55 protein-coding genes and 2 pseudogenes (1 of these 57 running past the window's edge) are annotated in these 55232 nt (G+C 67.8%); 28 read left to right on the top strand and 29 right to left on the bottom strand.

Features of this window, described 5'->3' with window-relative positions; all coding sequences use genetic code 11:
• The 4 genes from BLR03_RS17910 to BLR03_RS17895 form a co-directional block, all read right to left on the bottom strand.
• A protein-coding gene (locus tag BLR03_RS17910) for a M20/M25/M40 family metallo-hydrolase (protein ID WP_254788576.1) crosses the window boundary here: on the bottom strand, window positions 1-220 show its beginning. The gene continues 875 nt to the left of window position 1, outside the view; 220 of the gene's 1095 nt are visible here — the first part of the coding sequence; the start codon lies at window positions 218-220; the stop codon falls past the left edge of the window.
• A gap of 308 nt (window positions 221-528) precedes the next feature.
• The gene (locus BLR03_RS17905; RefSeq protein ID WP_091255282.1) at window positions 529-1485 is read right to left on the bottom strand and encodes a ribokinase; all 957 of its coding nucleotides are present in this window, start codon (window positions 1483-1485) and stop codon (window positions 529-531) included.
• The gene (locus BLR03_RS17900) at window positions 1482-2906 is read right to left on the bottom strand and encodes a uridine transporter UriT (protein ID WP_091255280.1); all 1425 of its coding nucleotides are present in this window, start codon (window positions 2904-2906) and stop codon (window positions 1482-1484) included. The genes BLR03_RS17905 and BLR03_RS17900 overlap by 4 nt, the downstream gene beginning before the upstream one ends.
• Window positions 2903-3913: a uridine-preferring nucleoside hydrolase UriH gene (locus BLR03_RS17895; protein WP_254788575.1), complete on the bottom strand. Its 1011-nt coding sequence runs from the start codon at window positions 3911-3913 to the stop codon at window positions 2903-2905. The genes BLR03_RS17900 and BLR03_RS17895 overlap by 4 nt, the downstream gene beginning before the upstream one ends.
• Before the next feature lie 248 nt (window positions 3914-4161).
• Here BLR03_RS17895 and BLR03_RS17890 point away from each other — a divergent pair, with 248 nt between their 5' ends.
• Together BLR03_RS17890 and BLR03_RS17885 are read left to right on the top strand one after the other, a co-directional pair.
• On the top strand, window positions 4162-5151 hold the full coding sequence (locus BLR03_RS17890) for a LacI family DNA-binding transcriptional regulator (RefSeq protein ID WP_091255301.1): 990 nt from the start codon (window positions 4162-4164) through the stop codon (window positions 5149-5151).
• Window positions 5152-5208: 57 nt separating this feature from the next.
• On the top strand, window positions 5209-6408 hold the full coding sequence (locus BLR03_RS17885; RefSeq protein WP_091255278.1) for a metal-dependent hydrolase family protein: 1200 nt from the start codon (window positions 5209-5211) through the stop codon (window positions 6406-6408).
• A 36-nt stretch (window positions 6409-6444) separates the two neighbouring features.
• On the opposite strand, the gene BLR03_RS17880 is transcribed toward BLR03_RS17885, so the two are convergent.
• The 7 genes from BLR03_RS17880 to BLR03_RS17850 all read right to left on the bottom strand — a co-directional run bounded on the left by BLR03_RS17880 (window position 6445) and on the right by BLR03_RS17850 (window position 11586).
• Window positions 6445-6924 (bottom strand): universal stress protein, encoded by a 480-nt coding sequence (locus BLR03_RS17880; protein ID WP_091255276.1) that lies wholly within the window; start codon window positions 6922-6924, stop codon window positions 6445-6447.
• Window positions 6925-7018: 94 nt separating this feature from the next.
• Entirely contained in the window at window positions 7019-7441 is a 423-nt protein-coding gene (locus tag BLR03_RS17875) for an arsenate-mycothiol transferase ArsC (protein ID WP_091255275.1), read from the bottom strand.
• Window positions 7438-7641: a hypothetical protein gene (locus BLR03_RS17870; RefSeq protein WP_091255273.1), complete on the bottom strand. Its 204-nt coding sequence runs from the start codon at window positions 7639-7641 to the stop codon at window positions 7438-7440. The genes BLR03_RS17875 and BLR03_RS17870 overlap by 4 nt, the downstream gene beginning before the upstream one ends.
• 45 nt (window positions 7642-7686) lie before the next feature.
• Window positions 7687-9069 (bottom strand): FAD-dependent oxidoreductase, encoded by a 1383-nt coding sequence (locus BLR03_RS17865; RefSeq protein ID WP_091255272.1) that lies wholly within the window; start codon window positions 9067-9069, stop codon window positions 7687-7689.
• 138 nt (window positions 9070-9207) lie between these two features.
• Window positions 9208-10215 (bottom strand): thioredoxin-disulfide reductase, encoded by a 1008-nt coding sequence (trxB, locus tag BLR03_RS17860; RefSeq protein ID WP_091255270.1) that lies wholly within the window; start codon window positions 10213-10215, stop codon window positions 9208-9210.
• 22 nt (window positions 10216-10237) lie between these two features.
• Window positions 10238-10657 (bottom strand): arsenate reductase ArsC, encoded by a 420-nt coding sequence (locus BLR03_RS17855; RefSeq protein ID WP_091255268.1) that lies wholly within the window; start codon window positions 10655-10657, stop codon window positions 10238-10240.
• A gap of 254 nt (window positions 10658-10911) precedes the next feature.
• Entirely contained in the window at window positions 10912-11586 is a 675-nt protein-coding gene (locus BLR03_RS17850) for an arsenate reductase/protein-tyrosine-phosphatase family protein (RefSeq protein ID WP_091255267.1), read from the bottom strand.
• 45 nt (window positions 11587-11631) lie between these two features.
• On the opposite strand from BLR03_RS17850, the gene BLR03_RS17845 reads away from it, so the two are divergent.
• From BLR03_RS17845 to BLR03_RS17830, 4 genes are all read left to right on the top strand, one after another.
• The gene (locus BLR03_RS17845; protein WP_091255265.1) at window positions 11632-12372 is read left to right on the top strand and encodes an aquaporin; all 741 of its coding nucleotides are present in this window, start codon (window positions 11632-11634) and stop codon (window positions 12370-12372) included.
• An 81-nt stretch (window positions 12373-12453) separates the two neighbouring features.
• On the top strand, window positions 12454-12804 hold the full coding sequence (locus tag BLR03_RS17840) for an ArsR/SmtB family transcription factor (protein ID WP_091255264.1): 351 nt from the start codon (window positions 12454-12456) through the stop codon (window positions 12802-12804).
• Window positions 12805-12839: 35 nt separating this feature from the next.
• Complete coding sequence (locus BLR03_RS17835; RefSeq protein WP_091255262.1) at window positions 12840-13325, top strand: GNAT family N-acetyltransferase; 486 nt, start codon at window positions 12840-12842, stop codon at window positions 13323-13325.
• A 77-nt stretch (window positions 13326-13402) separates the two neighbouring features.
• Window positions 13403-13636, top strand: coding sequence for a hypothetical protein (locus BLR03_RS17830; protein WP_091255260.1), 234 nt, complete (start codon window positions 13403-13405; stop codon window positions 13634-13636).
• Window positions 13637-13689: 53 nt separating this feature from the next.
• On the opposite strand, the gene arsA is transcribed toward BLR03_RS17830, so the two are convergent.
• Together arsA and arsD are read right to left on the bottom strand one after the other, a co-directional pair.
• On the bottom strand, window positions 13690-15450 hold the full coding sequence (gene arsA / locus BLR03_RS17825) for an arsenical pump-driving ATPase (protein ID WP_091255258.1): 1761 nt from the start codon (window positions 15448-15450) through the stop codon (window positions 13690-13692).
• A gap of 8 nt (window positions 15451-15458) precedes the next feature.
• Window positions 15459-15854, bottom strand: a complete 396-nt coding sequence (gene arsD, locus BLR03_RS17820) for an arsenite efflux transporter metallochaperone ArsD (RefSeq protein ID WP_091255256.1) — start codon at window positions 15852-15854, stop codon at window positions 15459-15461.
• Between the two features lie 244 nt (window positions 15855-16098).
• Here arsD and BLR03_RS17815 point away from each other — a divergent pair, with 244 nt between their 5' ends.
• The 9 genes from BLR03_RS17815 to BLR03_RS17775 all read left to right on the top strand — a co-directional run bounded on the left by BLR03_RS17815 (window position 16099) and on the right by BLR03_RS17775 (window position 26262).
• Window positions 16099-16893 (top strand): IclR family transcriptional regulator, encoded by a 795-nt coding sequence (locus BLR03_RS17815; RefSeq protein WP_091255254.1) that lies wholly within the window; start codon window positions 16099-16101, stop codon window positions 16891-16893.
• 154 nt (window positions 16894-17047) lie between these two features.
• Window positions 17048-18325 (top strand): cytochrome P450, encoded by a 1278-nt coding sequence (locus tag BLR03_RS17810; protein WP_091255252.1) that lies wholly within the window; start codon window positions 17048-17050, stop codon window positions 18323-18325.
• 5 nt (window positions 18326-18330) lie between these two features.
• Complete coding sequence (locus BLR03_RS17805; RefSeq protein ID WP_091255251.1) at window positions 18331-19491, top strand: PEP/pyruvate-binding domain-containing protein; 1161 nt, start codon at window positions 18331-18333, stop codon at window positions 19489-19491.
• Window positions 19492-19558: 67 nt separating this feature from the next.
• A complete protein-coding gene (locus BLR03_RS17800; protein WP_091255245.1) occupies window positions 19559-21430 on the top strand; it encodes a PEP-utilizing enzyme in 1872 nt (623 codons plus the stop codon).
• Window positions 21431-21452: 22 nt separating this feature from the next.
• Window positions 21453-22226 (top strand): SDR family NAD(P)-dependent oxidoreductase, encoded by a 774-nt coding sequence (locus BLR03_RS17795; protein ID WP_091255243.1) that lies wholly within the window; start codon window positions 21453-21455, stop codon window positions 22224-22226.
• A gap of 59 nt (window positions 22227-22285) precedes the next feature.
• Window positions 22286-22606 carry a 2Fe-2S iron-sulfur cluster-binding protein gene (locus tag BLR03_RS17790; protein ID WP_091255241.1) on the top strand — a complete coding sequence of 107 codons (321 nt, stop codon included), beginning with the start codon at window positions 22286-22288 and terminating at the stop codon, window positions 22604-22606.
• Between the two features lie 2 nt (window positions 22607-22608).
• Window positions 22609-23946: an NAD(P)/FAD-dependent oxidoreductase gene (locus BLR03_RS17785; protein WP_091255240.1), complete on the top strand. Its 1338-nt coding sequence runs from the start codon at window positions 22609-22611 to the stop codon at window positions 23944-23946.
• 31 nt (window positions 23947-23977) lie between these two features.
• Window positions 23978-24748: an HD domain-containing protein gene (locus tag BLR03_RS17780; RefSeq protein WP_091255238.1), complete on the top strand. Its 771-nt coding sequence runs from the start codon at window positions 23978-23980 to the stop codon at window positions 24746-24748.
• Window positions 24745-26262, top strand: coding sequence for an aldehyde dehydrogenase family protein (locus BLR03_RS17775; protein WP_091255236.1), 1518 nt, complete (start codon window positions 24745-24747; stop codon window positions 26260-26262). The genes BLR03_RS17780 and BLR03_RS17775 overlap by 4 nt, the downstream gene beginning before the upstream one ends.
• A gap of 304 nt (window positions 26263-26566) precedes the next feature.
• Here the strand turns inward: BLR03_RS17775 and BLR03_RS17770 are convergent, their stop codons facing one another.
• Window positions 26567-27409, bottom strand: a complete 843-nt coding sequence (locus BLR03_RS17770) for an alpha/beta hydrolase (RefSeq protein WP_091255233.1) — start codon at window positions 27407-27409, stop codon at window positions 26567-26569.
• A gap of 492 nt (window positions 27410-27901) precedes the next feature.
• Between BLR03_RS17770 and BLR03_RS17765 the strand changes: the two genes are divergently transcribed.
• Window positions 27902-28324 (top strand): DUF7793 family protein, encoded by a 423-nt coding sequence (locus tag BLR03_RS17765; RefSeq protein ID WP_175460605.1) that lies wholly within the window; start codon window positions 27902-27904, stop codon window positions 28322-28324.
• 64 nt (window positions 28325-28388) lie between these two features.
• On the opposite strand, the pseudogene BLR03_RS17760 reads toward BLR03_RS17765, so the two are convergent.
• Window positions 28389-29278: pseudogene (locus BLR03_RS17760) on the bottom strand (helix-turn-helix transcriptional regulator).
• A gap of 162 nt (window positions 29279-29440) precedes the next feature.
• Here BLR03_RS17760 and BLR03_RS17755 point away from each other — a divergent pair.
• Entirely contained in the window at window positions 29441-30484 is a 1044-nt protein-coding gene (locus tag BLR03_RS17755) for an NAD(P)-dependent alcohol dehydrogenase (RefSeq protein ID WP_091255229.1), read from the top strand.
• 11 nt (window positions 30485-30495) lie between these two features.
• On the top strand, window positions 30496-30906 hold the full coding sequence (locus BLR03_RS17750; protein ID WP_091255227.1) for a (R)-mandelonitrile lyase: 411 nt from the start codon (window positions 30496-30498) through the stop codon (window positions 30904-30906).
• A 164-nt stretch (window positions 30907-31070) separates the two neighbouring features.
• Here BLR03_RS17750 and BLR03_RS24105 read toward each other — a convergent pair whose 3' ends face one another.
• Together BLR03_RS24105 and BLR03_RS17740 are read right to left on the bottom strand one after the other, a co-directional pair.
• Window positions 31071-31646 (bottom strand): hypothetical protein, encoded by a 576-nt coding sequence (locus BLR03_RS24105; protein ID WP_139184589.1) that lies wholly within the window; start codon window positions 31644-31646, stop codon window positions 31071-31073.
• Between the two features lie 72 nt (window positions 31647-31718).
• The gene (locus BLR03_RS17740) at window positions 31719-32039 is read right to left on the bottom strand and encodes a GYD domain-containing protein (protein ID WP_091255222.1); all 321 of its coding nucleotides are present in this window, start codon (window positions 32037-32039) and stop codon (window positions 31719-31721) included.
• A 230-nt stretch (window positions 32040-32269) separates the two neighbouring features.
• Here BLR03_RS17740 and BLR03_RS17735 point away from each other — a divergent pair, with 230 nt between their 5' ends.
• Window positions 32270-32599 carry an antibiotic biosynthesis monooxygenase gene (locus tag BLR03_RS17735; RefSeq protein ID WP_091255220.1) on the top strand — a complete coding sequence of 110 codons (330 nt, stop codon included), beginning with the start codon at window positions 32270-32272 and terminating at the stop codon, window positions 32597-32599.
• A gap of 82 nt (window positions 32600-32681) precedes the next feature.
• Here BLR03_RS17735 and BLR03_RS17730 read toward each other — a convergent pair whose 3' ends face one another.
• Window positions 32682-33284 (bottom strand): DUF6919 domain-containing protein, encoded by a 603-nt coding sequence (locus BLR03_RS17730; RefSeq protein ID WP_091255219.1) that lies wholly within the window; start codon window positions 33282-33284, stop codon window positions 32682-32684.
• Entirely contained in the window at window positions 33285-33860 is a 576-nt protein-coding gene (locus tag BLR03_RS17725) for an SRPBCC family protein (protein WP_254788574.1), read from the bottom strand.
• A gap of 283 nt (window positions 33861-34143) precedes the next feature.
• Here BLR03_RS17725 and BLR03_RS17720 point away from each other — a divergent pair, with 283 nt between their 5' ends.
• Complete coding sequence (locus tag BLR03_RS17720) at window positions 34144-35127, top strand: ABC transporter substrate-binding protein (RefSeq protein ID WP_091255217.1); 984 nt, start codon at window positions 34144-34146, stop codon at window positions 35125-35127.
• A 146-nt stretch (window positions 35128-35273) separates the two neighbouring features.
• Here the strand turns inward: BLR03_RS17720 and BLR03_RS17715 are convergent, their stop codons facing one another.
• Genes BLR03_RS17715 through BLR03_RS17685 form a run of 7 tightly spaced genes read right to left on the bottom strand, consistent with a single transcriptional unit; the run spans window position 35274 to window position 43002 of the window.
• Window positions 35274-36680 (bottom strand): NtaA/DmoA family FMN-dependent monooxygenase, encoded by a 1407-nt coding sequence (locus BLR03_RS17715; RefSeq protein ID WP_091255215.1) that lies wholly within the window; start codon window positions 36678-36680, stop codon window positions 35274-35276.
• Between the two features lie 10 nt (window positions 36681-36690).
• The gene (locus BLR03_RS17710) at window positions 36691-37884 is read right to left on the bottom strand and encodes an LLM class flavin-dependent oxidoreductase (protein ID WP_091255212.1); all 1194 of its coding nucleotides are present in this window, start codon (window positions 37882-37884) and stop codon (window positions 36691-36693) included.
• Window positions 37881-38798: a DUF1684 domain-containing protein gene (locus tag BLR03_RS17705; RefSeq protein ID WP_091255211.1), complete on the bottom strand. Its 918-nt coding sequence runs from the start codon at window positions 38796-38798 to the stop codon at window positions 37881-37883. Before BLR03_RS17705 ends, BLR03_RS17710 begins: the two co-directional genes overlap by 4 nt.
• Entirely contained in the window at window positions 38782-39954 is a 1173-nt protein-coding gene (locus tag BLR03_RS17700; RefSeq protein WP_091255210.1) for an LLM class flavin-dependent oxidoreductase, read from the bottom strand. Before BLR03_RS17700 ends, BLR03_RS17705 begins: the two co-directional genes overlap by 17 nt.
• The gene (locus BLR03_RS17695) at window positions 39951-41015 is read right to left on the bottom strand and encodes an ABC transporter substrate-binding protein (RefSeq protein WP_091255209.1); all 1065 of its coding nucleotides are present in this window, start codon (window positions 41013-41015) and stop codon (window positions 39951-39953) included. The genes BLR03_RS17700 and BLR03_RS17695 overlap by 4 nt, the downstream gene beginning before the upstream one ends.
• A gap of 8 nt (window positions 41016-41023) precedes the next feature.
• On the bottom strand, window positions 41024-41887 hold the full coding sequence (locus BLR03_RS17690) for an amino acid ABC transporter ATP-binding protein (protein ID WP_254788573.1): 864 nt from the start codon (window positions 41885-41887) through the stop codon (window positions 41024-41026).
• Window positions 41884-43002 (bottom strand): amino acid ABC transporter permease, encoded by a 1119-nt coding sequence (locus tag BLR03_RS17685; RefSeq protein WP_091255208.1) that lies wholly within the window; start codon window positions 43000-43002, stop codon window positions 41884-41886. Before BLR03_RS17685 ends, BLR03_RS17690 begins: the two co-directional genes overlap by 4 nt.
• 242 nt (window positions 43003-43244) lie before the next feature.
• Between BLR03_RS17685 and BLR03_RS17680 the strand changes: the two genes are divergently transcribed.
• The 3 genes from BLR03_RS17680 to BLR03_RS17670 all read left to right on the top strand — a co-directional run bounded on the left by BLR03_RS17680 (window position 43245) and on the right by BLR03_RS17670 (window position 46653).
• On the top strand, window positions 43245-45257 hold the full coding sequence (locus BLR03_RS17680) for an FAD/NAD(P)-binding protein (RefSeq protein ID WP_091255206.1): 2013 nt from the start codon (window positions 43245-43247) through the stop codon (window positions 45255-45257).
• Between the two features lie 125 nt (window positions 45258-45382).
• The gene (locus BLR03_RS17675; protein WP_254788578.1) at window positions 45383-45907 is read left to right on the top strand and encodes a GNAT family N-acetyltransferase; all 525 of its coding nucleotides are present in this window, start codon (window positions 45383-45385) and stop codon (window positions 45905-45907) included.
• Window positions 45908-46053: 146 nt separating this feature from the next.
• Window positions 46054-46653, top strand: a complete 600-nt coding sequence (locus tag BLR03_RS17670; protein WP_091255202.1) for a LacI family DNA-binding transcriptional regulator — start codon at window positions 46054-46056, stop codon at window positions 46651-46653.
• 17 nt (window positions 46654-46670) lie between these two features.
• Here BLR03_RS17670 and BLR03_RS17665 read toward each other — a convergent pair whose 3' ends face one another.
• Complete coding sequence (locus BLR03_RS17665) at window positions 46671-47726, bottom strand: bile acid:sodium symporter family protein (protein WP_091255199.1); 1056 nt, start codon at window positions 47724-47726, stop codon at window positions 46671-46673.
• A 230-nt stretch (window positions 47727-47956) separates the two neighbouring features.
• Here BLR03_RS17665 and BLR03_RS17660 point away from each other — a divergent pair, with 230 nt between their 5' ends.
• Window positions 47957-49480 carry a SulP family inorganic anion transporter gene (locus tag BLR03_RS17660; protein ID WP_091255198.1) on the top strand — a complete coding sequence of 508 codons (1524 nt, stop codon included), beginning with the start codon at window positions 47957-47959 and terminating at the stop codon, window positions 49478-49480.
• 129 nt (window positions 49481-49609) lie between these two features.
• Here the strand turns inward: BLR03_RS17660 and BLR03_RS17655 are convergent, their stop codons facing one another.
• Complete coding sequence (locus tag BLR03_RS17655; protein ID WP_091255197.1) at window positions 49610-50605, bottom strand: LacI family DNA-binding transcriptional regulator; 996 nt, start codon at window positions 50603-50605, stop codon at window positions 49610-49612.
• A 108-nt stretch (window positions 50606-50713) separates the two neighbouring features.
• On the opposite strand from BLR03_RS17655, the gene BLR03_RS17650 reads away from it, so the two are divergent.
• Together BLR03_RS17650 and BLR03_RS17645 are read left to right on the top strand one after the other, a co-directional pair.
• Window positions 50714-51835, top strand: coding sequence for a Gfo/Idh/MocA family oxidoreductase (locus tag BLR03_RS17650; RefSeq protein WP_091255192.1), 1122 nt, complete (start codon window positions 50714-50716; stop codon window positions 51833-51835).
• Window positions 51832-52623: a TIM barrel protein gene (locus BLR03_RS17645; protein WP_091255190.1), complete on the top strand. Its 792-nt coding sequence runs from the start codon at window positions 51832-51834 to the stop codon at window positions 52621-52623. Before BLR03_RS17650 ends, BLR03_RS17645 begins: the two co-directional genes overlap by 4 nt.
• Before the next feature lie 82 nt (window positions 52624-52705).
• Here BLR03_RS17645 and BLR03_RS17640 read toward each other — a convergent pair whose 3' ends face one another.
• Window positions 52706-53812 carry a GTP pyrophosphokinase gene (locus tag BLR03_RS17640; protein WP_091255187.1) on the bottom strand — a complete coding sequence of 369 codons (1107 nt, stop codon included), beginning with the start codon at window positions 53810-53812 and terminating at the stop codon, window positions 52706-52708.
• 245 nt (window positions 53813-54057) lie between these two features.
• On the opposite strand from BLR03_RS17640, the gene BLR03_RS17635 reads away from it, so the two are divergent.
• Together BLR03_RS17635 and BLR03_RS17630 are read left to right on the top strand one after the other, a co-directional pair.
• Window positions 54058-54855, top strand: coding sequence for an alpha/beta hydrolase (locus BLR03_RS17635; protein WP_091255186.1), 798 nt, complete (start codon window positions 54058-54060; stop codon window positions 54853-54855).
• Between the two features lie 141 nt (window positions 54856-54996).
• A pseudogene (locus BLR03_RS17630) lies at window positions 54997-55232 on the top strand (IS982 family transposase); the annotation flags it as partial.

The following is a 55232-nucleotide window of genomic DNA, read 5'->3' as shown; positions in this document are numbered from 1 at the left end:
CGCGGGACTTGAAGGCGTCCAGCACCGCGCGCGCGTCCACTGTGCTCACAGGCTCGAGCTGCTTCACGGCAGCTCTGGGAGCAGCACCGGCGGATTTGGCGGACTTGCTGCTCGCGCTGCCGGACGGGGTGCCGGCCGCGGTCTCGGAAGTGCAGGCCGCCGTCGAGAGCAGAATCACCGCGAGGATCGAGGGGAGGACGTGTTTGCGCAAAGTGATCATGCCGAGGAGCCCCATCGTTAGTCGGTACAAGTTCGCTTGCTTTCCGGCCGAAAGGTCAAGACGCTCGCCACTGACGCTCCAGTAAGTCGCGGCCGCCATCGCCCGGCAGATACTCCTATCCGATCGAACCATTGTGGGCCTTTCCGTGGTAAGTGCAACAGCGCCCTAGTGTGAAAGGGGTGTGCTGTGCAGTCGCTTATTGCTCCGGCAAACGGCCTACCCCTGATTGTGTGCTTTCCAGGACCGGGCGCCGCAGACATGATCTGCGGCGCCCGGCCCGGTGGCGCTCCCGGCCAGCGAGGTGCCTGCTACGCCAGCATTGCCTCGACGTCCGCCACTTCCGGGTAGGCCGTTTGCGTCCCTTTCCTGGTTGCTGCCAGGGCGGCGGCAACCGAGGCGAAGGCGGCAGCGGCCGGGAGCGATTCCCCGGCCGCCAGGCGTGCCGCGACGGCCCCCGTGAAGGCGTCGCCGGCGCCGGTGGTGTCCGTGGCGTTGACCCTGGTGGGTTCAATCCGGGTGACGTGGCCCCCGGCGACGGTACTCGAGTCCAGGACCACGGAGCCGTCAGCGCCCAAGGTGACCACAACGCGGTGCAGTCCTCGATCGGCAAACCTGCTCCGGACCGGCGCCCACGCCGCTGTGTCCGCGCCGGAGTCGGGCACGGCGGCGCCGCCCAGGAACAGCGACGCCTCGTGCGCATTCACCAGCAGAACGTCGCAGAGGCTGGCGAGACTCGCGGGGATCTCGGCGTAAGGCGAGAGGTTGAGCAGGACTGTTGCGCCGGCGTCGTGCCCCAACCGGGCCGCCGCTTCAACGGTGTCGAGGCCAACCTCGAGGCACAGGCACACCACCGACGCGCGCTCGAACACGTCGGCCGAGCCGGCAACATCCTCCGGCGCCAGCGTGCCGTTGGCCCCGGCCGAGATGATGATGTTGTTTTCACCGCTCGCGTCCACGGAGATGACGGCGACGCCGGTGGCGGCCTCGGGAGAGCGGCGGACGCGGGAAACATCCACGCCCGCCCCGGCCGTGGAGGCCAGGAGCATGGTGCCGTTGGCGTCGTCGCCGACCGCGCCGATCAGGACGACCCGGCCGCCGAGCTTGCTCGCGGCGACGGCCTGGTTGGCGCTCTTGCCTCCGGGGTTCACCGCAAAACCGTTCCCGTGCACCGTTTCGCCGGGAAGCGGGAGCCGCTCGCAGTAGATGGTCAGGTCCGCGTTCAGCGAGCCGACGACGACGATCGGGGCAGGGGTCGCGATGGTCACTTCGCCTCAGCTTCCACGGGCTTGGGAATCAGCAGTGAAGCAGCAAATGCCGCCACGGTGATGATAAGGCCCACCACGATCGCGGTCAGGTAGGAAGCCTGGGCGTCGCCCAACGCGGAGGAGGCCACGAGTGCCGCCGGCAGGGCCAGGAAGCTCAGGCCCGCACCCAGGTTGAACGCGCCGGCGTTCATACCGGGGAGGAAACCGGGGTTGCCTTCGGGGGAGAGGACAACGCCCAGGCCGTTGAGCATGATGTTGACCGTCCCCGCGTACATGATGCCCAGCAACGCTGTGCCGGCAATCATCATGGGCAGGCTGCTGAGGCCGAAGAAGGCAATGATGGCCAGGGCCACGATGCTGCCGGCCATGCCGATCCGCAGAACCTTGGTGTAGCCAAGAACCGGGGCAAGCCGGCCGCTGATCGGGCCGACGATCCAGCCCAGCAGGGCATAGGGGGTGAGGATGATCAGCGACATCTCGGTGGGACCCACGCCGAAGCCGGGGGCCGTGGCCTGCACGTAGGCGGGAACGATCCCGTTGATGACCGCGAAGACGCCGGTCATCGTCAGGGTGGTGGTCAGCAGCGGCGCCCAGGTGGAGCGCCGGCGCAGGTGCGCGGTTTCCACCATCGGCTGCGGGGTGCGCTTTTCCACCATCCAGAAACCGCAGAAGGCGATCGCGGCCACGGCGATCAGGGCGATGGCCAGGGTCAGTGTGCCGGAAGAAAATGCGCTGACCAGTTTCGAGGCTTCGTTGAGGGCGGTCAGCAGGGCGCCGACCGCGATCACGATGAAGAACACGCCGGGCCAGTCCATTTTGGTGCCGACTGCCGGCTTGCTTTCGCCAGCCAGGACGGCGACGAGAGCCGCGGCCAGGACTGCTAGCGCGACCATGAGCCAGAAGATGCTGCGGAACCCGAAGTGTTCGGCGAAGTAGCCGCCCACAAACGAGTCCACGCCGGCAACCCCGCCGTTGACGGCGGTGATGAGGCCCATCAGGGCGCCGTACTTGCGCGGGTCGCTGACGGCCGAGCGCAGCATGATCAGGCACAGCGGCACGGTGGGGCCGCTGACCCCCTGGACGATGCGGCCGACGAAGAGCCACGTGATGTCCGGGGCCATGGCCGCGATCAGGGAGCCGACGGCCATCATCACCATCATGCCCAGCAGGATTTTCTTGCGTCCCACAATGTCGCTCAGGCGCGGCAGGAAGAGGGAGAACAGTGCTGCCGCGGTGAAGAACCAGGTCTGGGACAGCCCGATCACGGCCTGGTCCGTGTGGAGTTCGTTGCCCATCGTGACCAGGGCGGGGCTGAGCATGGAGGCGTTGAGCTGGAAGGCAACGCAGGCCGTCAGCAGTGCGGCGGTGAGGGCGGTGACGCTTCCGCGCGTGGTCTTGGCTTCGTAGGTCAGGGTGCTCATGAGTTGGCTGCTCCTGCGTCGACGCTGACGGCGGCGGACGGGTCCACGTCGCCGATGCGCACCAGGGCGTCCGTGACGAGGTTCCAGAATTTCCCGTGGTCGAGGTCCACTGCCACGGAGGTGTGGCAGTCCGCCGGCGCCGGGGCCCGGAAATCGGCCACGGTCATGCCGAGCGTCAGCTGGCCCTGCAGTTCGATGTTCACCGGCACTTTGCGGGTGGTCATGACCGTGGGATCGATGACGTAGGCCACCGCGCAGGGGTCGTGGACGGGCGGGTAGTCAAAGCCCTGGGCGTCCTTGTACGTCTTGGTGAAGAACTCCATCAGTTCCAGCACGAACTGCGCGGGCCGGGTGCCCACGGCAGCGATCTTTTCCACGACCTCGGGGGTCGCCAGGGCCTGATGCGTGAGGTCCAGGCCCACCATGACCACCGGCCACGGCTCGTTGAACACGATGTGTGCGGCCTCGGGGTCGATGATGATGTTGAATTCGGACACGGCACTCCAGTTGCCCACGTGGTAGCCGCCGCCCATGAGGACGACTTCCTTCACGCGTTCCACGATGCGCGGTTCCTTGCGGGCCGCCATGGCGATGTTGGTCAGTCCGGCCGTGGGCACCAGGGTTACGGTGCCGGGCTCGTGCGCCATGACTGTGTCGATGATGAGGTCGACGGCGTGGCGCGGGTCCAGTTCGATGTTCGATGCGGGCTGGGCGGGGCCGTCCATGCCGCTCTCGCCGTGGATGTCCGGGGCGGTTTCGATGCTGCGGACCAGCGGCCGAGCGCAGCCGGCGGCGAAGGGGACACCGGTGATGCCGGCAATCGTGCCGACCGAGAGGGCGTTGCGGGTGACCCGCTCGAGGGTCTGGTTGCCGACAACCGTTGTGACGGCCAGGAGCTCAATGTCCGGATTGCCGTGAGCCAGCAGCATGGCCACGGCGTCGTCATGTCCCGGATCGCAGTCCAGGATGATCTTCCGGCGTTCCGGTTTCAAGGTGATGGGATCCACGTATATCTCCACGTCGTTGGGGGGTCCGCCGGGGCGGCGCACTAAAGCGTTCAGTGAGAGTTTGGCACTCTGCCGCGAGGTACGTCAAGCGCTTAACGTTCATGACGTCAAGCGCTTAACGTTCATGGCGTCAAGCGCTTGATGTATTGCGGCGCATACATCCCGCCGCTCCCGGATACGATCGAGGTATGGAATCCGGCGATCACGTGCAAGAACTTCGGGGGCGCACCCCGCGCGTCACTGCGGCCATGGTGGCCGCGCGGGCCGGGGTCTCCACCGCAACGGTCTCCCTCGTGGCCAACGGAAAGACCCGGGGGAGGGTGTCGGAGGACAACATTTCGCGGGTCCAGGAAGCCATTGCCGAACTCGGCTATGTGGTGGACAGCATCGGCAGTTCCCTGGCCAAAGGCATCAGTTCGATCGTCATTCTCGTGGCCCCGGACATCTCCAACCCGTTCTTCGCGAAGGTCATTGCCGGCGTCCGCGGTGTCTTGGGCGCCGATTACCAGCTGTTGCTCTCCGTCACGGACGCCGGGGAGTTCCCGCGCGTCGACGACGTCCGCCGGCTCCTGGCCCTGCGGCCGGCCGGGCTGCTGGTGGATGCGCCCAGCGCGACGTTCCTGGACGAGCTGTCCGTTGCGGGACCGCTGGTCCTGCTGGACGCCCCGGGCCTGGAGTCCTTCGCCCCCTCGGTGAACCTCGACGTCGGACATGGGGCGCGCCTGCTGGCCCGGCACCTGGCGGACTCCGGACACAAACGGGCGGCGTACGTGGACAGCGTGACCGGCACCGCGACGTTCGAGATCCGCCGGGCGGCGTTCTTGGCCGAGTCCGCCGCACTGGGCATCACCGTCGCACCGGACCATGTCATCGGCACCACCATTGACGTGGGCGCGGCCGCTTCGGCGTTCGCCGCGGCGTGGCCGGGCTGGCAGCGGGACGGCGTGACCGCCGTCGTGTGCGCCACCGACACCCATGCCTACGGGGTGCTGCAAGAAGCCCGGGTGGCCGGTGTCCGCATTCCGCAGGAACTGGCCGTGGCAGGCTTCGACGACCTGCCGTACTCGGCCACGTCCAGCCCGGGCCTGACCAGCGTCCACCTGCCCGGCGATGCCCTGGGGGCGAAGGCCGGTGAACAGCTCCGCCGGCTCATGGAGGGCAAGGGCCTGGAAGAGCCCCAGCTGATCCTCCAAAGTTCACTGATCGTGCGCGGTTCCACGGAGCCGGCCGGCACCTAGGGCACCGATCCGACGAGTTGCCGCAACCACCAACGTCCCTCCCGAGGAGTTGTCACCATGACCAGCGCACCCTCCCTGACCATCCAAAACGCCCGGATCTTTGACGGACGTTCGCCCGAGCTGACGCGAGGATCCATCGTGTTCCGTGACGGGCTTATTCAGGAGATCGGCGACGTCATCCCCGAAGGTGAGGTGATCGACGCCGGCGGCAGGGTAGTGGTGCCCGGTCTCATCGATGCACATTTTCACGCGTACGCCGTGGGGCTGGGCGGCCTTGAGGTTGAGCGTTCGCTCCTGAGCTACGCAGCCCTGGTGGGGGCGCGCCGGTTGGGCGCCGCAGTGCGGCGGGGATTCACCACCGTCCGCGACGTGGCCGGCGGGGACAGCGGGCTGGCCCGCGCCATTCACAGCGGCCTGGTCAGGGCTCCAAACTACTACTACACGGGCCCGGCCCTCAGCCAGACCGGCGGCCATGGCGATCCTCGGTCCGCGGATGTGGACGTCTGCTTCGATCACGGTCATATGTGTGCCGTAGTGGACGGAGTGGACAATCTGCGCGAGGCAGTCCGTGAACGGTTCCGCACGGGAAGCCACGCCATCAAGATCATGGCCTCCGGAGGGGTCGTCTCCCTGACGGATCCCATTCGGCTGCCGCAGTACTCAGCGGAAGAAGTCCGGGCGGTGGTGGACGAGGCCGCCCGGCGCAAGAGTTACGTGGCGGCCCATGCGTATTCGCCCGAGGCAATCAGGCATTCCGTGGAAAACGGGGTTCGTTCCATAGAACACGGGAACCTCCTGGACCGGGACACCGCGCAGCTGATGGCCGAACACGGAAGCTTCCTCGTGCCGACGCTTGCCGCCTACGACGCCATGAGCAGAAGGGGAGCAGGTCTGGGACTGAACCCGGTTTCCCAGGCCAAGAACGCCGAGGTGCTTGAGGCCGGCAAGGTCGCTGTGGAACTGGCCCTGCAGGCCGGAGTCAAAGTGGGCTTCGGGTCCGATCTGATGGGGGATCTCGAGGACGATCAGCTGGTCGGCATTCGGCTTCAGATCGAGGCGGCAGGTGTCCTGGAGACGCTGAGATCACTGACCTCAGTAAACGCAGAGCTCCTTCAGGACCCAGGCATCGGAGGCATCAGCTCCGGGATGGCAGGCGATGCCGTGATTCTGGACGGCGACCCCTTTGCGGACCCAGCAGTTCTCTGGGACCAGAACAGGCCGAGGACTGTCATCCACGACGGTCGCATCATTCGGTGACCCCCGTTTCACGCTGCGGAACGGACGCCGGCGGGGCTACGCCGTGGTGTCCGGAACAACGAGGACCGGCCACTCCCGGCGGCTGACCAGGGCCGCGGCAACCGATCCTTCCAAGAACCTGTCCATCCACGCCAGGGCTCCCGGTCTCTCGCCGCCCACGATCAGCAATGACGCGCCGACATTGTCCGCCAGACGAGCAAGGGCCTTGGCGACGTCTCCGTTGAGGACGCGGAAAGACCAAGACTCCCCGGGAGGCCCGAGGACCGCTTCAAGGTCCCGCAGCAGCTGCCCGGACGGAAAATCGGTCTCTTCTTTCACCACCGGGTCGAGCGAATACGCTGTGCGGATGCCGTCCGGCTCCCATTCCGTCAGGAAGCTGGAGGGATCCACAAAGGCACAGACTAGGTGCTGGCCCAGGGCTCTCGCGAGTTCGGCCGCCGTGCGGACCAGATGCTCCGGAAAAATCCACTGGACGCCGAGCACGATCGGACCGTCCGGCCAAGCCTCATCCGACATGAGAATCAGCCCCCGCGGTGCGTCGTGAGGCGGAGCCGCCGCGCGGTGCAGCGTCCGCGATCAGTGGCCGGGATAGCGCCGGGGCGGCCATGGCCTAACTTTCGGCGAGCTCCGCATGCAGCTTCCGGACCCGGGCCTTGATGTCGTCCCGGACCAGGCGCATGCGGTCCATGCCTTCGATGCCGCGCTCAGAGGGTTCGTCCGTTTCCCAGACCTCGAAGCGGGTACCGTCACGGGGTTCCAGTCTGGCTTCGGTGCCCAGGACGATCACGGCGTCCACAGCGTCCAGGACCTCGTCGGTCACCGGTTTGGGGTGTTCGCCGCGGATGTCGATCCCGAGTTCGGTCAGGGACTCCACGGCCTGGGCATTCAGTGACGTGCCCGGTTTGGTGCCTGCGGAGTGGACGGTGATTCCGTCGCCGGCGAGCTGCTTCATGAGCCCGGCGGCGAGCTGGGACTTGCCGCCGTTCTTGCTGCAGACGAACAGGACGCTGGGCATTTTCGTGGTCTCGGTCATGCGTCTAATTCTTCCTTGTCTGAGCCGGGGTTGTTGAGCAGTGACGCTGTCAGTGCCTTGACCCGGTCATGGATCTCATCACGGATGATCCGAACGGCCGCGACGGGCAGGGCCGCCGGGCCTGCCGGCCGCGCACTGATCCGTTGCAGGACCTCGGTGTTGTCCTGCAAACCCAGGCCGTGTTCAGGGTGGTCGGTCATGTCAGCACTCCAATTCGGTCAGTTGACGAAGGCAGCTGAACGAGGTCAGTTCTCGCCGGAGCGGCCGTGGGCCAGCCCGGTGGGGAACCCGACGAGCACCGGCTCAGGGGCTTCGCAGCATCCGCCGGAGGTTTCAGCCACAAACCCCGCAGTGGCCGCCGGGACGTCGCAGCTGGTGCCGATGTCCGAGGAGCAGACGCCGGTCTCGGGGAGTTCGAGCTGGACGGCGTCGGCCGCTTCCCGGTCCCCGGCCAAGGCCGCGGCGACGGAGCGGACCTGCTCGTAGCCGGTGGCGAGCAGGAAGGTCGGGGCGCGGCCGTAAGACTTCATGCCGACGATGTAGAAGTCCTGCTCGGGGTGGGCGAGCATCTTGGCTCCGTGCGGTTCCACGGTGCCGCACGAGTGGAATTCGCGGTCGATCAGCGGGCCGAGGTCACGCGGGGCCTCGACGCCCGGGTCCAGTTCCAGCCGGAGTTCCCGGAGGATGCCCAGGTCGGGGCGGAAGCCGGTGGCCGGAACGACGACGTCGGCCTCCAGGGTGCGGCCGTTCGTGGAGGTCACGGTGACGGCGCCGTCGGACGCTGCAAGGGAGGCGACCCCGAAGCCGGTGTGAAGTTCCACGGCACCGGACTCGACGAGGCTGCGGAGCCGGCTGCCGAGCTGGCCGCGGGCGGCCAGCCCATCGGCGTCGCCACCGCCGTAAACCTTGGCCGCGGAGGCCCCGCGGATCGCCCAGACGATTTTCGTCCCGGGCACCTGGGCTGCGAGCTCGGCGAGGTTGAGGAGGGTGTTGGCTGCCGAGTGCCCAGCTCCGACGACGACGGCCCGGCGCCGGGCGAACGTCTCACGGTCGCATCCCAGGACGTCCGGCAGGGGCGAGGAGATGTGGTTGGCCGCGGCAGCTTCTCCCACGGCGGGCAGGCCCGAGGTTCCGAGCGGGTTCCGGGTGGACCACGTGCCGGAGGCGTCCATGACAGCTGCGGCCTGGTAGTCGCGGACTTCGCCGTCGGCGTGTTCGACCCGGACCACGAAGGGGGCGGTGTCGCGGTTCCGGCTGTGGGTCTTGTCCATGCCCTGCCGGGTCACTGCCACGACGCGGGCGCCGGTGTGCAGTCGGGACGCGATCGCCGGGAGCGCGGCGAGCGGGGTGAGGTACTGGTCGATGAGGTCCCCGCCGATGGGCAGCGCCGTCGGCTCAGGTGCTTCCCAGCCGGTACGGGCGAGCAGGCGGACGGCGGCGGCGTCGGTGTTGTACCGCCAGGGGGAGAAGAACCGGATGTGGCGCCACTGCTCGATGGCGGCGCCCGCCGTCGGGCCGGCCTCGAGGATGAGCGGCTGCAGGCCGCGCTCGAGCAGGTGTGCTGCCGCGGCGAGGCCGATAGGCCCGGCTCCGATGACAGCTACGGGAAGCGTAGTGGTTACAACCATGGTGTCCTCTGTTTCATCCGGTGGGGTTGCGGTCCGGCACCCAACTAGCTCTCACTTAAGGCCGTTTTGAGGGCTCAAAACGGCCCCTGCTGCGAGCTAGTTGGGCAGGCCGGGAGGCGGGGTGCTGCGTGGTGCAGTTCAAGAGTGGGTGGGGTCCTCCACCAGAGCGGTGGCGATGCTGTCCGCGTCCTCGAGCGCGGCGAGATAGCGTTCGGCGTCGAGGGCGGCGGCGCAACCGGTGCCGGCGGCGGTGATGGCCTGGCGGTAGCGGTGGTCGACGGCGTCCCCGCAGGCGAAGACGCCGGTCAGGCTGGTGACTGTGGTGGGGGAGTCGACCTTGATGTAGCCCTCGGCATCGAGGTCCACCTGGCCGGCCAGCAGTTCGGTGCGGGGCACGTGGCCGATCGCGACGAAAATCCCCGTGGCCGCCTGCTCGCGTGTCTTCCCGGTGACGGTATCGGTCAGGGTGACGCCGGTGACCTTTCCGTTGCCGTGGATCCCGGTGACGGCGGAGTTCCAGGCGAAGCGGATTTTGGGGTTGTCCTTGGCGCGCTGGGCCATGATCCTGGAGGCCCGCAGCTCGTTTTTGCGCACGACGACGGTCACGGTCTTGCCGAAGCGGGTCAGGAACGTCGCTTCCTCCATCGCCGAGTCGCCGCCGCCGACCACGATGATGTCCTGGTCACGGAAGAAGAAGCCGTCACACGTAGCGCACCAGGAGACGCCGTGGCCGCTGAACTTCTTCTCCTCCGGCAGGCCGAGCTCCTTGTAGGCGGACCCGGTGGCGAGGATGACCGCGGGCGCTTCATGGGCCTGCCCCGCAGCGGTGACCACGCGCTTGAGGTGACCGGTGAGCCGCACCTCGGTGACGTCGTCGAACACGACCTGCGCGCCGAATTTCTCGGCCTGCTGCTGGAGCCCGTCCATGAGCTCCGGACCCTGGATGCCGGCCGGGAAGCCGGGGAAGTTCTCCACCTCGGTGGTGTTCATGAGGGCACCGCCGGCGGTGACGGCTCCGGCGATGACCAGCGGCTTGAGGCCGGCGCGGGCGGCGTAGATGGCAGCGGTGTAGCCGGCGGGGCCGGATCCGATGATGATCAGCTGTTCTGTATTAACGATGTCGGCGGTGACGACGTCGGCGCTCATGGCGGTCCTCCTTGGGGGCCGTTTACTTGGCGGGGGCGAGGGAGGCGATGAGGTCCTCGATGCGCCCCTTGATCTCGTCGCGGATCGGCCGGACGGCGGCGACGCCCTGGCCGGCCGGGTCTTCGAGTTCCCAGTCCTCGTAGCGCTTGCCGGGGAAGATCGGGCAGGTGTCCCCGCAGCCCATGGTGATCACGACGTCGGATTCCTTCACGGCCTCGGTGGTGAGGACCTTCGGGATTTCGGCGGACATATCGATGCCAAGTTCCGCCATGGCCTCGACGGCTGCGGGGTTGACCTTGTCCGCCGGGGCGGAACCGGCGGAGCGGACCTCAATCCGGCCCTGGCCGAGGGTGGTGAGGAACGCTGCGGCCATTTGGGAGCGGCCGGCGTTGTGGACGCAGACGAACAGGACGGAGGGCTTCTTGGCGGTTTCGGTGCTCACGGGGTTTCTCCTGGAATCAGTTGGGTGACGGGTGCGTCGCGGTCCGGTTGAGGTCCTGTGCCCGACACGTGCAGCGCTCAGCGGAACATTGATGATGATCGATGCAGAAAGTATCGGACCCTAGATTGATGATTGTCAATATTTGCAAAGTCGACTTCACCGCCCCCGCCGGGCATCCCGGCCGGCGTTGGATGAACCGGCGGGACATGCCCCTTGCCCGCAGCGGGAAGGGGCGGGCGGTCATGGTCGGGGGACTAGGTGGCGAGCACGCGCGGCGCGAGGTCATTGATCCGGTGGGCGATGTCATTGAAGGCGTTTTCGAAGGCTTCCTCGGTGCCCAGACGCAGCGGATCCGGCACTGACCAGTGCACGCCGCCCAGTCCGGCCAACTCCTCATGGGCGCTGTCGCAGACGGTCACGACGAAGTCTCCGTCCCCCGCCACCTGCTCCAGGTTGCGCGGAGGAAGGCCTGCGAGGTCCACGCCGTGACGCCGGGCGACTTCGATGGCACCTTGGGCGACGCGCTCCGCGGGATGCGTTCCTGCCGACGTTGACGGGATTTCGCTGACCTGCTGCCAAAGTGCGGCGGCCAGCTGGGACCGTGCACTGTTTTTCGTGCAGACGAACAGAACGCGTCGGGCCCCGTGTTCCGCGCCGGGCACCAGGCCCTCCAGGGCGCCGGCGGCAAGCCGGATGTAGCTGCGGCGCCTGTCGGCCTCGGAGCGGTGGCGGGTTGCCAGTCCGGCATCTTCCAGGGCGCGCAGGTGGTGGGACAGCAGATTCGACGGCATCCCCAGCTCTGCCTGCAGTTCCGTGGGGGAGAAGTCACCCAGGGTCAGCAGGTCAACGATGCGCAGCCGCGCGGGATCGGCGAGGGCCGCATGTTTGGCTGCCCTCGCCCGAAGATCCTTCATTGCCTCAATAGTCATTGATTCAATTTTGACTGAGTTAATTCTTTGGGTCAAGCTGTTGCCATGACTTCCCATCAACCGCCGCTGTGGCGTCGTGCCGTCGCTGAACTGCTCGGCACCAGCTTGCTCGTGATGATCGTCGTCGGTTCCGGAATCGCCGCGCAGCAACTCTCCCCCGGGGACGTTGGCCTGCAGTTGCTCCAGAACAGCACGGCCACGGTGCTGGGCCTGACGGTGCTGATTCTGGTGCTCGGACCCGTGAGCGGCGCGCATTTCAATCCTGTGGTCTCCCTCGCCGACTGGATCCTGGGTCGACGCAGCGGCGCCGGGCTGACCCTTCCCGAGCTTGGTACCTATGTGGTTGCCCAGACCGTGGGCGCGGTCGTTGGCAGCGCGGTCGCGAACGCCATGTTCGAGGTGGGCACGTCCATCTCTGCCAAGGAGCGCGTAACCCCAGGGCATCTGCTGGGCGAGGTTATCGCTACCGCGGGTCTGATCCTGCTGATCTTCGCCCTCGCGGCCACCTCGCGCGGCGTGCTCGCCGCGCCGGCGGTGGGCGCCTATATTGGGGCCGCGTACTGGTTCACGTCCTCGACGTCGTTCGCGAACCCGGCGGTGACTGTCGGCCGCATCTTCAGCGACACCTTCGCCGGCATCGCACCGGCCTCCGTTCCCGGCTTCGTCGTGGCGCAGCTGGTCGGCACGGCAGTCGGCCTTGGCCTCCTCCTGATCCTGTTCCCCTCCGCGGCACGCACCGCGGACGACGCCGTTCTCCCGCGCAGTTCCGAAACGGCCAGATCCTAGCCGTCGCCGCCCCTGGCGGGCCGACCCGTCTGCCCCTCCACCTAACATTGATGATTGTCAATATCAGGGCATAATGGGTACATGAACTCCCTGCCTCTACTCGAGCCGGCCACGGACGAATCCTGCTGCGCCCCGGCAGGAGTGCCTGCCTTAGGTGCTGAGGAGGCGAAGCAGAAAGCCCTGGTCTTCAAGGCGCTGGCCGATCCGAACCGGCTGCGGCTGCTCTCCATCGTCAAGGGTGCCGGAGCTGGCGAAGCCTGCGTCTGCGATCTCACCGAGCCACTGGACCTGGGGCAGCCCACCGTGTCCCATCACCTCAAGATCCTGGTCGACGCCGGCCTGCTGCACCGCGAGAAGCGCGGCACCTGGGCCTACTACTCCCTCGTTCCGGGCGCCATTGAGCAGACGGCCGGCCTCCTGGCCTCCCTGTGAGTCGCCATTCGGAGCCCGACCTCACGGTCCGTCCGATGCAGGAATCAGACTGGCCCGAGGTCCGACGGATCTACGGCGAGGGAATCGCGACCGGGCAGGCAACGTTCGAGGCCGCGGCGCCGGACTGGCCCAGTTTCGATGATTCGAGGCTCACCGACCACCGCCTCGTGGCGCAGGCGGTCGAGGGCAGCGTCCTCGGCTGGGCGGCGGTCTCCGCCGTTTCCGCCCGTCCCGTGTACTCCGGCGTCGTGGAACACTCCATTTACGTTTCCGAGGCCGCCCGCGGCCGACGGATAGGGTCCGTCCTCCTCCGGTCCCTGATCGCCTCGACGGAAGAGCGCGGCATCTGGACCATCCAGGCGAGCATCTTTCCCGAGAACGAACCGAGCTTGAAGCTGCACCTCGCGCATGGTTTCAGGATAGTGGGGCGACGGGAAAAGATTGCCCGGATGGCCCGCGGCCCTGCCGCCGGCCAATGGCGGGACACGGTCCTGATCGAACGGCGCACACAGGCCCTTTAGTTCTTGCGCTAGGGGCACGACGGGGGCAAAGGTAGTCCCCAAGAGCTGACATTGCGGCCGCGACCCAGGAGGACACCATGAATGCCAGGACTCCCACCACCGAGGACCGGCTGCGTGCCATGCTGGAGAACATCAAGGCGGCAACCGCCAACACACGCCAGGCGATGGACGCGCCAGGCGATGATGATTGGGTGCAGGACGGCGAGTCGGACGCTGAGTACCTGCGGGCGATCCAGCGCGACACGATTGCCAGGCTGGACGCCACCGCCCAGGACATCGAATCCCTGCTGGCCGAGCGCCTGGGCGGCTAGCCGGGAAGGCAACGGCCCCGCCGCACACTGTGCGGCGGGGCCGTTGAGGCGGGTCAGGCAGGTTGGGTGCTGAGAGCAGTCAGCGCCGACAATCTGTATTCACCCACAGGCTCTTCGGGCAGCATGGGAATGAGAGCGACCCTGTCTGTCAACGTGTACACCTTTGAGATCTGTTCGATCTCGCTCGCGGCGCGGGCCCGCAGGAACGGCGACTGCGGGTGTGCGGCCGCGATCGAGTTGTTGATGACCCAGGCCCAGGGATGAATTCCCGCCCTTTCCAGATCATCCTGCAGGACTTCGGCTTCGAGCACAGGTGTCGTCTCAGCCAGCGTGACGAGGACAACCTTCGTCTGTGCCGGATCCTGAAGCCGCATGAGCGGTGTCACGAACCCCATCGTGTCGCCGACCTGGCGGGAAATCTCACGGTGGTACGACCCTGTGGCGTCCAGGAGCAGAAGTGTGTGGCCGGTCGGCGCCGTGTCGATCACCACGAAGTGGCGGCGGGATTCCTGGACCACCCTGGAGAACTGCCGGAACACGGCCACCTCGTCCGTGCACGGGGACATGAGGTCCTCGGCCAGCGCCGCGCGGCCTTCGTCGTCCAGGCTCCGGCCCTTGGTCTCCATCATGTGGCTTCGATATTCCTGGATGGCCGCATCCGGATCAATGCGGGAGACTTTCAGGCCCGGGGTGGATCCCTGCAGCGTTTCGGTCAGATGGGCAGCCGGATCTGTCGTGGTCAGGTGGACCGTGTGTCCCCGTTTTGCGAGGGCGACGGCGATGGCGGCAGCGACAGTGGTCTTCCCGACCCCGCCCTTCCCCATGCACATCACGAGACCGTGGCCGTCGAGCTCCACTTCGTTCACCAGGGCAGCCAGCGGGGCATCTTCGACCCCGGCATCCGCCGCCGCGCCGGGCGGCATGCCGGCCCCGGCGGCTGCGAACAAGGTCTCAAGGGCCGGAATGCCGACCATGTTGCCCGGCCTCAGATCCAGAACGTCGCGCGGAAGGGCGGCGACCGGCTCGGGCATGGCGGCGACGGCGGCAGCTTCCCGGGCGCGCAGGGCCTGCGCCAGATCCTCCTCGCCGGCGGCGGGCGGCAGGACGCCGTTGATGACCACGTAACCCCCGCCGATGCCGATTTCGCCCAGTTCCAGAAACGTTCGTTCGATCTCCGTCAGGGATGATGCCTGCGCGCGGCTGACCAGGACAAGGCGCGTCCGGGCCGGGTCGGTGAGAGCCTGCACGGCCTTGGCATACACCTGCTTGTGCTTCTCGAGCCCTGAGAGGGGGCCCAGGCAGGAGGGATCTCCCTTTCCCGTCTCGAGAAAGTCGGTCCATGAACCAGGCAGTTGCAGCAGCCGGATCGTGTGGCCCGTCGGGGCGGTGTCGAAGACGATGTGGTCATACTCCGCGTAGGCCAGGTCGTCGGCGAGCAGGTTGGTGAACTCGTCGAACGAGGCGATCTCCGTGGTGCACGAGCCCGACAGACCTTCAGCAATGCTGGCCAGCTCGGTCTCCGGCAGGAGGCCGCGCACGGGTGCAATGATCCGCTCACGGTAGGCTTCGGCGGCCTGCTCCGGGTCGATTTCCAGTGCGGAGAGGCCCGGCACATCCTGGATGGGCGTGACGGTATTTCCGATGGCCACACCAAAGACCTGTCCAACGTTCGACGCAGGGTCGGTGCTGACCAGAAGCACGTGCCTTCCCGCTCTTGCCAGGGTCAGGGCGGTCGCGCAGGCCACCGAGGTCTTGCCGACGCCGCCCTTTCCCGTGAAAAACATAAACCGGGGCGGGTCCTCAAGGAACTTCACGCCGGAACCTAGCAGCAGCTCGTCGAGCCGCCGCAGCAGCCGCCGGACTTCTTTTCGGTCAGGCCCAGCTCCGGGCGCGGGGTCGGCTGTTCTGCCGCTTCGCCGAGTCCGGCGAACGTCAGCAACTGCGCCCTGCTCGGGTAGGCGCCCGTGGCGACGGTGACGCCGTCAACGACAGTGAGCGGCAGGCCCTTCGAGCCGACGGTGTGCATGTAGCCGCGGACCGTCTCATCCGTAGCGAAGGCCGTCGGGTCGCTGGCCAGATTGTGCCGCGCGATGTCGGCGCCCAGCCCTTGAAGGTGGCGCACGTTTGCCGTCACGTCGACCAGCGACTGGTCGACGTCGGGGCCGCAGACGCCGGTGTCGCAGCAGAGAGCGGATTCATAGATTCGGATGGCAGGCATGCGGTTCTCCTTGGCTGTTGCGATGGTTCGATCCAGTGCCGAAACCCTGTGCCGGCCTCATGCGGGCGGTCGTCCCAGGGGGCATGTGGCTTACGAACGAGTGCGTCACATTCACCAGTATATTGATATTCATCGATGCATGCTAGCCGGGCGGCGCGGAGCGCTTAACGGACTCCCCGTCATGCAGGCTCCGTCACTCCGTTCTAGACTCGGATCCACGCTCATCCCCGACGAGGAGGTCACGATGGCCGGCGGCAGCCGCGAACCCGGCAGGACGGTGACCTCGAAGGTCCTCGCCATCCTGGAGGCCTTCGAAAAATCCCGGGGAGCCCTCAGTCTGACGGGCATCGCCGAAAAATCAGGGCTCCCGCTGAGTACGGCGCACCGGCTGGTCAACGAGCTCACGGACTGGGGCCTCCTCTCTCGGGAGCCCAACGGCCGCTACCAGCTCGGCATCCGCCTCTGGGAGCTCGCCCAGAACACCGGCCGCCAGCTCCGCGACGCGGCCCGGCCGTACGTCCAGGACCTCTTCTCGCTCACCGGCGAAACCGCGCACCTGGCGGTCCGGGCCGGCCACGAGGTGCTCTACATCGACCGCGTCTACGGCTCCAAGCGGGTGCCCCGGGCCTCCCGCGTCGGCGGCCGCCTGCCCATGCACGCGACCGCCGTCGGCAAAGTCATCCTGGCCTTCGAGGAGGACTGGGTCCGCGACGCCTACCTGAACCGGCAGCTCGAGCGGCACACCGCGCACACCCACGTTGACCCGCAGAAGCTGGCGGCCGAACTCGCCCAGATCCGCGAGCAGGGCTACGCCACCACCCTTGAGGAGGTCCGGCTGGGATCCTGCTCGATCGCCGTCCCGGTCTTCCATACCGGCAGGATCGGCGCCGCGATCGGGCTGGTGCTGCCCACCAACCAGGCCGCTACGATGACCCGCCACCTGCCGGTCCTGAGGGGCATCGCGGCGCAGATCGAACGCGCCACCGCCCGGATCCCGCTGGAAACGCTGCTGGGCAGCAATGTTGCGGGAACGGACTAGGCCAGATCCCTGGCAGCAACAGGCTCGACATCAACTGGTTTCCGCTCAGTGGAAGTGAGCCCTGCCATTCCGGAGTGATGGGGGCCACACTGGTGAATAAGAACCCGCGGCATGCAGTGGCGCTGCCGGCGGGACCGAAAACCAAGGAGCCCAGATGTCATCGTCGACTGAAACGGCCGGCCGCTGTCCCTTCGGGCACGGCGCCGAAGCCCCCGCCGGGCACCACGGCTACGAGCCGTTCCAGATGAAGAATCCCTTCCCCGCCTACGCCGAACTCCGGGCCGAGCAGCCCGTCATGTTCGACGAGCGGATCGGCCTGTATGTCGTCTCCCGCTACGACGACATCAAGGCCGTCTTTGAGGACTGGGAAACGTTCTCGAGCGAAAACGCCCAGGCGCCCGTCCGTGAACGCGGCGCCGCGGCCAAGAAGATCATGGACGACGGCGGCTTCACCGCCTACTCTGGCCTCTCCGCCCGCCGCCCGCCGGAGCACACCCGCATCCGCGCCGTGGTCCAGAAGGCCTTTACGCCCCGCCGCTACAAGGCCCTGGAGCCCTTCATCCGGCAGAACGTTGTCGAGCTGCTCGAAGCGATGCTCGCGCGGCCGGAACACCGCGGCGACATGGTCAAGGACCTCGCCTATGACGTCCCCACCATCACCATCCTGACCCTGATCGGCGCCGACGTCTCCCAAGTGGACACCTTCAAGCGCTGGAGCGATTCCCGTGCCGCCATGACCTGGGGCGACCTCAGCGACGAGGAACAGATCCCGCATGCCCACAACCTCGTGGAGTACTGGCAGGAATGCCTGCGCCTGGTCCGGGTGGCCCACGAGGAAGGCGGCGATAACCTCACCGCCGACCTGGTCAAGGCGCAACAGGAAGGCGCCGAAATCTCCGACCACGAGATCGCCTCGGTCCTCTACAGCCTGCTCTTCGCCGGCCACGAGACCACCACCACCCTGATCTCCAACGCCCTCCGCGAACTGCTGGCCCGCCCCGAGCAGTGGCAGCAGCTTGTGGAGGACCCCAAGAAGATCCCCGCCGCCATCGACGAGGTCCTGCGCTACGCGGGCTCGATCGTCGGCTGGCGCCGCAAGGCTCTCAAGGACACCGAAGTCGGCGGCATCGCGATCAAGGAAGGAGCCCAGCTGCTGCTCCTGATGGGCTCGGCCAACCGGGACGACACGAAATTTGACGCCGGCGAGGACTTTGACATCACCCGGCCCAACGCCCGCGAGCATCTCTCCTTCGGGTTCGGCATCCATTATTGCCTGGGCAACATGCTCGCCAAGCTCCAGGCCAAAATCGCGCTCGAGGAAGTGGCCCGGCTCGCCCCGGAGCTGCAGCTGGAGAACCCGGAAGCCATCGCCTTCCGCGAAAACCTCTCCTTCCGCGTCCCCGAGACCGTCCCCGTCAGCTGGAAGGCCTGAGAAATATGCACAGCAATGAATACATCCAGTTCTTCGACGGCGGCATCGAACCGAAGCTCGAAAACCTCGGCGGCAAGGGCGCCTCGCTGGTCACCATGACCTCCGCGGGCATGCCGGTCCCACCCGGCTTCGTGGTCACCACCGCCCAGTTCGACGCCTTCATGCAGGAAGCCGGCATCACCCGGGACATCCACGAGCTCCTCGCCGGCCTGGACCCAGAAGACATGGCCCAGGTGGACGAGGTCGCCGCCGCCATCCGCGAGGACATCCGCTCCCGCCCGGTGCCGCAGGCCCTGCGCGAACTCACCGTCACCGCGTACGAGTCCCTGATGTCCCGCTTCGAGGCGCCGGTCCCGGTGGCCGTCCGCTCCAGCGCCACCGCGGAGGACCTCCCGGACGCCTCTTTCGCCGGCCAACAGGACACCTACCTCTGGCTCGACGGCGTCAAGGCGGTCACCGAGCACATCCGCCAGTGCTGGGCCTCCCTCTTCACCTCCCGCGCCATCATTTACCGGCTCAAGAACAACATTCCCAACGAGGGGCTCTCGATGGCGGTGGTGGTGCAGAAGATGGTCAACGCGCGCGTCTCCGGCGTCGCGATCACCATGGACCCCACCAACGGCGACCGCTCCAAGATCACCATCGACTCCTCCTACGGGGTCGGGGAGATGGTGGTTTCGGGCCAGGTCACACCGGATAACATCATGCTGGACAAGGTCACCCTGACCGTCGTCTCCGAACACCTCGGCGACAAGCACGCCGAACTCGTCCCGGACGCCGCGGCCGGCCGTCTGGTGGAGCGTGAGGTCGACGCCGAACGCCGCGGCCGCCGCAGCCTCACCGATGCCGAGCTCACCGCCGTCGCGCAGATGGCCAAGCGCGCGGAGAAGCACTACAAGTGCCCGCAGGACATCGAATGGGCCCTCGACGCTGACCTGCCCGACGGCGAAAACCTGCTCCTGCTGCAGTCCCGGCCGGAAACCGTGCACTCTTCCAAGCCAGTTGTCCCGTCCTCGGCCGTTGCCGGCGGCTACTTCAGCGGACTCAGCCCCGCACCCGCTGCACCCTCCGCCGCCACGGCGCCGCCGGCCGGCAACGCGCCGTCGTCCGCTTCAGGATTCAGCCTCGGCAGCATCACCGCCTCGCTGCTCAAGCCCTCCTTCTAGACGTTTTGACCCGATAGTCCGCTCCGTCACCCAGGCTCAACGCCGAGCCCGTATTGAAAGGACCGCCATGTCCCTGAAGTCCTTCCCCAAGCCCTCCGAGCTTCCGGTTCCCGCCGGCGCCGAGGGCTGGGAAAAGCTCTACCCGTACTATCTGGTCTTCCAGGACAAGCTCAAGGAACAGGAGGACGCCAAGTTCTGGTTCTGCGACAGCCAGCACTGGCCTACCGTGTTCAAGCCCTTCGAGACGATCGGCGGCGAGTTCGCGGTCAAGTGCCTGGGCCAGTACAACGCCCGGCACCTGATGATCCCCAACGCCAACGGCATCGAGTTCCGCATCCACCTGGGCTACCTCTACATGTCGCCCATCCCGGTCCCGGCGGACCAGATCGCCGCCCGCGTGCCCCTGTTCGAACAGCGCGTGGGCCACTACTTCCAGAACTGGGAACAGCTCCTCAAGCAGTGGCACGTCAAGGTCAAGGGAACCATCGACGAGATGGAAACCATCTCCTTCCCCAGGCTCCCGGACATGGTCCCCATGGAGGACATCCTCTCCGGCAAGGGCAAGGACGGCTCCGAGAAGCTGCTGGAAAGCTACGACCGGCTGATCCAGCTGGCCTACCAGAACTGGCAGTACCACTTCGAGTTCCTCAACCTCGGCTACATCGCCTACCTGGACTTCTTCAACTTCTGCAAGCAGGTGTTCCCCAACATCCCGGACCAGTCCATCGCCACCATGGTGCAGGGCGTGGACATGGAGCTCTTCCGCCCGGATGACGAGCTCAAGCAGCTCGCCAAGCTCGCCGTCGAACTGCATCTGCAGGGACACTTCAGCCACACCGACGACGTCGACGCCACCCTGGGAGCCGTCGCCGCCGCCCCCGGCGGGGACCGCTGGATGGCCCAGTACGAGGGCGCGAAGGACCCGTGGTTCAACTTCACCGTGGGCAACGGCTTCTACGGCCACGACAAGTACTGGAACGAACACCAGGAAATCCCGCTCGGCTACATCGCGGACTACATCCGCCGGGTGGACGACGGCCAGGAAATCATGCGCCCGGTCGAGGCCCTGATCACCGAACGCGACCGCATCATCGAGGAATACCGGGACCTCCTGGAAGGCGAAAACCGGGCCCTCTTCGACGCCAAGCGCGGGCTCGCCGCCACCGCCTACCCGTACGTGGAGAACCACAACTTCTACATCGAGCACTGGACCATGGGCGTCTTCTGGCGCAAGATCCGTGAACTCAGCCGCATGATGCAGGCCGAGGGATTCTGGACCGAACCGGACGACCTCCTCTATCTGGGCCGCAACGAGGTCCGTGACGCCCTGTTCGACCTCGTCACCGGCTGGGGCGTCGGCGCCAAGCCGATCGGCCCCGACTACTGGCCGGAGGAGATCGAGCGACGCCGCGGAATCGTGGACGCGCTCAAGACCGCCCGGCCGGCCCCCGCGCTGAACACCCCGCCGGAATCCATCACCGAACCTTTCACCCGGATGCTCTGGGGCATCACCACCGAGCAGGTCCAGCAGTGGCTGGGCGCCGGGGAAGCGGTCGAAGGCGGCGGCCTGCGCGGCATGGCGGCCTCGCCCGGTGTCGTGGAAGGCCTGGCCCGCGTTGTCACCGACGCGGACCAGCTCTCCGAGGTGCAGCAGGGCGAAATCCTCGTCGCCACCGTCACCGCGCCGTCCTGGGGCCCGATCTTCGGCAAGATCAAGGCCACCGTCACGGACATCGGCGGCATGATGAGCCACGCCGCCATCGTCTGCCGCGAATACGGCCTCCCGGCCGTGACCGGGACCGGATCGGCGTCCACCACCATCAAGACCGGTCAGCGGCTGCGGGTGGACGGGACCAAGGGCACAGTCCAGATCCTCGACGCCGAGGAGCCGGAGCTCCAGGTCGCCGGGCCCGGTGCCCACAGCCACAGCCATGTCTGACCAGCGGATGAATGACTCAAACATGCCTGCTGCCGAATATGACGGTGCGGGCCGGCCTGCCCGCACCGTCTTGATCACCGGCGCCGCCGGCGGACTGGGCCGGGCGTTCGCGCTCGGCTTCGGCCGCCGCGGCTACCGCGTGGCGGTGGCGGACGTGAACCTGGACGGCGCAGAGGAAACGGCCAAGCTGGTCCTGGACACCGGGGCCGAGGCAGCCGCCTTCCACGCCGACGTCACCAGCCTTGACTCCACGGAGGCCCTCGCGAAAAGCTGCGCGGACTTCGGCAACGGAAGCATCGACGTCGTGCTGAACAACGCCGCCGTGTATGCGGGGGTGACCCGCAGCCCGTTCGAGGACATCGATCCGGCCGAGTGGGACCTCGTCATGAACGTGAACCTCAAGGGGCCCTGGCTCGTGACCCGGGCGGCCAGCCCGTACCTGCCCGAGGGCGGCCGCGTCATCAACCTCTCCAGCGCCACGATCTTCAGCGGCTCGGAACAGTGGCTGCACTACGTCGCCTCCAAGGGCGGCGTGGTGGCCCTGACCCGGGTGATGGCCAAGGAACTGGGCCGGCGGGGGATCACGGTCAACGCGATCGCCCCCGGCTTCACCCTCACCGAGGCCAGCTACGGGCTGATGGAGAACGCCGAGAACTACGGGGTGGACCGGGGCGCCATCAAGCGGGCCAGCCAGCCGGAGGACATCGTGGGCGCGGCGCTCTTCCTGGCCGGGCCGGACAGCTCCTACTACACGGGCCAGACCATGGTGGTCGACGGCGGCCGCCAGTTCATCTGACTCTGCCCTTTTTGCCAACTTCCCGACTTCAACCCCAAGTTCATCCCCAAGGAGGACCAATGCCAACGGTTCATTTCACCGACGCCGAGGGCGCCGTCCGCGACGTCCAGGGCAACGCCGGCGACTCCGTCATGGAGACAGCGGTGCGCAACGGCGTCCCCGGCATCGTCGCCGAATGCGGCGGCTCTCTGTCCTGCGCCACCTGCCACGTCTTCGTCCGCGAGGACTGCCTCTCACAGCTCCCGGCGATGGAGGACATGGAGGATGAGATGCTCTACGGCACCGCCGTGGACCGCGAGGACAACTCGCGGCTGTCCTGCCAGCTCCGCCTCACCGACGAGCTCGAACTGTTCGTCACCACCCCGGAAACCCAGGTATAGCCGTGGGCACCAACGCGGTTGAACAGGCCGCCCCCGCGGCGGCAGCCGAGGACGCAACGCCGTCGGGCACCCCGGCCCGCACCGGGCTGCTCATCATCGGGGCGAGCCAGTCCGGCGTCCAGCTCGCGGTATCGCTGCGGGCCCTCGGCTTCGACGAGCACATCACCCTGCTCGGCGACGAGGACCACCGCCCCTACCAGCGCCCGGCCCTGTCCAAGGAGTTCCTGCAGGGCACGGTGGAGAGCGAATCGCTGATCTTCCGGTCCAACGAATACTGGGCCGAACACAACGTGGACCTGGTCAAGGGCGAATACATCGTCAAGATCGACAGGGAAGCGGACGGCTCCGGCGTCGCGCATTCCTCCTCCGGCAGGCAGTTCCCCTTCAAACGACTGGCCCTCACCGTGGGCGCCCGGGCCCGGAAGCTGGAAATCGAGGGCGGGGACCTCGACGGCGTGCTGTACCTGCGCAACGCTGACGACGCCCTGGCCCTCAAGGCCCGGGTAGGGGACGCTCAGGACGTCGTGGTGATCGGTGGCGGTTTCATCGGCCTCGAAGCCGCATCCAGCCTGCAGAAGATGGGCAAGAACGTCACCGTGCTCGAATTCGGCCCGCGACTGGTGGGCCGCGCCGTCGGTGAGGAAACCGCCGAGTACTTCCTGCAGGCACACCGCGCCCGCGGCCTGGACATCCGGCTCGCCACGAGCGCCAAACGCTTCACGGCGAACGACGCGCCAGCGGACGGTCACGGGGCGGTGGCCGGCGTCGAACTCCAGGACGGTACCGTGTTGCCCGCACAGATCGTGCTGATCGGGATCGGCGTCATCCCCAACACTCAGCTGGCCGAACAGCTCGGACTGGCCGTGGACAACGGGATCGTCGTGGACCGCTTCGCGCTTGCCTCGGACGGCACCACGGTGGCGATCGGCGACTGCGCCAACATGCCCAACCCGGTGCCCGGCTCGGCGCCGGGGGAGCGGATCCGGCTGGAAAGCGTCAACAATGCGATCGAGCACGCCAAGGTGGCGGCCTACTCGCTCACCGGCCGGCGCGAGGAATACGCCGGCATCCCGTGGTTCTGGTCCAATCAGGCCGACCTCAAACTCCAGATCGCCGGCCTCTGCAACGGCTACGACCAGACCGTGTTGCGGCGGGACGAGGCGCGCGGGAAATTCAGCGTCCTCTACTACCGCCAGGGCCGGATCATCGCCGCGGACTGCGTCAATGCGCCGCTGGACTTCATGGCCGTCAAGAACGCCCTGGCCAAGGGCCAGAACATCCCCGCCGAGGCTGCCGCCGATCCGGCCACACCCCTCAAGACGATCACGACGGACAGCTAGCCGTGCGGCTGGCCGCCCCCGAAGGAGCATTATGACCACCCCCAAGACTCCGGTTGCCGACGCCGGCGGCGCAGCCGGGACTCCTGCCGCCGCCGCCGCCCACCGGGCCGATGTCAATCCCGCGGCCGCGGACTTTGCCGCCGCCTACCCGGTCCGGCCCGTCCCGGCGCCGGGACCGGTGGACACCGCCCCGATCGCCACGACGCCGGCCGCGCTGGAGGAACTCGACCCGCTGTGGCGTGCCGTGGTGCACGAGACCCGCACCCGCGGCAACGACATCCACCTGCCGATCTCCCTCGCCTTCGCCGAGCGGCTCTGCCGGGCCTACCCCGACGCCGACGCCGAGCTCGTCCGCGTGGCCACGCTGCTGCACGACACCGGCTGGGCCCACGTGGACGAATCGCGGATCATCTCCGAAGGCTTCGCCGGCGACTGGCGCAAGGCCGCGATCCGCTATGAACACGAAAAACAAGGCTGCGACGTCGCCCGCCGCGTGCTCCCGGGCCTGGGCTACTCCGCTGAGTTCGTGGAGCGGGTCTGCGACATCATCGACGGCCACGACACCCGCCCCGCGGCCCACTCGCTGGAGGACGCGCTGATGCGCGACGCCGACAGGCTGTGGCGCTTCGACCACGCCGGGATCGCCCTGGCCTCCTCCTGGTTCGGGATGGACCCGGCCACCTATACGGACAGGCTGGCCACGGAAATCGTGCCCGAACTCATTACCCAGGCGGCGCACGACATGGCCGCCGCGGACCTGGCCCGCTCCACCGCCCTGCTCAAGACGGCGGTGATCCGATGACTGCGGCTACCCACGACGCTCCCGCACTGGCCGCACGCGCTGCACTGACCCTGCCGCACACCCACGTGGACAGCATCTTCATCGACGGGGCCTGGACGCCGGCCCGGGGCACCGGCCGCAACCCGGTCACCGACCCGGCCACCGGCGAAGTCTGGGGCTCCGTCCCGGACGGCACTCCGGAGGACGTGGACGCCGCCGTCGGCTCCGCCCAATGCGCCTTCCAGGGCGAGTGGCCGCGGCTCGCACCCTCCGAGCGGGCCGCCTATCTGGTGCGCATCGCCGAGGAAGTGGAGAAACGCGCCGACGAGCTTTCGCTCACCAACACCCGGGAGAACGGCTCGCCCGTCTCCGAATCCTCCGGCGCGGCAGCGAACGCCGCGGGCATCTTCCGGTACTTCGCGACCCTCGCCGGCTATCTCGAGCGTGATGACGTGCGCACCTTCCCGCGCGGCGGCGGCGAATCCGTGGTCCGGCGCGATCCCATCGGCGTGTGCGCGCTGATCGCGCCCTGGAACTTCCCCATCAACCTCGTGGTCATCAAGCTGGCCCCCGCGCTGCTGGCCGGCTGCACCGTGGTGATCAAACCGGCGTCGCCCACCCCGTTGTCCCTCCGGGTGATCATCGACGCCGTGGCCGCCGCCGGAGTTCCTGCCGGCGTGGTCAACCTCGTCACCGGCTCCGGCCGGCTGGGCGACGCGCTGGTCAAACACCCTGGCGTGGACAAGGTGGCCTTCACGGGCTCCACGCCAGTGGGCCGGAAGATCGCCGCCGCCTGCGGGGAGCTTCTGCGTCCCGTCACCCTGGAACTCGGGGGGAAGTCGAGCGCGGTTGTGATGCCGGACGCGGATCTGGACGCCATGTCCAAGGTCCTGATCCGCTCCTCCATGCGCAACACCGGGCAGACCTGCTATATCTCCACCCGCATCCTGGCCCCGGCCAGCCGGTACGAGGATGTGGTGGACATGGTCACCACCACGATCGCCGCCGGCAAGCAGGGGGATCCGCTGGATCCCGAGACCGTGTTCGGGCCGTGCGCCACGGAATCGCAGTACCGGACCGTGCTGGAGTACGTGGAGTCGGGGCTGGCCGAGGGCGCCCGGGCCACCACCGGAGGCCGGGCGGCGACCCTCGGCGGCGGCCTCGAAGGCGGGTATTTCGTGGAGCCCACCGTGTTCGCCGACGTCACGCCGGACATGCGGATCTCCCGCGAGGAGATCTTCGGCCCGGTGATCTGCATCCTGAAGTACGACGACGCCGACGGCAGTGTCGATGAGGCGGTTGAGCTGGCGAACAACACCGAGTTCGGCCTGGGCGGGCTGGTGTTCGGGACGGATCCGGAGGCTGCGCTGGCCGTCGCGGACCGGATGGACACAGGATCGGTGGGCATCAACTTCTTCGCCTCCAACCATGCCGCACCCTTCGGCGGACGGCACGACTCCGGTCTCGGCACCGAGTACGGCATCGAGGGCTTGAACGCCTACCTGAGCTACAAGTCGATCCACCGGAAGGTCTGACGCCCGGGCCCACGGGGGGGCGTCTGCCGGGGCCAGAGGAGCCTCGATCCACGGGACATGCCCTCCCCTGACGCCCAGCGATGGACATAAGCCCACTATGTCCATTGCTCAGGCGCAGCGCGGGACATGTCCATTATTGAGACGCAGATCGGGACATGTGCCATCGGGTCCGCGGGACATGTGCACTGCTCAGGCGCAGCGCAGGCATTTGGCAACGTGTCCGCGGGACATGTCCATTGCTGGTCGACGGCAAGGGGCATGTCCCACTCGGGCCGGGCCGTGGTGCCGGTGTTGGCGGCAGTACTCAGCCGAACTCGTTGATGAAATCCAGTGCTGTTTGGGCGACTTCCCGCCAGCCGTGGTCGATGGTGAGAGAGTGGCCGCGGTCGGGTATCTCCGTGATTGCCGTGTGCGCCGGATTTCTCTTTTGCCGCTTGTAGGACGCATTGGCCATGGTCCACGGCACTGAGTGGTCCTTTTCCCCGGAGATGATCAGCAGCGGGCCCCGAGCCGGATTCTTTGTGTCCACTTTGGCCTCGGTGAACGGGTTGAGGTTTGCCGCTGCGGCCTGGAAAAGAGGCACGCCCGAAGCGGGGACGTGAAAGGTGTCGAACATCTGGCGGGCTTCGACCTCGTCCAGGGCGTTGGCCCAGCCGAAACGGAATTCTTCAAAGGTCAAGGACACCGCACGCCTGGCGTTAGCGGGGTTCGCGATGACAGGCGCTGCCGACTTGAGAGCGGAGGCTGGCAGCGGCAGGACTCCGCGGAACGGTGCGGGGTCGATGGCCACTGTGACAGCGGAGGCTCCAGTCCCGGCGATCCTCTGGGCGATGAGTCCGCCGAAGGAATGCCCCACCACGGCAGGCTTGACAGTGAGCCGGCCAATCGCCTCGAGGTAGTGGTCCGTGACTTCCTTGACCATCTTCTTGGCGAAAACATCAGGGTCGCGTCGGGCCTCCTCGACGCTTTCGGGGTCATCCGGCCACGTGGGGGCGAGCGTGATGTAGCCGTTCTCCTCGTACAGTTCCCGCCACCGGTCCCAACTGCTGGACAGGAGCCACAGGCCGTGGACGAAGACGACGGGTTTGAGGCCGGACGCGTTCGCCCGGTCCACCTGCTGCTGCTCGGGATTGGTGATTTCAGCCATGGCGTTCATCCGTTCGCGTGTGCATCGCGGGCAGTTGTCGGGGGATGCGGGCGTCCTCCCGCAGGCACGAGTATGCCTGCGGGCCCCGGCGATGACAATGCCCCGTTTCCGACACTGGCACTGCCCGGAGGCCATGTGACCACCGGGCGTGCTCATCGCTGGTCTGCAGAAAGGATCATGTCCGCCGCGCCCGCCGGCCTGCCCACGGGACATGCCCTCCCCTGATGCCCGGGGATGGACATAAACCCACTGTGTCCATTGCTCAGGCCTGGCGCGGGGCATGTCCCGACTTGGCCGCGGGACATGTCCGTTCCGGGCGCGCGGCGAGGAACCTGCGCATTGCTTGGCAAAGCAGGAAGCCTGGGCAGCGCCGGAGGGCATGTCCCCTTTAGGTGGGCGCCAGGGCGGCCCCGGCCATGCACCGTTGCGGTCCGCCACGCGCACCGGGCTGCATAGCCTTGGCGCACGAGGGCCGGGCCTAGAATGGTCACGATGATGCCAGGACATATAGCCGCCGCTGCTGATGGGAAGAACGTGCTGAGCGTCAGCGCGGGCATCATCACATCGGTCTGGTTGCCCGGCTCCATTGTTGACGTCCACGACGCCAGGGACGCCATGCGGGCCGTCGAGCAGATCAGCGGGGGAATCCCGATGCCGATGCTCTCTGAGATGACCGACGTGGAGATCAGCGCGGCGGCCAGGTACGAGTTCGCACAGACTACGGGTGTTGTGGCGATTGCGGTGCTCGGATCCAGCACCGTGGACCGGGTAGTCGCGGCGGCAATGAGCCGGCACACCCGGTATCCCCACGAGTTCTTCACGTCCCGGGACGACGCCATGGCCTGGCTGAACAACTTCACCGCCACCGTCAGCCCGCCCGACGGATACACGGACGGCATTTCGGCCCTGACGTGACAGCCGCGGCGGGGCGTGGTCAGCGTTCGTCAGCAGCGTCCGGGCCGCTAAGCCTTGTCCGCACCTACACCTTGTCCACAGCGGCGGCCTCGGCTTCCTTGACCCGCCGGTTGGTCGAGGCCCAGTTGCCCAGGAGCCGCAACGCGTCCTCCGACGCCGAGCCCGGCTCGGCCGTGTAGATCAGCAGGGACAGCCCGGCGTCGGCCGAGACATCCATCGCCTCATACATCAGGTGAAGGTCCCCGACCACCGGGTGGTGGAGGTGCTTGAGCCCGGTGTAGTGCTGGCGCACATTGTGCGCGGCCCACAGGGTACGGAATTCCTCGCTTCTGGTCGAGAGTTCCCCGACGAGGTCAGTCAGCCCGCGGTCATAGGGGTCCCGGCCGGCCTCGGTTCGCAGGATAGCCACGGTGTCATTCGCCGCACGCTCCCAGTCCGGATAGAAGGTGCGCGAGCGGGACTCCAGGAAGATGAACCGGGCATGGTTGGCTGGGCGGGCGCTAGCCGCATACATGTCCGAATACAGGGGTAGCCCAGCGGATTGGCCGCGAGGATGTCCATGCGCCCGTTCCGCACAAAGGCCGGCGCGCTGGTGATGGCGTTCAGCGACAGCTGAACACTCCGCCGCACCGACTCCGCAGGCCGGGGGCGACGGCGGCTCCGGCTGCCCGGGGCCGCTGCCCGGGCCAGATCGAAGAGGTGGGCCCGTTCGGCGTCGTCGAGCTGCAGAGCCCTGGCCACGGCTTCCAACACGCCCTCCGACACTCCGGACAGATTTCCCCGCTCCAAACGGGTGTAATACTCGACGCTGACGCCGGCCAGCATGGCGACTTCCCCGCGGCGCAGCCCGGGCACCCGGCGTTTGGCGCCGTAGACCGGCAGCCCCGACTGCTCGGGCGTGATCTTCGCCCGGCGCGAGGCAAGGAACTCGCGTACCGCGTCTCGATTATCCATGCCATCAAGGTTAGGTGCTACGGCCTCCTAAGGGAGACCCTGCCAGTACCCCTATCAGCAGGGACTCCCTTAGCGTCGCGATGCACGGTTTGATGGATGGTGTTCCGTTGAACAACCCCCAGCGACGGAACAACCCCCAAAGACCAACAAGCAGGAGATTCATTGCTCACCGTCAACGCTTACGCATCCCCGTCCGCGACCGAGCCGCTCGTCCCCACCACAATCGAGCGCCGCGATGTGGGCCCGCATGATGTCTTGATCGAGATCAAGTTCGCCGGGATCTGCCATTCGGACATCCACACCGTCCGCGGCGACTGGGGACCCCAGTCCTACCCGCTGGTCCCGGGCCACGAAATTGCCGGAATTGTCACCGAGATCGGCTCCGCCGTCACCAAGCACGCTGTCGGAGACCGGGTCGGCGTCGGCTGCATGGTCAATTCCTGCGGCGAGTGCGTCAACTGCCAGGCCGGCGAGGAGCAGTACTGCCTGTCCGGCAACACCGGCACCTACGGCGCCGTCGACCGTGACGGCACCGTCACCCAGGGCGGCTATTCCACCCACGTGGTGGTGACCGAGGACTTCGTGGTCACCATCCCCGAGGGCATCGAGCTCGACGTCGCCGCGCCGCTTCTGTGCGCCGGCATCACCACCTACTCGCCGCTGCACCACTGGGGCGCCGGCCCCGGTAAGAAGGTCGCGGTCGTCGGCCTGGGCGGGCTTGGCCACATGGCCGTCAAGATCGCCCACGCCATGGGCGCCGAGGTTACGGTCCTGTCCCAGTCGCTGAAGAAGCAGGAAGACGGGTTGCGCCTGGGCGCCGACCACTACTACGCCACGAGCGACGAGAACACCTTCACCGAGCTCGCCGGCAGCTTCGACCTGATCATCAACACGGTCAGCGCCTCGATCGACATCAGCTCCTACCTGCAGCTGCTGGCCCTCGACGGCGCCCTGGTCAACGTCGGCGCCCCCGCCGAGCCGCTCCCGGTGAACGCATTCGCCCTCATCGGCGGCCGCCGTTCCTTCGCCGGCTCGATGATCGGCGGCATCCGTGAAACCCAGGAGATGCTCAACTTCTGCGCCGAGCACGGCCTGGGTGCCGAGATCGAGGTGATCCCGGCCGGCAAGATCAACGACGCCTACGAGCGTGTCCTCGCCTCGGACGTCCGCTACCGCTTCGTGATCGATACCGCCACCCTGAACTAGAGGAAGCGCCAGTGGAAATCCAAGCCAAGAAGCCGAGCGTCAAGGGTCCGGGGCACATGTTCACCGGCGACGTCTGGTTTGACGTCGTCGCGGCCCCGCAGCCCGAGCCGTCCCGCATGCGCGTCAACGCGGTGCACTTTGCCCCGTGCGCCCGCACGGCCTGGCACTCGCACGCCGTCGGGCAGACCTTGCACGTCACCGAAGGCGTCGGCCTGGTCCAGGCCCGCGGCGGCGAAGTGACCGTGATACGGCCCGGCGACACCATCTACACCCCGCCGGGCGAATGGCACTGGCACGGCGCCGCTCCGGATCATTTCATGACGCACCTTGCCATGTGGGAAGGCGTCGGTCCCGACAGCGACCAGCCGGAGTCCGAATGGGGCGACCTCGTCACCGACGAGGACTACAACAGCGCCACGTAACACCCAGCTCCAAACACCTGCGCTGCCGTTGCGGGGTCCGGCCACGCACCCGGGGAGGGGCCCCGCAACTGTACGCCCAATCATCGGTGGTATTGAGCCGGTGGTCTTGAGTAAATAGTCTTGACGCGGAGGACGTGACGCGGATGGTCCCGGCCGGGATCCGGCTAAGATCCCGGGGTGGCCGGGACCATCCAGAAACCTGCCACTTCGCCGGCCCCGGGCCCGGTCGTGCGCCGATAGGCCTGGGCGTAGACCGGCCCCGCGGCAAGGTCCACCTGTGCCTGCGTCGCCTTTCCGCAGTCGAGAGCCAGCTCGAGCTTCCCGCCGTCCCGGAGGCCGTCCTGGGTAATGGAAATGTCGCCGGCGGGCGCGCCGACGCAGGCGGCCGTCACCGTGTACGTCCCCTTCGGCAAAGCCTTGACCGACTTGCGCACCCCGGCGCCGCCGAGCCCGCCGACGCCTTCCAGGACGATCCCGTCCGGCCGGGCGCCGAGGACGGCCCCGAGGTCGTGCAGGTTGCGGGTCACCGCCATGGCAAGTTCCGGACCCACCGGGGACGGCGGCGGTGGCGCCGCACGGCGCGTCCTGATGGGCGTCGCAGTCGGATCTCCCACGTCGTCCGAGTACTCACACCCCGCCAGAGCCGTTGCCGCGCCGGCCACAGCCAACAGCAGCGCCACGCCCCGCATCCAATGTCTTCCCCCGCCGCGCAGCTTGCCCGGTGACCCGCTCAGTGACATGCCCCGAGCCTACTGGAGCTGGGGCCGGCAACGCCGCGGGCGAGTCCCGGGGGCGGGGGCCGCGGTGCTGATCTACTGCCCCGGCGGCCGGTACGACGGCGTCTTGCTGGCTGCTGCGTCGAGATCCTCCAGCGTCATGAGCGGCTTGAGGGTCAGGCTCACGGCACCGGTGGAATTGATCATGAGCGACAGGGCAGCGGCGCTGGCTTGATCGGGGATGTCGAAGACCCCGAGGACGTCGGTGTCCCCGAAGGCGTAGTAGAAGCATTCGAGGGTGCCGCCCACCGACTTGAGGGCTTCGACCACCGCATCACGCCGCTTCGTGCCGCCTTCACGCATGAGGCCCTTGATGCCGTCGCCAACGTAGTTTGCTTCGAACAGATATTTGCTCATGGTTTTCCCTATCCTGTGATGCCCAGGATCTTGGCCTCCGCAGGTGCGCCCGCTACCCGACGATGGATGGTCCGAGGCTGGCCCCAGAGCGGGGCTCTGCCCACATGCTAGGCCTTCCGCCCCCACCCACACAACGGTTCGTTGACGGACGGCAGCGGCGCCTCGGGCAATCCGGCCCTACCGCCGTGCAGGGGACAGGAACATAATCGCCGTATCAACCCTGTAGGAGCATGGAGGTGGTCGACGTGTCTGTTTACACGATCGGAATTTGGCTGGTGCATCCCGGCCGCGAGAATGATTTTGTGCAGGCCTGGCGGGATCTGGCCCGGAAAACCAAGGAAGATTTTCCCAACACCAAAGCCGTGCTGCTGCACGACCGTGACGTCAAGAACCGGTTCATCAGCACCGGCCCCTGGGATTCCTTGGAACAGATTGAGCAGTGGCGGGATTCTGCCCTGTTCAAGCAGAGCATCGAGGCAATGAAGGACATGCTGGAACATTTCGAGGCGCGCACCCTGGACGAGGCGGCCAGCATCGGCTGGGATGCCACCGACATGTAACTTCTCCCGTACGGAGGCCGGCACGTACGAAGGCCGGCTGGCGGGCGCCGGGTGGCCGCGCAGCGACGCCCGTTCCGGCGGACTAATCTGACTGCAGCGCCTCAAACACGGCGGCCAGCAGGACATCGTTCCTGCCCCAGAAGGGGTCGAAAATCTCCACGTACCAGGCATCCGCCAGGACGAGGGCCAGGGTCTCGTTGGTCTCGGCCGCCCAGTCCCTGAGCTGGTCTTCGCCCACCGGTTCTTCGCTGCTACCGAGCACGGTCACGACGGCGTCGTCTTGCACGGTCACGGGGATGGAGGCGGTGCTGGCCTCCCCGGGGGCGTGGACGACCGTCACCAGTTCGGTCCGGGTGGACAACGCCAGCAAAGCCGATGCCGTCTCGGGGTTGCAGAACGCCGTCACGTAGGCCCGCTGGGCGAGGCCTTCGACCTCCACGCCCGGCTGTGATTCCTTGGTGAAGAGCCCGTTCCGGTTGAGGCGGGCGAGCTCGCCGGCGATGGCCGTGGTCTCGTCGTCGAACCCGGGCGAGAAGACCCCCGGCTGGTACTGGCTGTTGCCCTCGAGCCAGCGGGCGGTCAGTTCGCCGGCGGCCGCGATTGTGGTGGCCTGCCGCCACACTTCACGATCAGCGAGGAGCCGGCCGAAGCTGTCCCGTTCGGTCGTAAACCTGTCCTCTGACATTCAGGCCTCCCCTGTCGCGGATTGGGCTGTGAATTGGGGCGCGGGCTGCTCTGCGGGATAAGTTTCGGGCTGAATCGCGGCTTGTCCCTGCGGGGCGTGGTGCTGCAGCAGGAGGGACAGCCGTTCGCAGCTGACCCGGAGAGCCTCGAGTTCGCGCCGGCCGTAGTCCTCGATAATCCCGTTGATCCGCTCGGCGAGGTGCTCGTCGTCGACCTCGAACGCGTGGTTGAGCGTGACCACCGTGAGCCCGTCCGCCTGCCGGATCTCCCAGTCGCCGCTGAGCCGCTGGAGCGGTGCTTCCAGATTCAGTTGCTGGAACTCCGCGCGGTGGCGGGCGGCATTAAAGACGCGCCAGCAGTGGCTTGAACTGAGCGAGCCGTTGGACACCACCGATGTGCGGAGCTCGTGCGTGGTGTCGTCGCCCCTGACGCGCTCCGAATAGACCGTCAGGCCGTCCAGGTACGGCCAGTGCGAGGCGTCCCGCAGCATGCTGAAGACCAGGTCCGCCGGGGCGTTGATGCTGAGCCGGTGCGTGGTCCGGTGCGCGGCCCGGTGCGCAATGCGCGGCGTGCTCACTGACAAGTTCACCCCTCCTGTGTCGTGCTGTTTTTCTGCCGGTCTTCTATGCAGGCTAGGCCAGTTGTGCCCCGCCGTGAACAATTCCGTCCCGCCGCGTCACGAAGTGCAATGTGCGGTAACACTGGGCCGTTCCAGGCCCCGCCAGCGGACTCCGGATGAACGGCTGTTACCGACTGTATCCCCGGGTTTCAGCCGGTTTCACGGCGCTTTGACCGGCTTTCGTGGGCCCCGGATAGTTGCTGGCACCAGCACCACCGACAACTACTCTCAAGGGGAGAACATGTCCAGTCTTGCATTCAAATCGGGTGTCATCGTCGCTCTGGCGGCCAGCACCCTCCTGGGTCTCGCGGCCTGCTCCGATCCCGGTGCCGCAGCTGCCAGCGGCACCACGACGGCGCCGTCGTCCTCCTCCGGTGTCAAGCAGTTCAATCTCTCGCCGCAGCAGGACCGCATCAAGGTCACAGTGGACGCCGCGGCAGCCAAGCTTGTCCCGGACGCCATCAAGAAGGACGGGAAGCTGACCGTGGCCGTGAGCCCGTTCGCGGCGCCGCTGGCCGTCTACGCGACCGACAACAAGACGCCGGTGGGCAACGAGGTGGACATCGCCGTCGCACTGGCCGAGTCCCTGGGCCTGGAGGCGGACATCGTTCCGACCGCGTGGGCCGACTGGCCGCTCGGCGTCGAATCCGGCAAGTACGAGGCCGTGCTCTCCAACGTCACGGTCACGGAGGAGCGCAAGCTCAAGTTCGACTTCGCCAGCTACCGCGAGGACAAACTGGGCTTCTACGCCAAGGCGGACAGTGGCATCACCAAGGTCGAGTCGGCACCGGATGTCGCGGGTAAACGCGTCATCGTCGGCTCCGGCACCAACCAGGAAGCGATCCTGCTGCGCTGGGACGAGGAGAACAAGAAGAACGGCCTCAAGCCCGTGGACTTCCAGTATTACGACGACGACTCCGCCTCCCAGCTGGCACTCCAGTCCGGCCGCGCGGACCTTACCTTCGGTCCCAACGCCACGGCAGCCTACAAGGCAGCCACGGACGCCAAGACCAAGCTCGTGGGGCTCGTGGACGGCGGCTGGCCGCTGAAGGCGAGCATCGCCGTTACCACCAAGAAGGACAACGGCTTCGCCGCCGCGGCCCAGGCCGGACTGAACCACCTGATCCAGGACGGCAGCTACGCCAAGATCCTGGACCGCTGGGGGCTCTCCGCCGAGGCCGTCACGACGTCGGAGCTGAACCCGGCGGGCCTGCCGAAGAAGTAGGCCGCTCCAAGCATCGATTGCTCCGTAACCGCCCTTCTGGGGGCTGAAAACGGCGGCTACGGAGCAATCGGTGGTGACAAGTAATCCCCGCCGGGAACGTCTCCGGCGGGGATTACTTGTCACTGCCTGATGGTTGGGACGCGGGTTTAGGCCGTGACCGGGCTGGCCCCGACGCCGGCGTCCGTGCGGACCGGCGTGGCCAGGCCCAGGTTCTCCCGCAGCGTGCCGCCCGCGTACTGCGTCGGGTACACCCCGCGCTCCTGCAGTTCCGGGACGAGGTGGTTGACGATGTCATCGAGTCCGGTGGGGATGAGCCACGGGGAGATGTTGAAGCCGTCGACGGCGCCGGTCCGGGCGTACTGGGCCAGCCGGTCCGCCACCTCGGTGTAGGAACCGGTGAAGGTGGAGTCGCCCCGGCTGGTTTTGGCCGAGACGAACTGGCGGATGGACAGGCCCTTCTCCTTGGCCTCGGCCCGCCACTGGTCCGCGAGCTGGCGGGCCTTGGCGCCGTGGAAGCCGCTGCCGCGGGTTTCGGAGGTTTCCTCCACCACGGGGTCGATCTCCGGCAGCGGGCCGTCGGGGTCGTAGCCTTGCAGCTCCCGGCCCCAGAACTGCTCGAGGTAGGCGATGGCCTGCTGCGGGCCGATCTGCAGGCTGCGGACCCAAGCCTTCTTCTCGAGGGCTTCCTGCGGCGTGGCGGCGAGAATGAACTCGCTGGCGGGCATGATCTTTACGTCATTGGCGCCCCGACCGGCCCGGAGTGTGCGTTCCACGATGTCGCGACGGAAGGCCAGGGCGTCCTCGAGCTGCGGGTGCGCGGAGAAGATGACGTCCGCCTGGCGGGCGGCGAAGTCCCGGCCCTCCGGGGAATCCCCGGCCTGGAACAGCACCGGCCGGTATTGGGCGCCGCGCGGCAGCCGCGGGGTAACGTCCACGGAGTAGTGCCGGTCGTTGTGGTGGACGCGCCGGACCGCGCCCTCCGCCGACCATCGGGCCGCGGAAGCCGAGGCCGCGATGGCGGCGTCGTCCCACGCGTCCCAGATCCGTTTGGCGGTTTCGACGAAGGCCTCGGCGTGCGTGTACCGGTCCGCGTGGTCCAGATAGCCGCCGCGCCGGAAGTTGGCGCCGGTCCAGGCATTGTCCGTGGTCACGATGTTCCAGGCCGCGCGGCCGCCGGAGAGCAGGTCCAGTGTGGAGAGCCGGTGTGCCAGGTCTGCGGGGTCGTTGTACGTGGTGTTCTGGGTTGCGACCAGGCCGATGTTTGTGGTCACGGCGGCGAGGGCGGCCAGGGCCGTCTGCGCGTCGGGCCGGCCGGCGACGTCGAGTGCGTGCGGGCGGCCGAGGTGCTCGCGCAGCCGCAGGCCCTCGCCGAGGAAGAATGCCGCGAACAGCCCGCGCTCGGCGGTCTGGGCAATGCGACGGAACGATTCGAAGTCCGTCTGGGAGCCGGATTCGGCCGTTTTCCAGACGGTTCCGGAGTTGACGCCCTGAAAGAAGACGCCCAGCTGGAGCTGCCCGGACGGGGTGAATTCGGTGGCGGTGCTGTGGCTCATGATGGGTTCCTTAGTTTTCCGCGCCGGCGGCGGTCGTTGAGATACTGCCCACGGCGCCCGCCGGAGTGCTGGTGGCGGCGTATCGGCTGGCGGGCCGGCCCAGCCCGAGCTGCTCGCGGAAGGTGGCGTCCGGGGTGGTGGGCGCCAAGAGCCCGCGGCGGCGCAGCTCCGGCAGGACCAGGCGTGAGAGTTCCTCCAGATCCGTGTCCAGCACGGCGGGGTGCAGGCGAACGCCGTCGGCCCACGCCAGCACCTCGGTGAGCAGCTCGGTCAACTCGGCGGCCGTCCCGACGAACTGCGCCCGCGGGCTCTCCCACGCGGTGTGGCCGTTCAGTGCGGCAAGCCTGTCCGCGGCGGTCTGACCGCGGGAGTCCAGCACGACGTCGAGCTCGGCAATCAGCGCAGGCTCACGCCCGCCGCCGGCCAGTCCTGCGCGCGTCTCCGCGAGCTCGGCGGCGAGGAGCTCGGGCGCCGGGGCCGAGACGAGGAGCGCATCGGCCGCCCCGGCCGCGACGGCCTCCGGGCTGAGGAGCCCGGCCGGGGACACCACGGGCAGCTGCCCCTGGAGCGGCCGCGGAATGATCGACGGACCCTTCACGGAATAGTTGCCGTTGTCGACGTCGATGTAGTGCAGCTTGTCGACGTCGAGATAGCGCCCGGTGGAGACGTCTCGGATCACGGCGTCATCTTCCCAGGAGTCCCACAGCCGGCGGCTGACCTCGATCGAATCGGCGGCTTCCCGGGAGAGACCGGCCCCGCGCACCGTGTCCCGTCCGACGGCGGCGGCATCGGCCGCGCTAGGCGACGCCGCCACGAGCCAGCCGGCCCGTCCGCCGGAGACGTAGTCCAGGCTGGCCAGCTGGGTGGCGACGTGGAACGGCTCGGTGTAGACGGTGTCCACTTCCGGGATGAGCGCGAGGGACCGCGTCATGGGACCGGCGAACGCGGCACGCTGCAGGGCGTTGAGCCGGGCGGCGTCATCCGGGTCCGGGTGCCCGGGCAGGCCGGGGTCGGAAAGCGTCGCGGCGTGGAACCCGGCAGACTCGGCGGCGAGCACGGCGCCGCGGAGGTGGTCCGGGGCCAGTACGGCGCCGGGCACCGTGCGGGAAGCCCGCCAGGCGGCCGGGTGGCTGCCGGCGCCGTCGAGCTCCAGCAACAGGAGGCCGCGGCCCCGCGGCTGGTCATCGGGGGGAAGGGTGCTCATGATGCGTCCTGACGTTCGTAGGGGATCTGTTCGCCGGCTTCAATGGCCACCGGCAGGCGGTTCTCGGCCGGGGGCAGCGGGCACGTGGCGAGGTCGGTGTAGGCGCACGGCAGGTTCACGGCCCGGTTGAAGTCCAGGGAGACTGTCCCGTCGGGGCCCGGCGCCGGCACGGTGAGCGAGCGGTTGGCAGCGTAGGTGGCCTTGCCCGACGTTGCGTCCGTGAACAGCACGGACAGTGTGCCCGGGGCGTGGCCGTTGAAGGCGGTGAGGCTCAGGTCCTCACCGTGCAGCCGGAAGCGGATCTCGCCCGGCGCCTCATAGACGTGGTGGATGCCTTCGACCGCCGCGCCCACCGTGGTGGGGCGCGGTTCGGCGAACGGGACGAATATTCCTTGAGCGGAATATTCAGAAGTGGGTGCGTAGGCAGGCGTGCCGCGGTAACCCGTGAGCAGCGGATTGAGGGGATGCCGCGGCCGCACGACATAGCGGCCACCGCGCTTGGCGAGCTCGATCACGGTGTGCCCGGCTCCGGCATCCTCCACCCGCAGGTTGAGCCCATCACGCTCAGAGATCGGGCCGAGGAACACGGTGGCGCCGGTGGCGTCGGGGTTCAGTTCCTGCCCACCCCGGAGGACGCGTTCGCCTGCCCGCAAGACCAGGCGGACGACGTCGTCCTCGACGCTCCACGTGCCGGGCGCGCCGTCCAGGCGGGCGGGCGAGGCGTCGAGCCAGTGCAGATGGGTGACGGCGAGGAAGCCGTGGGGATCGGCGCGGTGACGTTCGTGCGCCGCATGCCAGTCAGCCCACGCGGCCTCGAATGCCCGGTCGGGAGTGTTTCCGTCGTCCGTGGTCCCGGCGTCCCGGGAACGGTCGGCGGTTTCAGCGTGCGCTGACGTATCAGTGGGTGTAGACATGGGAGCTCCTGTGGGTGTTGTGGTCGGCCGCGACGCGGGCCGCGGCATCGGGTTCGGCACCTGTTGTGCCGGCGGGGCCGGACCCGGGACGCCCCGCGTAGGGGTCCCCGGAGCCCCAGAGTGTGGTGGGCGCGGCGGCACGCACGGCCGGAATGACCTCGAGCGCGAACCGCTCCAGGATCTCCAGCTGCTGGTCGAAGGGCAGCGTGGTGGGCAGGGAGATGGACTGGAGGTCATGGCCGTAGAGCGAGTGGTAGCTGAGGATCTTGTCGATCACCTGCTCCGGGCTGCCCGCGAGGGCCGGCCCCTCGGCCACGGCGTGGTCGATGTCGCGGTACGGGGAATTGTTACCCGGAACATTGCGGCCGGTCGTGAGGGCCTCGTAGACCGGGCCGAACTGCCGTTTGGCCTCCTGCGTGGTGTCCGCGATGAACACCCCGCCCGCGCCGGAGCCGGAGCCCAGGTACTGGTGGCGGGGATCGTGGCCGTGGCGTTCGTACTCCTCGCGATAGTGGTCGATCAGCACCTTGTAGTTTTCGCGCGGCTGGATCGCGTTGGCCGTGAACAGCGGATCGCCCCACTGCGCCGCCAGGGCCGCCGAGGTCAGGCTGGTGGCCGATCCGTGCCACACCCGCGGCGCGCCGGCGAAGGGACGGGGCGTCGTCGTGGTGGGCTCGGCCAGGGCCGGCCGGAAGCGTCCGGACCATGTGACGTTCTCCTCGGTCCACAGCCGGCGCAACAGGCCGTACTTCTCGGCGAGGAGCTCCCACTGATCCGCGAGGTCCAGGCCGAATATGGGATACTGCAGCACTTCATTGCCCTTGCCGATCACGAGTTCCAGCCGGCCGCGGCTGAGCTGATCGATCGTGGCGTAGTCCTCGGCGACCCGTACCGGATCCAGCACGGACAGCACGGTCACCCCGCTTTGCAGCCGGATCCTGGAAGTGACCGCGGCGATCGCGGCGAGCACGGTGATAGGGGAGGATGAGATGAACTCGCCCGCGTGGCGTTCGCCGACCGAGAAGCTGTCGTAACCGAGTTCCTCGGCCCGGCGCGCCGTCTCCACCACCTGGTTGAGCCGGTCCGCGGTGGAGACGATCTCCCCGGTGACCGGGTTCTTCAGGTGCGGGATGATGTCGAGGACCTGGAACCTCACTGTGTTTTGCCTGTCTGTGTTTTCCCTGCGGGGCCCGTCCCGAAGTTTGCCTCGGTGACGGTCTTGGACTCGGGGAGGGCTTCCTCGGAGAGTCCCCAGCGGTCCAGGACCTTGGCGTAGGAGCCGTCTTTGATCGCGGAGTTCAGCGCGTCCGTGATGGCCGGCGCCAGGCCGTTGCCCTTGAGCGTGGTGGCCGCGACAAGGGTCTCGGACGGCCAGCCGGCGTTGACCTTGCCCACCACCTTGAGGTCGTCGCGGGTGTTTTCCCGGTAGATGACGGACGGATAGGGCGCCAGGTTCAGATCCGTGCGTCCGGAGGACAGGGCCAGGATGGTGTCGGCATCGGAGGAGTAGTACTGCAGCACCGCCGGGGCCTTGCCCTTGGCCTCCAGCTCCTTGTTCCAGGCGAGCAGGATCTTCTCCTGGTTGGTGCCGGAGCCTACGGAGATCTTGAGGCCGGAGATGTCATCGGAACCCTTGATGTTGTAGTTGGAGCTCTTCTTGGCCTCGAAGCCCATGTACGCGGCGCGGTAGCTGGAGAAGTCGAAGAGCTTGACGCGTGCAGCGTTGATTCCCACGTTGGAGAACACAGCCTCGAAGTCGCCGGACTGTGTCTTCAGCGGCCAGTTCTCCCAGGAAGTCACCTGGACATCCAGCTCCAGGCCCAGTTTGTCGGCGACCAGTTGGGCCAGGTCCACCTCGACGCCGATCGGGGTCTTATCGTCGGTGGCGTGGAAGGACAGCGGGATGGCGCCCGCCGTCGTGGCGACGGTGAGCTTGCCGTCCTTGCCGATCAGCGCGGGGACCTTCGCGGCCGCGGCCGCGTCCTTCCCGGCCCGGATGCGCTGCTGGTCCGGCGAGGTGTTGTAGACGACGCCGTTGCGCGCCGCCGTCGTCGCGGGCTGTCCGCCTGACGCGGCGGAAGCGCCGGGATCGGAGCAGGAGGTCAGGGCCAGCGTGCCGGACAGGGCGCCGATGAGGACGACGGCGGGAAGCGCCGCAGGCTTTCGACGGGGACCAGTACTGTGGCGGACGGCGCGGAGGGCGGGGCGGATTGCCATGGGTTTCCTTAGATGTTGAAAGCGGGCTCGATCACCTTGGAGAAGAAACTCCGGGTGCGGTCTTCCTGCGGGTTAGTGAAAATCTGTTGGGGTGTGCCTTGTTCGACGATCTGGCCCTGGTCCATGAACACGACCGTGTCGGCAACGTCGCGGGCGAAGCCCATCTCATGCGTGACGATGATCAGCGTGGTGCCGGAGTTGGCGAGCTCGCGGATGACGTCCAGCACCTCGTTGACCAGTTCCGGGTCCAGCGCCGAGGTGGGCTCGTCGAAGAGCAGGATCTTCGGGTCCAGGGCCAGCGCCCGGGCGATCGCGACGCGCTGCTGCTGGCCGCCGGACAGCTGGCGGGGGTAGGCGCCGGCGCGGTCCTTCAACCCCACCCGGTCCAGCAGTTCCAGTCCGTGCTCGCGGGCCTCGGCTTTGGAGAGTCGGGGTTTGCCGGCCCGGGGTGCGACGACGGGCGCCTCGGTGACGTTTTCCAGCGCGGTCAGGTGCGGGAACAGGTTGAAGTTCTGGAACACCATGCCGATCTCGGTGCGCTGCCTGAGGATCTCCTTCTCGCGGAGCTCGTGCAGCCTCCGGCCCCGGACCTCGTAGCCCACCGGGGTGCCGTCGATGGCGATGAACCCGGCGTCGACCTTTTCCAGGTGGTTGATGGTGCGCAGGAGGGTGGATTTGCCGGACCCGGACGGGCCGACGATCACGGCGACGCCGCCGGGCTCGACCGTCAGGGAGATGCCCTTGAGGACTTCCGTGGCGCCGAAGGACTTGCGGACCTTCGTGATCTCAACGAGGCCACGGGTGGATTCCCGGGCTGAGGCGGTTTCCAGGGCTTCGTGGGCTCCGGTGGCCGGAAGGACCGAGGTGCTCATCGGGTACCTCTTTCCTGGGTAGTTTCCCTTGTTGCGGGTGCATGGGTGGCGAGGAACTTGCGGGCCTTCTGCAGCGGGGTCAGGGGCAGTGTGCGGACGGCGCCCTTGGAGTAGTGGCGCTCGATGTAGTACTGGAAGACGCTCAGGACCGAGGTGATGACGATGTACCAGAGCGTGGCCACGAGCAGCAGCGGCAGGACCTGCTGGGTCCGGTTGTAGATCACCTGGACCGTGTAGAAGAGCTCGGAGTAGGCCAGGACGTAGACGATCGAGGTGCCCTTGACCAGGCCGATGACCTCGTTGAAGGCCGTGGGCAGGATGGCGCGCATGGCCTGCGGCAGGACGATCCTGGTGGAGCGCCGCCATGCCGGAATGCCCAGCGCCGCGGCGGCCTCCAGCTGACCCTGGTCCACGGAAAGGATGCCGCCGCGGATGATCTCGGCCGAATAGGCGGCCTGGTTCAGGGTGAGGCCGAGGACGGCCGCGGCGAACTGGCTGATCAGGGTGGTGGTCTGGGCCTCGAAGAAGCGCACGTCCGTGAAGGGAATGCCTAAGCTGATTTTCTCGTAGAGGTAGCCCAGGTTGTACCAGAGCAGCATCTGCACCAGCAGCGGCGTGGAGCGGAAAATCCAGGAGAACGTCCAGGACACGGAGACCAGCAAGGGGGACGCGGAGAGCCGCATCAGGGCCAGGATGAACCCCAGGATGAAGCCGAGTGCGCCCGAGATCGCGGTCAGCTTGAGGGTCTCCAGCAGGCCGTTCACGATCGACTGCGCGGTGAACCATTCCGCCACCACGCCCCACTCCCAGCGGGGATTCGTGGCCAGAGACCAGGCGACGCCGGCGACGCCGAAGGCGACGACGGCCGTGCCGGCCCAGCGCCACGGGTGCCGGGCCGGGACCAGCTTGTAGTCGGCGTAACCGGTGGCGGCCTTGCGGGCCGTTGACCCAGTGCCGGGCTGAGCGGCGGGTGTAGGGGCGGCGGGTTCCGGGACGGCGTGTTCCGGGACTGTGGGTCCGGAGGATCCGGCGGGTGTGGTGTCGGGTGTGGTTCCGGCGCCGGGGGACGCCGGCTCCGGGGCGGACTGCGCCACCGGGGTTGCTGTTGAACTCATGCGCCACCTCGCTTCTTCCAGTTGGTGTGGGGTTCGGTTGGCTGCCAATCTAGGGCCGCGCGAAAACGCCGGGCAAGGCGCCAAGTTGCATGCGTTCACGCGGGTTCGCACGGCGTCACACGACGATTTGTTGCCTCGATTTGCGTCCCATTACGCGAGGTGAACGGCCGTGACCGGCGCCTCGACCGGCCCTGTTTCGGGTGCCTAGCATGAGGGCTCCGAACCAGACCCAGGAGGCCCTCATGCCAGCGAATTCCCCGTCCGTGGTTCTCATCGGCGGCGGCCCGCGCACGGCCGGGTTGCTGGAACGCCTGGCCGCCAACCGGCAGGAACTCTTCGCCGGCCCGCTTCACGTCCATGTTGTGGAACCCCACGCGCCGGGGTCCGGCCGGATCTGGCGCTACGAGCAGGACGCCGGGCTGATGCTCAATTCCACCGCGGCGGACGTCACGATGTTCACGGACGCCTCGGTCCAGTGCGAGGGACCGGCCGTCGATGGTCCGGGACTGGCCGAATGGGCCGCCGGGGTCCTGGACGGCTCCATCGCGGACGTGCCGGAGCTCCCGCAGAGACTCCGGGCCCAGCTCGGTACCCTCACCGGCGCCACCTTCCCCACCCGGCAGCTGCAGTGCATCTATCTCGAATGGTTCTTCCGCCGCGCCGTTGCTGCCCTCGGGCCGGAGACCACCGTGACGGTGCACCAGGACACGGCGTCCGCCGTCGAACCCTTACAGACGGACCCGGAACGGGTAGACCAGGAGCAGGGCGACCCTGGCGTGGACGGGTACAGCGTCCGGCTGGCCGACGGCGCGGCGCTGCACGCCGACGTCGTGGTGGCCTCCCTGGGTCACACCGATTCGCTCCCGGACCGGGAATCTGCTGCCTGGGCCGGTTTTGCCGCCCGGCATGGCGCGTTCCACGCGGCGCCCAGCTACACCACCGACGTCGACTACTCATCGATAGCCGCCGGCCAGGACGTGATTGTTTCCGGCATGGGCCTGGCCTTCGTGGACCTGCTGGTGCTGCTCATGGAGGGTCGTGGCGGCCGCTTCGAGGAACTGCCCGACGGCGGGCTGCGCTACCTGCCCTCCGGTGCCGAGCCGCGGTTGTGGGCCGGATCCCGCCGCGGCGTGCCCTACCATTCCAAAATCACCTCCACCCTGCGCGGTGACGCTGCGGGAGAGCCCAAGTTCTTCACCGACGAGGCCGTCGAGGCGCGGCTGGAGGCATCCGGCGAGCTGGACTTCCGCGCCCAGCTCTGGCCTTTGATCGCCAAGGACGCCGGCTATGCGTACTACCGCGAGCTGTTCACCGGTTACCCGGAGCGGGTCCGGATCGGCTGGGAGGAATTCGCCGAGCGCTTCTCCGCCGCGGACTGGTACAGCCAGGAGCGCCACCGGCTCGTTGTCGAATCAGTCCCGGACACGGAGCTCCACCTGGACCTTGAGCGGCTGGACCGTCCCTTCGAGGGCCGCGTTTTTGAGGGCCTTGCGGATGTCCAGGCCGCGGTGGCCGCCCACATCGGCCGCGATCTTGAGCTGCGGACCGGACCGGACCATTCGGAGACGTTGGCCCTGTTCATCTCCCTGCTCAAGGCCTACATGGACCTTGGCCGGCTGGTTCCGTCCGCGCGGTTGAACGCGCGGTCGCAGCGTGAGGTCCAGGGCTGGTGGCACGGCTTCTTCAGCTTCGTCGATTCCGGGCCCCCGCCGCGCAGGCTCCGGGAGATGCTGGCGATCCACCGGGCCGGACTGTTGCGGTTCCTTGGCCCTGGGCTGGAAATCGAGGCCGCGGAGTACTCGGGCCGGTTCGTTGCCACCTCGGCGCAGTCCAAGATCACGGTGTCAGCTGCGGCCCTGATCGAGGCCCGGCTTCCGGAGCCGTCGGTGGTCCGCTCCGCAAATCCGCTGCTACGCCAGCTGCACACCTCCGGGCTTGGCACCGAACAGCAGCTCCTGACCGCGGACGGCACCCACGCGACGGGACGTCTGCTGGTGTCTGCCCACAACGAGCTCATCAGCCCGGTCGGGGAACGGCGCGAGAGGGTGTTCGGCGTCGGGCCCGGCACCTCCGGCTGGGGCGCGGGGGCCTTCGCGCGGCCCAAGAGCAACGCCGCGCCGTTCCGCGAAAACGACGCCCTGGCCCGGCGCATCCTGAATCTCCTGACCCGCGAGGGCAGCGTTCAGGAGAACAATTACCAGAACAACAACCACGCGGTGCCGCAGGCCGCCGCACGCGGAAAGGGCCGGCCATGACCCTGTCACCACTGGACCCCTCACCCTTGCGCACCTTGCCTGCGGACAACGCGGACACCCCGCCGACCCCGCCGGAGGAGACTCCGCCGTCGAACAAGTCAGCGCTGACAGTCCTGAACCTGCCCATGAGCGACCCCCGGGTCCGTCCGCTCCTGGACGAACTCGCGATCGAGTACGACACCCGCTACGGCAACCTCTTTGGCAAGGGAGCCGCCGCGGAGGAACTGAACCGTTACCCGGCCGAGGAATTCGCAGCTCCGGGCGGGGCCCTGCTCATTGTGCGCGAGAACGGCGAGTCCGTGGCCGGCGGCGCCTTCCGCCGGCACGGCCCGCAGACAGCAGAATTCAAGCGGATCTGGACGCATTCGGCGCATCGCCGCCGCGGACTCGCCCGCTTCGTCCTCGCCGAGCTGGAGGCGTTGGCCGCCCGCCGCGGCTACCGCAGGGTCTACCTGACCACCGGCCCCCGCCAGCCCGAGGCGAAACACCTCTACCTGAACAGCGGCTACGAGGCGCAGTTCGACCTCTCCGCCGATCCCGAAACCATCGGACCGCTCGCATTCACCAAGGACCTCCCCAGCCAAAACCCCAACGTGAACCCCAACGCGGGGTCACATAACGCCCGTCCAGGGCCTCGGGATGGGCGCTAAGTGATCCCCGCGTCGCTTGCTCGTGGCGCAGCCTGCCATGGGCCGGGGAGCGTTGCTTCGGGCTAGAGTTCCACATGGGGTCTACCCCTAGGACGAAGCATTCAGGAGCCGCCACGAAACGGCGGAGAAGCAGCCGGGAGTCATCAGTGCGGCATGGATCCAAGCCCACCATCCGCGACGTCGCAGAGACGGCCGGGGTCTCCGTCACCACCGTCTCCTACGTGCTGTCAGGCCGGTCCGGCGGCACCACCCGGATCAGCGAGGCCACCCAGGACCGGGTGCACGCCGCGGTCCGCGAACTTGGCTACGTGGCCAACCGGGGCGCCCGCGGCATGCGGCGGGGCCGGACGGAGCTGGTGGCCGTGGCCGTCGCGGACCTCGAGGACCCCCAGGACCGCGCCCTCGCCACGCTGCTGGCCGCCATCCTGCCGAAGCACGGCTACCAGACGGTCGTCTTGCTGGGCGGGGGCTGGCGGCAGTTCATGCTTGCCGGCGGCGCCGACGGCGTGATCCGCACGAGCGCCTCCGAGACCGCCGAAGACGCCGCAGCCATGGCAGAACTCGCCGCCCGCGGCGTGGCCCAGGTGCTCATCACGGACGACGCCGGAGCCGGCGCCCTTGACGCCAACCCCGACGGCATCCCGGATGTTCAGGCGGGATACGACGTCGTGCCCGCGGGAACCGAGAGCACGGAGGCTCTGGCCGAGCGCGCCGTCACTGCGCTGCTCGGCCGGCTGCGGAGCTAGCAGTACTAGCCCCGCCTTTAGGCGTTCAGCGCGGCGGCTTCCGGCGCGGTCGTATCCGGTGCTGCGGCGCCCCGGACGGGGCGCCGGGCCAGCCACGCGGCCACGGTGGCGCCGGAGATGTTGTGCCACAGGGAGAAGACAGCGGACGGCAGCGCGGCCAGTGGGCTAAAGTGCGCCGTGGCGAGGGTGGCGGCCAGGCCGGAGTTCTGCATCCCGACCTCAAAGGCGAGGGCCCTGCGCGCCCGGTCGTCAAGGCGCCCCACCTTGCCGGCCAGGTACCCCAGGCCCAGCCCGAAGCCGTTGTGCAGCACCACAGCCAGGAACACGATGCCGCCCGCGGCGACGATCTTGCTGGCGCTTCCGGCCACCACGATCGCCACGATCAGCGAAATCACGACGGCGGACGCCCACGGCAGTGCCGGCAGAACCTTGGCCACGACCTTCTTGAGGAAGAGACGGGCCAGCAGACCTGCGACAACGGGCAGGAGGACGGTCTTGAGGATGTCCTGGACCATGCCGCCGGCGTCGATGCTCAGGTACGAGCCGGCGAGGAACAAGACCAGCAGCGGCGTGACGATCGGGGCAATCAGGGTGGACACGGACGCGACGGCCACGGACAGGGCCACATCGCCCTTGGCGAGGAACGCCATCACATTGGAGGCGGTGCCCGACGGCGCGCAGCCCACCAGGATCAGGCCCACAGCCAGTTCCGGTTCGAGGTGCAGGGCGACGGCGATCAGCCAGCCGGCGCCCGGCATGATGACGTAGTGGGCCACGATTCCCAGGGCCACCGCCCAGGGGCGCTTGGCCACCGAGGCGAAATCGGGCGGGGTCAGGGTCAGGCCCATGCAGAACATGATGATGCCCAGCAGGAACGGCACACTGGGCGCCAGGGGTTTGAAGACTCCGGGAAGCAGGAAACCGGCAACGCCGGCCACCACAACGAGGATGGGGAAGATCGTCACCGCGATACGCGCGATCTTTGCCTCGGCCGCGAGGGCGGGATTGAGGGGGACGTCGGCGGCGGTGCCTGCGTCCCGGGGGGAATTCGGAGTTTTAGTTGCCTCAAGCATCCAAGCATGGTGCCACCGGCGTCCGCGGGCAGGCTACTTCGTGACCACCTGGTGGACAAATATGTCAGATTTTTTGCCACTCCGCCCCCGGCGGGGCGGCTTGGGTAGGGTTGCCTGGTGGGTGAGCCCAGGACGGCGAACTCCCCACTCCCTCTGGCGCGGCGCGGCGCCCCACAATCATTGAAATCCGAAGGCTGCCTGTGCCTTCTTGACCACGAACGGAGCCAGCAATGGCCGCCAAAACTGCCGCAGATGCCCCGGCCTTCACGCCCGAGCAACTGCAATCCGTCCGGGGCGCCTTGAGGTCCCCGCGCCGGCTCAAAACCGAAGTGCTCGGCGGCCTTGTGGTGGCCCTGGCCCTCATCCCGGAGGCGATCGCCTTCTCGATCATCGCCGGGGTGGACCCCCGGATCGGACTCTTCGCCTCCTTCACCATGGCCGTCACCATCTCCTTCGTCGGCGGGCGCCCCGCGATGATCTCGGCGGCCACCGGGGCCGTCGCCCTGGTGATCGCCCCGCTCGTGAAGTCCCACGGGCTGGACTACCTGGTCGCCGCGGTGATCCTGGCCGGCCTTTTCCAGATCATCCTGGGCCTGTCCGGGGTGGCAAAGCTGATGCGCTTCATCCCGCGCTCCGTGATGGTGGGCTTCGTCAACGCGCTGGCCATCCTGATCTTCCTCTCCCAGGTGCCCGAGCTGATCGGCGTCCCGTGGCTGGTCTATCCGCTCACCGCGGCAGGCCTGCTGATCGTCTTCGGCCTGCCAGAGCTGACCAAGGCCGTTCCGGCGCCTCTCGTGGCCATCGTGGTCCTGACACTCATCACCGTCCTGGCCGCCGTCGCCGTTCCCACCGTGGGGGACAAGGGTGCGCTTCCGGACTCACTGCCCTCCCTGTCCCTTCCCGGGGTGCCGTTCACGTTCGAAACGCTGCAGGTGATCTTCCCCTTCGCCCTGGCCATGGCCTTCGTGGGGCTGCTCGAATCCCTCATGACCGCGAAGCTCGTGGACGACATCACCGACACCCGCTCGCCCAAAACCCGCGAGGCCTGGGGCCAGGGCGTGGCCAACATTGTCACCGGCTTCTTTGGCGGCATGGGCGGCTGCGCGATGATCGGCCAGACCATGATCAACGTCAAGGCCTCCGGCGCCCGCACCCGGATCTCCACCTTCCTGGCCGGCGTCTTCCTGCTCATCCTCGTGGTGGCTCTCGGCGGCATCGTGTCCCTGATCCCGATGGCCGCGCTCGTGGCCGTGATGATCTTCGTTTCCGTTGCCACTTTCGACTGGCACAGCATCAGGCCCTCCACCCTCAAAGCGCTGCCCAAGAGCGAAACGCTCGTCATGGTCGCCACTGTCGCCGTCACCGTGGCCACGCACAACCTGGCGATCGGCGTCGGCGTCGGCGTTCTGGTCGCCATGATCCTGTTTGCCCGGCGGGTGGCGCACTTCGTCACCGTGGAGCGGTCCCTGGCGGAGGGCGACGGCGGCCAACTCGCCACCTACAAGGTGGACGGCGAGTTGTTCTTCGCCTCCTCGAACGACCTCTACACCCAGTTCGAGTACGCCCTGGATCCCGCCCGCGTGGTTATCGACATGCGCGACTCCCATCTCTGGGACGCCTCCACGATCGCCGCACTGGATGCCATTACCGAGAAGTACCGCCAGCACGGCAAGAGCGTCGACGTGGTGGGCCTCAACGATGCCAGCCTGGCCATGCGCGAACGGCTCGCCGGAAAGCTCGGCGCCGGGCACTAGCAGGGCGGCAGTGGCGGCTTGCTGGCGTCGGGGTTTCCCCGCCTTCGGAAGTTCCCGCCGGCGTGTTGCGCCGAACCGCCGGCGATTGGCGGCGTCGTGCCTCTAAAGCTGGGGAGACTCGGCGGCGGGTCAGCTTGGGCGCGCCGGTCCGGTGGTGTTGCGGACCACCAGATGCGGTGTCCTGACCAGGTGCGCCGGGGCGTCGGCTCCTGCCAGCCGCTCGACCGCCCTGTCCACGGCGGCAGTGGCGAGGAGGGGCGCGTCCTGGCTGACAGAAGTCAGTTGCACATAGCTGAGCCGGGCAAACTGGCTGTCGTCGTAGCCGACCACCGACACGTCCGACGGCACGCGCAGCCCGGCGGTCCGAAGGCCCTCGATCACCCCGAGGGCTGACCTGTCATTGAAGGCGATCACGGCGGACGGGGGGTTGTCCCGGAGCGATGCGCAGGCCCTGAGCCCGTCTTCCTCGGTGAGGCCGCCCGGAACCACGAAAGGTTCCAGCCCCCGGCGGAGCATTTCGGCGCGAAAGGCATCCCGGCGCTGGTCGGCCGAGACTGCCGCCCCGCCGTCGACATGGACAATGCTTCGATGACCCAAGGCGGCGAGGTGTTCAACGGCCAGCCGGATGCCGGCGTGGTTGTCGCTGCTGACGGAGTCCACTTGGTCTCCGACGTCGTCGCGCAGGAGGCTTACAACCGGGGCCCGGCGTGCAAACCCGGCGAGCTCCTGGCTGCCCAGCGTCGGGGAGATGAGGATCAGCGCCTCGCAGCCCATATCCAGGAGCGCTTCCGCCGCACGCGTTTCCGGCCGGCCGCTGGCAACCGCGCTCAAGGCGATTTCGTAGCCCCGTTCCGCGGCGCCGGCATAGGCGGCGTCGACGATCTCGGCGTGGAACGGCTCTGACGTGAAGAAGCTCAACCCGAGAAGCCTGGTCCGCGCGCTGCGCAACAGCCGGGCCCGGCTGTCCGGCCGGTAGCCGAGTTCCCGGGCCGCTTCGAGCACCTTCTTCCGGGTGGACTCGGCGGCGCCCGGGGCGCCGCGCATCACGATGGACACCAGGGCACGTGAGACGCCGGCGGCTTCGGCGACGTCCATGAGCGTGGGGCGGCGCTGCTGTTCGGTCATTCTTGCTCCTTGCTTTCAACCAGTCTATAGAACGTTCTAGACAATCACTGGCAGTAGGTGCATCATGGATCTACTAGAACGATCTATAACCCAGGCTAGGAGTTTTTCATGAGCTATCTGCAGCACCCGGTCAGCGACGACCGGCCCGTCCGCGTCGGACTCATCGGCGCCGGTTGGATTGGCAAGTTCCACGCCGAGTCCGTGGCGCACCGGATTCCGGGTGCCCGTCTGGAGGCCATTGCCGATCTCGCCCTCCCCGCGGTCGAAGCCCTCGCTGGCCGGCTGGGAGTGCGCAAAATCAGCACGGACCCGGCAGACGTGATGAATGATCCGGACATCGACGCGGTCCTCATTGCGGCGCCGGCCCGGTTCCATTCGGACCTGATTGCTGCTGCGGCCCGGGCCGGGAAGGACGTGTTCTGCGAGAAGCCGGGCGGCCGGACTATTGAGGAGTTGGACGGTGCCCTTGATGCAGCCGACGCTGCCGGCGTCATTGTTCAGTTCGGCTTCAACCGGCGCTATGCAAACGACTTCGCCGCGGCGCGGAAGCTGATTGACGACGGCGCCGTGGGGGTTCCCCAGCTGCTCCGGTCGCTGACGCGGGATCCGGGCACCGCGGCGGGCCTTGCCGCCCCCGAGCGGATTGCGCCGGGAACCATCTTCCTGGAAACCCTGATCCACGATTTCGACACCCTGAACTGGCTGAACCCGGGCGCCGTTCCGGTCCGTGTCCACGCGGTCGCCGACGCGCTGGTCGCCCCTGAGCGGAAAACCGGCGGACTACTGGACACGGCTGTGGTGACGGTGACGTACAGCAACGGTGCCATCGCGGTGGCCGAGGCCAATTTCAATGCCCTGTACGGCTACGACGTGCGCGGCGAAGTCTTTGGCTCAGCGGGCATGGTTACTGCGGGCGGGCCCCAGGCGTCCAGCGCGACGAGCTACACCGCGGCCGGCATCGCCTCCTCCACCGTGCGGCTGAACGTGGATCTTTTCCATGACGCCTACATCGCGGAACTGGCCCACTTCGTCGACGCCGTCAAGGCGCGCCGCGGGAACCAGACGGCCCCCGGAACCCCGGGCCCCGGCGGCACCGACGCCCGCAACGCCCTGGCCGTGGCACTCGCGGCGATCCGTTCGAACGAGACCGGGCTTCCCGTGGAGGTTTCCTCGATCGCCGAACTGCGGGCCGCCGAGCCCGCGCTCCACGCCGTCGGGCAGGGAGAATGAGCTTCCGCCTGGCCGTTTGCGCCGAGATGGTCTACGGCGAGCTGGACCTCATCGAGAGGGTGCGGCGGATCCACGGACAAGGCTTCGAGGTGGAACTCTGGGATACGCGAGGGCGGGACATCTCCGCCCTCGCGGCCACGGGTGTCCGCTTCTCCTCGATGAGCGGTTACTTCGGCGGCAGCCTCATCGACCCCGAAAGCGCCGACGAGGTGGTGGCTTCGGCCGAAAAACTGATTCCCACCGCGCTGGAACTCGGCGTCGAGCGGATGGTGGTCCACCCGGCCGAGCTCGGGGAAGGCGGCCGCGCCGTCCGCCCCACGTACCGGTCCACGGGCCAAATGTGGCTGACCGGTCTGCGGACGCTCGAACGCCTTGCAGTACTGGGCGAGAAGCACGGCGTGACGTTTGCGCTCGAGAACCTCAACACCATCCTGGACCACCCCGGCATCCCGCTGGCCCGGGCCAAGGACACCCTCACCCTGGTCTCGGCGGTCGACCATCCCCACGTGAAGATGATGCTGGATCTGTACCATGCCCAGATCGGGGAAGGGAACCTGATCGAACTCGTCAGGGCCGCGCTGCCGTGGACGGGGGAGATCCAGGTGGCCGACGTCCCCGGTCGGTTCGAACCCGGCACCGGGGAAATCAACTACCGTGCTGTTGCGGCGGCGCTGAGCGAAGCCGGCTACTCCGGCGTCATCGGCCTTGAAGCCGCCGCCGCCGGCGGGCAAGGACTGGCTGCGGGCGATGCCGCCCTGGCCGCGTTCCGGGCGGCGTTCGAGGACTGATCGCGGCCTTATCGCGTGCACCGGGCCGCCCCCGCCCTTGGTCATGCCGCTGTGTCATGCCGCCGCCTTGCGCGGGGCCGCCCTACCCCTGCGTGAGCCTGTAGCGTTCGATCTGCTTGAGCCGCCGCAGCAGGCTGTCGCGCCGGGGGTGGGGGACGGCGTCGGCCGGCTCGGCGGTGAGCTCGATGTGTTCGGTGCCGTACTGCCACAGCAGCAGGTCATCGAGCAGCCGGTCCGGGCCGGGGGAGTAGCGGTGGTCCAGGGCCTGGCGGACCTCGGTGATCCGGTTGGCGCTGAGAAGGCTGGCGAGCTGCATGGTCTGGTTGAGCCCGTGGGCTGCCATGAGTTCCGCAGCCCAGCCCCAGTCGTCGTCGACCTTCCGGTCCACGTGCGGCAGCAGGGTCCGCCAGACGTCGCGGATCCGGTTGGGCGTCAGCGGCGCGACACCCTCGCCCTCCACATCCCAGTAACTGCGGACCTCCTCATAGCGCTCGTGCAGGTCCGAAAAGGCGCTTTCCACGGTCTCCAGCATGGCAGCCGTGGCGGTGAACTGGCGGTCGAAGTGCGGGGTCCAGGCCCGGGGGTCCTCGGCCTTGAAGCGAATGTCGTGCTCGATCTCGCTCCAGGCGTGGGCGAACACCGTGCGGATCTGGCATTCGAAGAAGTAGCTGCCGTTCGGCGGGACATCCGGGTTGAAGACCTGCTGGTAGTCCTTGACGGCCTCGTTTTGGATGGTCCGCAGGATCAGGTGCCGGCTGGAGTAGCCGTAGGTGCCTGACTCGATCGAGCCGATGTCCTTTTCGCGGTCTCCGCGGCAGTCGAAGAGCTGGCGCTGGCGCTTAATGAGGTTGGCCGCCACCGCGTTTTCCGCGGGCAGCTTGGTGATCACGCGGATGCCCACCATGTCGTTCAGAGTCCGGAAGGGGTCCGGGAACTTCAGCACCAGCGGGCCGCCCGGCTCCAGCGGTTTTTCCGTGCGGGAAATCTTCTCGCGGAAGGATTCGACGGTCTTGGTGCGGCCGGTGACGAACAGCGGCATGACCTCGGTGTCCTTGAACATGGTCCGCAGGGTGAGCAGGACCTCCCGGGTGACCAGTTTCAGCGCAGGCCTGACCCGCTCGTACAATTCCACGTTCTCCTGCACGGAATCGCGCAGGCTCGGGTCCAAACGCTCCCAGTTGCTCGCCATGCGTCCAGCTTACGGCGCACCCCCGACGCCGGGCGGCAGGCACTCCCGCGGCTGGGCCGCAGCCACCCCCGACGCCGGCGCCCCCGGACGGCATGCAGGAGCCCGACCTGCGCGGGGCCGCGCGGCGTCCACTGTAGGCTCAGCACATGGCTGATGTGCGGCGGCGGACTTGGATCGCGGCCGCAGCGACGGTGACGCTGGGGGCAGTCTCCGCCGCCTGTTCACCGGGCCCCAAGGAGGACGCTGTGAAGAGGCAGAAGTATCACTATGGCGAGGACCCCAGCCAGTGGGGCGAGCTTTTCCTCCCGGACGTGGCCGCGCCCAAGGGCGTGGTGGTGGTGATCCATGGCGGCTACTGGCGTTCGCAGTATGGTGCGGAACTCGGCGAACCCCTGGCCAAGGACCTCGCCACGCACGGCATGGCCGCCTGGAACCTGGAGTACCGGCGGGCCGGCAACGGCGGAGGCTGGCCCAACACCTTTGCCGACGTCCTGGCCGGAATCGACAAGCTCGGTGAGCTCGCGGACGAGCACGGGCTTGGCCTGGACCGGGTGGTGGCCCTGGGGCACTCGGCAGGTGGCCACCTTGCCGTCTGGGCGGCGGGACGCAGCCGGCTCGCCGGTCTCGGCGCCCCGGACGCGGACCGTCAGCTGGTGCGCAGGGGAGACAACGACGGCGCGGTGCGGCTTACGGGCGTCGTGAGCCAGTCGGGCTTGCTGAACCTTGCGGCCGCCGAGCGTCTGAACCTCAGCAACGGCGCGGTCAGCAATTTCCTCGGCGGTTCGTCGGAGAAATACCCCAAACGGCATAAATACGCGGACCCCATGAGTGCGGTGCCGTTGAGTGTGCCGATCTATGCCGTCCACGGGACAGAAGACGACACCGTGCCGTTCAGCCAGTCCGAGACCTACGCCGGCGCGGCCAAGGCGGCCGGTGCGCCGGTGCAGCTGCTCAAGGTCCCGGGCGACCACTTCGCGCTCATCGATCCCAAGGCGCCCGCCTACCGGAAGTGCCGCGAACTGGTGCAGCAGATGCTGGCCTGACATCCGGGCTGCGGGGCCGGGTCGTGGATTTGTGCGGGCGGTGGCTCAGGGCGGCCGCCGCCCCCTAGATGAGTGAGTCCGAATTGGGCGTGCGCCGCGTGGACGCTGTTAATTGAAGGTGGAGGGTGTTAAACCCTGTTTGTGAAGACAGATCTAAACACCCTCCTGACCACACTTTACGTCGATTTGGATGATCATGTCCTGCCGGGCCTGGGCTGGTCCCGCGCCCGGATCCGGGGCCGAAAACCAGCCTTGAGCGACGCGGAACTGCTCTGCCTGGCCGCGGCGCAGCATCTGCTGGGCATCCCTTCGGAACGCAAATGGATCCGCTACGCTCACAAGCACCTGGCCGGCATGTTCCCGAACCTGCCCGGGCA

Source organism: Arthrobacter sp. ok909, from assembly GCF_900104405.1.
Taxonomy (GTDB): domain Bacteria; phylum Actinomycetota; class Actinomycetes; order Actinomycetales; family Micrococcaceae; genus Arthrobacter; species Arthrobacter humicola.
The sequence above is the reverse complement of the archived record's forward strand: the minus strand, read 5'-3'. Positions and strand labels throughout refer to the sequence as shown.

What these genes read in the sequence shown, in the direction of transcription:
- BLR03_RS17900 (WP_091255280.1), bottom strand. Translation starts at nt 2,906, where the DNA reads ATGAGCACCCTGACCTACGAAGCCAAGACCACGCGCGGAAGCGTCACC.
- BLR03_RS17890 (WP_091255301.1), top strand. Translation starts at nt 4,162, where the DNA reads ATGGTGGCCGCGCGGGCCGGGGTCTCCACCGCAACGGTCTCCCTCGTG.
- BLR03_RS17885 (WP_091255278.1), top strand. Translation starts at nt 5,209, where the DNA reads ATGACCAGCGCACCCTCCCTGACCATCCAAAACGCCCGGATCTTTGAC.
- BLR03_RS17880 (WP_091255276.1), bottom strand. Translation starts at nt 6,924, where the DNA reads ATGTCGGATGAGGCTTGGCCGGACGGTCCGATCGTGCTCGGCGTCCAG.
- BLR03_RS17875 (WP_091255275.1), bottom strand. Translation starts at nt 7,441, where the DNA reads ATGACCGAGACCACGAAAATGCCCAGCGTCCTGTTCGTCTGCAGCAAG.
- BLR03_RS17870 (WP_091255273.1), bottom strand. Translation starts at nt 7,641, where the DNA reads ATGACCGACCACCCTGAACACGGCCTGGGTTTGCAGGACAACACCGAG.
- BLR03_RS17865 (WP_091255272.1), bottom strand. Translation starts at nt 9,069, where the DNA reads ATGGTTGTAACCACTACGCTTCCCGTAGCTGTCATCGGAGCCGGGCCT.
- trxB (WP_091255270.1), bottom strand. Translation starts at nt 10,215, where the DNA reads ATGAGCGCCGACGTCGTCACCGCCGACATCGTTAATACAGAACAGCTG.
- BLR03_RS17850 (WP_091255267.1), bottom strand. Translation starts at nt 11,586, where the DNA reads ATGACTATTGAGGCAATGAAGGATCTTCGGGCGAGGGCAGCCAAACAT.
- BLR03_RS17845 (WP_091255265.1), top strand. Translation starts at nt 11,632, where the DNA reads ATGACTTCCCATCAACCGCCGCTGTGGCGTCGTGCCGTCGCTGAACTG.
- BLR03_RS17840 (WP_091255264.1), top strand. Translation starts at nt 12,454, where the DNA reads ATGAACTCCCTGCCTCTACTCGAGCCGGCCACGGACGAATCCTGCTGC.
- BLR03_RS17835 (WP_091255262.1), top strand. Translation starts at nt 12,840, where the DNA reads ATGCAGGAATCAGACTGGCCCGAGGTCCGACGGATCTACGGCGAGGGA.
- BLR03_RS17830 (WP_091255260.1), top strand. Translation starts at nt 13,403, where the DNA reads ATGAATGCCAGGACTCCCACCACCGAGGACCGGCTGCGTGCCATGCTG.
- arsD (WP_091255256.1), bottom strand. Translation starts at nt 15,854, where the DNA reads ATGCCTGCCATCCGAATCTATGAATCCGCTCTCTGCTGCGACACCGGC.
- BLR03_RS17815 (WP_091255254.1), top strand. Translation starts at nt 16,099, where the DNA reads ATGGCCGGCGGCAGCCGCGAACCCGGCAGGACGGTGACCTCGAAGGTC.
- BLR03_RS17810 (WP_091255252.1), top strand. Translation starts at nt 17,048, where the DNA reads ATGTCATCGTCGACTGAAACGGCCGGCCGCTGTCCCTTCGGGCACGGC.
- BLR03_RS17805 (WP_091255251.1), top strand. Translation starts at nt 18,331, where the DNA reads ATGCACAGCAATGAATACATCCAGTTCTTCGACGGCGGCATCGAACCG.
- BLR03_RS17800 (WP_091255245.1), top strand. Translation starts at nt 19,559, where the DNA reads ATGTCCCTGAAGTCCTTCCCCAAGCCCTCCGAGCTTCCGGTTCCCGCC.
- BLR03_RS17795 (WP_091255243.1), top strand. Translation starts at nt 21,453, where the DNA reads ATGCCTGCTGCCGAATATGACGGTGCGGGCCGGCCTGCCCGCACCGTC.
- BLR03_RS17790 (WP_091255241.1), top strand. Translation starts at nt 22,286, where the DNA reads ATGCCAACGGTTCATTTCACCGACGCCGAGGGCGCCGTCCGCGACGTC.
- BLR03_RS17780 (WP_091255238.1), top strand. Translation starts at nt 23,978, where the DNA reads ATGACCACCCCCAAGACTCCGGTTGCCGACGCCGGCGGCGCAGCCGGG.
- BLR03_RS17775 (WP_091255236.1), top strand. Translation starts at nt 24,745, where the DNA reads ATGACTGCGGCTACCCACGACGCTCCCGCACTGGCCGCACGCGCTGCA.
- BLR03_RS17770 (WP_091255233.1), bottom strand. Translation starts at nt 27,409, where the DNA reads ATGGCTGAAATCACCAATCCCGAGCAGCAGCAGGTGGACCGGGCGAAC.
- BLR03_RS17765 (WP_175460605.1), top strand. Translation starts at nt 27,902, where the DNA reads ATGATGCCAGGACATATAGCCGCCGCTGCTGATGGGAAGAACGTGCTG.
- BLR03_RS24105 (WP_139184589.1), bottom strand. Translation starts at nt 31,646, where the DNA reads ATGTCACTGAGCGGGTCACCGGGCAAGCTGCGCGGCGGGGGAAGACAT.
- BLR03_RS17740 (WP_091255222.1), bottom strand. Translation starts at nt 32,039, where the DNA reads ATGAGCAAATATCTGTTCGAAGCAAACTACGTTGGCGACGGCATCAAG.
- BLR03_RS17735 (WP_091255220.1), top strand. Translation starts at nt 32,270, where the DNA reads ATGGAGGTGGTCGACGTGTCTGTTTACACGATCGGAATTTGGCTGGTG.
- BLR03_RS17730 (WP_091255219.1), bottom strand. Translation starts at nt 33,284, where the DNA reads ATGTCAGAGGACAGGTTTACGACCGAACGGGACAGCTTCGGCCGGCTC.
- BLR03_RS17720 (WP_091255217.1), top strand. Translation starts at nt 34,144, where the DNA reads ATGTCCAGTCTTGCATTCAAATCGGGTGTCATCGTCGCTCTGGCGGCC.
- BLR03_RS17715 (WP_091255215.1), bottom strand. Translation starts at nt 36,680, where the DNA reads ATGAGCCACAGCACCGCCACCGAATTCACCCCGTCCGGGCAGCTCCAG.
- BLR03_RS17710 (WP_091255212.1), bottom strand. Translation starts at nt 37,884, where the DNA reads ATGAGCACCCTTCCCCCCGATGACCAGCCGCGGGGCCGCGGCCTCCTG.
- BLR03_RS17705 (WP_091255211.1), bottom strand. Translation starts at nt 38,798, where the DNA reads ATGTCTACACCCACTGATACGTCAGCGCACGCTGAAACCGCCGACCGT.
- BLR03_RS17695 (WP_091255209.1), bottom strand. Translation starts at nt 41,015, where the DNA reads ATGGCAATCCGCCCCGCCCTCCGCGCCGTCCGCCACAGTACTGGTCCC.
- BLR03_RS17690 (WP_254788573.1), bottom strand. Translation starts at nt 41,887, where the DNA reads ATGAGCACCTCGGTCCTTCCGGCCACCGGAGCCCACGAAGCCCTGGAA.
- BLR03_RS17685 (WP_091255208.1), bottom strand. Translation starts at nt 43,002, where the DNA reads ATGAGTTCAACAGCAACCCCGGTGGCGCAGTCCGCCCCGGAGCCGGCG.
- BLR03_RS17680 (WP_091255206.1), top strand. Translation starts at nt 43,245, where the DNA reads ATGCCAGCGAATTCCCCGTCCGTGGTTCTCATCGGCGGCGGCCCGCGC.
- BLR03_RS17675 (WP_254788578.1), top strand. Translation starts at nt 45,383, where the DNA reads ATGAGCGACCCCCGGGTCCGTCCGCTCCTGGACGAACTCGCGATCGAG.
- BLR03_RS17665 (WP_091255199.1), bottom strand. Translation starts at nt 47,726, where the DNA reads ATGCTTGAGGCAACTAAAACTCCGAATTCCCCCCGGGACGCAGGCACC.
- BLR03_RS17660 (WP_091255198.1), top strand. Translation starts at nt 47,957, where the DNA reads ATGGCCGCCAAAACTGCCGCAGATGCCCCGGCCTTCACGCCCGAGCAA.
- BLR03_RS17655 (WP_091255197.1), bottom strand. Translation starts at nt 50,605, where the DNA reads ATGACCGAACAGCAGCGCCGCCCCACGCTCATGGACGTCGCCGAAGCC.
- BLR03_RS17650 (WP_091255192.1), top strand. Translation starts at nt 50,714, where the DNA reads ATGAGCTATCTGCAGCACCCGGTCAGCGACGACCGGCCCGTCCGCGTC.
- BLR03_RS17645 (WP_091255190.1), top strand. Translation starts at nt 51,832, where the DNA reads ATGAGCTTCCGCCTGGCCGTTTGCGCCGAGATGGTCTACGGCGAGCTG.
- BLR03_RS17640 (WP_091255187.1), bottom strand. Translation starts at nt 53,812, where the DNA reads ATGGCGAGCAACTGGGAGCGTTTGGACCCGAGCCTGCGCGATTCCGTG.